General features: G+C 71.5%; 33 protein-coding genes and 1 riboswitch. Of the genes, 26 read left to right on the forward strand and 7 right to left on the reverse strand.

The genetic code is table 11. The features are described 5' to 3' along the window. Window positions 1-124: 124 nt before the first annotated feature. The 6 genes from metE to AB0K34_RS25365 form a co-directional block, all read right to left on the reverse strand. A complete protein-coding gene (gene metE / locus AB0K34_RS25340; RefSeq protein ID WP_364551233.1) occupies window positions 125-2374 on the reverse strand; it encodes a 5-methyltetrahydropteroyltriglutamate--homocysteine S-methyltransferase in 2250 nt (749 codons plus the stop codon). Between the two features lie 114 nt (window positions 2375-2488). Then, a riboswitch (cobalamin riboswitch) is annotated at window positions 2489-2708 on the reverse strand. After that, entirely contained in the window at window positions 2706-3206 is a 501-nt protein-coding gene (locus AB0K34_RS25345; RefSeq protein ID WP_364551235.1) for a hypothetical protein, read from the reverse strand. (Overlaps the previous riboswitch by 3 nt.) A gap of 128 nt (window positions 3207-3334) precedes the next feature. Then, the gene (locus AB0K34_RS25350; protein ID WP_138642197.1) at window positions 3335-5464 is read right to left on the reverse strand and encodes a serine/threonine-protein kinase; all 2130 of its coding nucleotides are present in this window, start codon (window positions 5462-5464) and stop codon (window positions 3335-3337) included. After that, window positions 5461-7542: a PQQ-binding-like beta-propeller repeat protein gene (locus AB0K34_RS25355; RefSeq protein ID WP_364551236.1), complete on the reverse strand. Its 2082-nt coding sequence runs from the start codon at window positions 7540-7542 to the stop codon at window positions 5461-5463. The genes AB0K34_RS25350 and AB0K34_RS25355 overlap by 4 nt, the downstream gene beginning before the upstream one ends. A gap of 148 nt (window positions 7543-7690) precedes the next feature. Next, window positions 7691-9691, reverse strand: coding sequence for a right-handed parallel beta-helix repeat-containing protein (locus tag AB0K34_RS25360; RefSeq protein ID WP_364551238.1), 2001 nt, complete (start codon window positions 9689-9691; stop codon window positions 7691-7693). 194 nt (window positions 9692-9885) lie between these two features. Beyond that, window positions 9886-10230 carry a DUF5713 family protein gene (locus AB0K34_RS25365; RefSeq protein ID WP_364551279.1) on the reverse strand — a complete coding sequence of 115 codons (345 nt, stop codon included), beginning with the start codon at window positions 10228-10230 and terminating at the stop codon, window positions 9886-9888. Between the two features lie 674 nt (window positions 10231-10904). On the opposite strand from AB0K34_RS25365, the gene AB0K34_RS25370 reads away from it, so the two are divergent. Together AB0K34_RS25370 and AB0K34_RS25375 are read left to right on the forward strand one after the other, a co-directional pair. Next, entirely contained in the window at window positions 10905-11558 is a 654-nt protein-coding gene (locus AB0K34_RS25370; RefSeq protein ID WP_240807373.1) for an LmbU family transcriptional regulator, read from the forward strand. A 236-nt stretch (window positions 11559-11794) separates the two neighbouring features. Further along, window positions 11795-12025 (forward strand): DUF5988 family protein, encoded by a 231-nt coding sequence (locus tag AB0K34_RS25375; protein WP_138635677.1) that lies wholly within the window; start codon window positions 11795-11797, stop codon window positions 12023-12025. A 94-nt stretch (window positions 12026-12119) separates the two neighbouring features. Here the strand turns inward: AB0K34_RS25375 and AB0K34_RS25380 are convergent, their stop codons facing one another. Next, window positions 12120-12404, reverse strand: coding sequence for a hypothetical protein (locus AB0K34_RS25380; RefSeq protein WP_138635678.1), 285 nt, complete (start codon window positions 12402-12404; stop codon window positions 12120-12122). 712 nt (window positions 12405-13116) lie between these two features. On the opposite strand from AB0K34_RS25380, the gene AB0K34_RS25385 reads away from it, so the two are divergent. The 24 genes from AB0K34_RS25385 to AB0K34_RS25500 form a co-directional block, all read left to right on the forward strand. After that, window positions 13117-14289: an ATP-binding protein gene (locus tag AB0K34_RS25385; RefSeq protein ID WP_138635679.1), complete on the forward strand. Its 1173-nt coding sequence runs from the start codon at window positions 13117-13119 to the stop codon at window positions 14287-14289. Beyond that, window positions 14282-15427, forward strand: coding sequence for a hypothetical protein (locus tag AB0K34_RS25390; protein ID WP_138635680.1), 1146 nt, complete (start codon window positions 14282-14284; stop codon window positions 15425-15427). The genes AB0K34_RS25385 and AB0K34_RS25390 overlap by 8 nt, the downstream gene beginning before the upstream one ends. Further along, window positions 15412-16065, forward strand: a complete 654-nt coding sequence (locus AB0K34_RS25395) for a response regulator transcription factor (protein WP_138635681.1) — start codon at window positions 15412-15414, stop codon at window positions 16063-16065. Before AB0K34_RS25390 ends, AB0K34_RS25395 begins: the two co-directional genes overlap by 16 nt. Window positions 16066-16452: 387 nt before the next feature. After that, window positions 16453-16668: an MbtH family protein gene (locus tag AB0K34_RS25400; RefSeq protein ID WP_364551244.1), complete on the forward strand. Its 216-nt coding sequence runs from the start codon at window positions 16453-16455 to the stop codon at window positions 16666-16668. 33 nt (window positions 16669-16701) lie between these two features. After that, the gene (locus AB0K34_RS25405; RefSeq protein WP_364551245.1) at window positions 16702-17355 is read left to right on the forward strand and encodes an FMN-binding negative transcriptional regulator; all 654 of its coding nucleotides are present in this window, start codon (window positions 16702-16704) and stop codon (window positions 17353-17355) included. Next, a complete protein-coding gene (locus tag AB0K34_RS25410; protein WP_364551248.1) occupies window positions 17352-18077 on the forward strand; it encodes an LmbU family transcriptional regulator in 726 nt (241 codons plus the stop codon). Before AB0K34_RS25405 ends, AB0K34_RS25410 begins: the two co-directional genes overlap by 4 nt. Window positions 18078-18102: 25 nt before the next feature. Then, window positions 18103-19668, forward strand: coding sequence for an amino acid adenylation domain-containing protein (locus AB0K34_RS25415; protein WP_364551250.1), 1566 nt, complete (start codon window positions 18103-18105; stop codon window positions 19666-19668). Then, window positions 19668-19895 carry a phosphopantetheine-binding protein gene (locus tag AB0K34_RS25420; RefSeq protein WP_364551252.1) on the forward strand — a complete coding sequence of 76 codons (228 nt, stop codon included), beginning with the start codon at window positions 19668-19670 and terminating at the stop codon, window positions 19893-19895. The genes AB0K34_RS25415 and AB0K34_RS25420 overlap by 1 nt, the downstream gene beginning before the upstream one ends. A gap of 103 nt (window positions 19896-19998) precedes the next feature. Then, entirely contained in the window at window positions 19999-21186 is a 1188-nt protein-coding gene (locus AB0K34_RS25425; protein WP_364551254.1) for an NAD(P)/FAD-dependent oxidoreductase, read from the forward strand. Window positions 21187-21229: 43 nt separating this feature from the next. After that, window positions 21230-28993 carry an amino acid adenylation domain-containing protein gene (locus tag AB0K34_RS25430; RefSeq protein WP_364551255.1) on the forward strand — a complete coding sequence of 2588 codons (7764 nt, stop codon included), beginning with the start codon at window positions 21230-21232 and terminating at the stop codon, window positions 28991-28993. Window positions 28994-29003: 10 nt separating this feature from the next. Continuing rightward, a complete protein-coding gene (locus tag AB0K34_RS25435) occupies window positions 29004-37676 on the forward strand; it encodes an amino acid adenylation domain-containing protein (RefSeq protein ID WP_364551257.1) in 8673 nt (2890 codons plus the stop codon). 4 nt (window positions 37677-37680) lie between these two features. Further along, complete coding sequence (locus AB0K34_RS25440; RefSeq protein WP_364551259.1) at window positions 37681-42618, forward strand: amino acid adenylation domain-containing protein; 4938 nt, start codon at window positions 37681-37683, stop codon at window positions 42616-42618. Window positions 42619-42665: 47 nt separating this feature from the next. Continuing rightward, on the forward strand, window positions 42666-43370 hold the full coding sequence (locus AB0K34_RS25445; protein WP_364551261.1) for an alpha/beta fold hydrolase: 705 nt from the start codon (window positions 42666-42668) through the stop codon (window positions 43368-43370). Beyond that, window positions 43367-44227, forward strand: coding sequence for a 3-hydroxyacyl-CoA dehydrogenase family protein (locus AB0K34_RS25450; RefSeq protein WP_364551263.1), 861 nt, complete (start codon window positions 43367-43369; stop codon window positions 44225-44227). The genes AB0K34_RS25445 and AB0K34_RS25450 overlap by 4 nt, the downstream gene beginning before the upstream one ends. Beyond that, the gene (locus AB0K34_RS25455; RefSeq protein WP_138640335.1) at window positions 44227-44898 is read left to right on the forward strand and encodes a class I SAM-dependent methyltransferase; all 672 of its coding nucleotides are present in this window, start codon (window positions 44227-44229) and stop codon (window positions 44896-44898) included. The genes AB0K34_RS25450 and AB0K34_RS25455 overlap by 1 nt, the downstream gene beginning before the upstream one ends. Before the next feature lie 15 nt (window positions 44899-44913). Then, window positions 44914-45186, forward strand: a complete 273-nt coding sequence (locus AB0K34_RS25460) for a phosphopantetheine-binding protein (protein ID WP_364551265.1) — start codon at window positions 44914-44916, stop codon at window positions 45184-45186. After that, window positions 45179-46279 (forward strand): acyl-CoA dehydrogenase family protein, encoded by a 1101-nt coding sequence (locus tag AB0K34_RS25465; protein WP_364551267.1) that lies wholly within the window; start codon window positions 45179-45181, stop codon window positions 46277-46279. The genes AB0K34_RS25460 and AB0K34_RS25465 overlap by 8 nt, the downstream gene beginning before the upstream one ends. A 20-nt stretch (window positions 46280-46299) precedes the next feature. Beyond that, a complete protein-coding gene (locus AB0K34_RS25470; RefSeq protein ID WP_364551269.1) occupies window positions 46300-47391 on the forward strand; it encodes an HAD-IIIC family phosphatase in 1092 nt (363 codons plus the stop codon). Window positions 47392-47565: 174 nt separating this feature from the next. Continuing rightward, window positions 47566-48507 carry an ATP-binding cassette domain-containing protein gene (locus AB0K34_RS25475; protein ID WP_138640338.1) on the forward strand — a complete coding sequence of 314 codons (942 nt, stop codon included), beginning with the start codon at window positions 47566-47568 and terminating at the stop codon, window positions 48505-48507. Window positions 48508-48512: 5 nt separating this feature from the next. Continuing rightward, entirely contained in the window at window positions 48513-49265 is a 753-nt protein-coding gene (locus AB0K34_RS25480; RefSeq protein ID WP_240808389.1) for an ABC transporter permease, read from the forward strand. Window positions 49266-49511: 246 nt separating this feature from the next. Beyond that, the gene (locus tag AB0K34_RS25485) at window positions 49512-49808 is read left to right on the forward strand and encodes a phosphopantetheine-binding protein (RefSeq protein ID WP_138640340.1); all 297 of its coding nucleotides are present in this window, start codon (window positions 49512-49514) and stop codon (window positions 49806-49808) included. Then, window positions 49805-51052, forward strand: a complete 1248-nt coding sequence (locus tag AB0K34_RS25490) for a cytochrome P450 (RefSeq protein WP_138640341.1) — start codon at window positions 49805-49807, stop codon at window positions 51050-51052. Before AB0K34_RS25485 ends, AB0K34_RS25490 begins: the two co-directional genes overlap by 4 nt. Next, window positions 51049-51780, forward strand: a complete 732-nt coding sequence (locus tag AB0K34_RS25495; protein WP_364551274.1) for an alpha/beta fold hydrolase — start codon at window positions 51049-51051, stop codon at window positions 51778-51780. Before AB0K34_RS25490 ends, AB0K34_RS25495 begins: the two co-directional genes overlap by 4 nt. Before the next feature lie 45 nt (window positions 51781-51825). Continuing rightward, window positions 51826-57627: beta-ketoacyl synthase N-terminal-like domain-containing protein (locus tag AB0K34_RS25500; RefSeq protein WP_364551277.1), on the forward strand; the 5802-nt coding region annotated here is incomplete at its 3' end.

A 57627-nucleotide genomic window follows, 5' to 3' on the forward strand; every position in this document is an offset into this window, starting at 1 on the left:
CCTCACCTCCTCCGCTCCGGCCGGGGGGCGGGGTTTCCGTGTGCGGTTCCTGTTGTCGTGGGCGGCGTTGGCCCCGGGGCCGTGGGCGCGGCCCACACGGCCGGAGGCATCGGGACGTCCGGCCTCAGCCCGAAATGGTCTTCCGGACGCGGTGGGCGGCGGTGACCATGTTGCGCAGGGACGCCTCGGTCTCGGGGTAGCCGCGGGTCTTCAGGCCGCAGTCGGGATTGACCCAGAGCCTGGCGGGCTCGACGGCCTGCAGCGCGCGGCGCAGGTTCGCCTCGATCTCCTCGACGGCCGGGACGCGCGGAGAGTGGATGTCGTAGACGCCGGGGCCGATGCCGTTGGCGTAGCCGGCGGCGCGCAGGTCGGCGACCAGTTCCATGTGCGAGCGGGCGGCCTCGACGCTGGTGACGTCGGCGTCCAGATCACCGATCGCGTCGATGATCTCGCCGAACTCGGAGTAGCACATGTGGGTGTGGACCTGGGTGGTGTCGGCGGCGCCTGAGGTGGCCAGCCGGAACGCGGCGACGGCCCAGCGGAGGTAGGCGGCGTGGTCGGCCCGGCGCAGGGGCAGCAGTTCCCGCAGCGCGGGTTCGTCGACCTGGACGATCCGGATGGCGGCCGCCTCCAGATCGGCGATCTCGTCGCGCAGCGCGAGGGCGACCTGGCGGGCGGTGTCGGCGAGCGGCTGGTCGTCGCGGACGAACGACCAGGCGAGCATGGTGACCGGGCCGGTCAGCATGCCCTTGACCGGCTTGTCCGTCAGCGACTGTGCGTAGGCGGCCCATGCGACGGTCATCGGCCGGGGACGGGCGACGTCGCCGTGCAGGATCGGCGGCCGCACGTACCGGGAGCCGTAGGACTGCACCCATCCGTGCTCGGTGGCGGCGTAGCCGTCGAGCCGCTCGGCGAAGTACTGGACCATGTCGTTGCGTTCGGGTTCGCCGTGGACGAGCACGTCGAGGCCGAGGTCCTCCTGCAGCGCGATGACCCGGGCGATCTCGTCCCGCATCGCCGCTTCGTAGGCGTCGTCGGTGATACGGCCCGCCCGGTGGTCGGCGCGGACCTTGCGGATGGCGGAGGTCTGCGGGAAGGAGCCGATCGTGGTCGTCGCCAGCTCGGGCAGCTTCAGCGCGTCCCGCTGGGCGGTGAACCGGGTGGCGCGGCCACCGCGGCGAGCGTCGGCGAGCGTGGCCACGCGGGCCCGGACGCCGTCGTCGACGTCCGGCGAAGGAGCCTGCGTCCGAGCGTCGGCGGGAGGCTTCTCCAGGCGCAGCGCCTCGCCGAGTGCGACGACCTCGGCGACCTTCTGCCGCGCGAACGCCAGCCGTTCCCGCACCGCCGGATCGAGGCCGGTCTCGGCGTCCAGGTCGATCGGGACGTGCTGCAGTGAGCAGGAGGTGCTCACGATCACCTGGTCGGCCAGGCCCAGCAGCACCGCGTAGGCGGCCTTGGCGCGGTGCGGGTCGGCGCGCCAGACGTTGCGGCCGTCCACCACGCCCGCGACGACGGTCTTGCGCGGCAGTCCGCCGATCGAGGCGAGCACGTCCACGTTGCGCGGCCCGGCGACGAGGTCGAGGCCGACGGCCTCCACGCGGGTGCCGCCGAGAACGCGCAGCGCGTCGGCGCCGACGGTGCCGAAGTAGGTGGCGACGAGCAGGCGCGGCCTGGCCGGCAGCCCGCCCAGCCGCGCGTAGGCGCGTTCGAGCGCGGCGAGTTCCTCGTCGGTCCGGTCACCGACCAGGACGGGCTCGTCCAACTGCACCCAATCGGTGCCGGCCCCGGCCAGCCTCTCCAGCAGCTCCGCGTACACGTCCACCAGCCCGTCGAGCAGGTCGAGCGGACGGAACCCCGCGGGCGCCCCCGGAGCGGACTTGGCGAGCAGCAGGTACGTGAGGGGGCCGACGAGCACCGGCCGCGTCTCGATGGCCAGCGCCCTGGCCTGCCGATACTCCGCCAGCGGCTTGGCGTCGGCGCCCTCGGCCAGCCGGAACCGGGTGTCCGGACCGAGTTCGGGGACGATGTAGTGGTAGTTGGTGTCGAACCACTTGGTCATCTCCAGCGCCGGGACGTCCTGGACGCCGCGCGCCATGGCGAAGTACCGGTCCAGCCCGTCCAGGTGCCGGTAGCGGTCGGGTACCGCGTCGACCAGCACGCTGGTGTCGAGAACCTGGTCGTAGTACGAGAACGTGTTGGACGGGACCATGTCCAGGCCCGCGTCGTGCAGTTCCCTCCACACGGAGCCGCGCAGGTCCGCGGCGGCCTTCTCCAGGGCGGAGGCGTCGATGCGTCCGGCCCAGTAGTCCTCGGTGGCGGACTTCAGTTCACGGTTCGCCCCGATACGGGGATATCCGAGGATCGTGGTTCTCATGGCGGCTTCCCTCGCTGTGCCACGGGCGGCGCTGCGGAAGGGGACGGACCCACGCCATGCATGCGTGTGCGCCGGCCGCCGACCCTCCCACGAGGCCGCAGACCACCGCGCACCGGCCGGCGCGCGGGCGGAGGCAGGTCTTCGGACTCGCGGGCGTCGCTCCTACCAGAGTAGGGCGTCCTACTGGCCGTCGCTTCCCAGACCGTGGGCCCAGTGCCTATGACGGCGGTCGTTCCCGCTCACCGCTGCGGGGCAGTCCCGGATTCTCACCGGGTTCCCTCTTGCGACACCCGCACCGCCAGGGCGCGGGTGAACCATCCGCACAACGAGTCTAGCCCTGCACACCGGCCGACGGCCAATGTGGTCTGCGGACCAGGCCGCCTGCCTCTTCAACGAAGACGGCGAGTGCCTGCTTTGCCCGCTCGCCGTTGTTTTTCACTTCTTCTTTGGTGGCTGCTTCGTGAATCTCCTCGGTGGCGACGAAAGCCTGCTCCGCCAATTGGAACAGCCCAGTACTGTCGGACAGAAGTTGAACGCGGAACAATTCCTGCTGGGCTGTTGCGCGTGCGCGATAGGATTCTTCGCGAGCGTTCTGATGGGCAGTGGAATCAGGTGCGTCCAAACTTCTGTGGGCACGGTCGTACTCGGCGCGGCGATAGTCGACGAGCGCGCCGGCGAAGCTGCTGAACGCGGTGAGTTGTTCCTCCCATAGCTGCCGCTCTCGTGTGAGGCGCTCGGAACGGGTGGAGTTCCATCGCTGAGTCATGGCAGAGACCAGCACGCCTAGCAGTGTGCCCACCACGGCGACGACGCTTCCCCAGATCGCGTTCATGCCATCATTTGATCACATGCGGTCGCCGTTCGGGATGGACACCTGTCATCGAAGCAGGGTGGGCCACAGTGTGGGCGGGGCGTTGCGACTGTGGTGGTGTTTGACTCGCCTCTTGGGCCGCCATTAGTTCAGACGAGGCGAAAGGCGAGGAGTGCGTTGCCGTGTGCGGCGGCGAGGATGCGGCCGTTGGTGCTGAATTCCCATTGCTCGGTAGAGGCGGGGGTTGTCATGGGGTAGTTCCAGATGATTTCGCCGGTCATGGCGTCCCACGCATAGAGTCCCGAGTTCGTGGTGCCTGCCACGCCGGTGCAGATCAGCCCGCCGGCGGCGATCAGTGGGACGGTCTTGGACGCGGGGGTGTTGACGGACCAGAGACGCTTGCCTGTGCGGGCATCGAGGGCGACCAGATGCGGGCTGTCCAGGATGTAGGCGCGTCTTCCGTCGAGTAGGAAGGCGTGGCCGCCGGGTGAGGCCGGCGTGTAGGTCCACCGCTGTCGGCCGGTGGCCGCGTCCAAGGCGTAGATGGTCGGCCCGTTCATGTAGACCAGTCCATTGGCCACGGTCGCGTTGAGGGAGAGCGCGTCCTTGTTGTCCGGGTCCTTTGCGGCGTTGGGAAGGTCGGCGCTCCAGACCTTCTGGCCGGTGTCGACCGACAACGCGTCGAGAGTGGTGTGGGAGGAACTGCTGAAGATCAGGTCACCGTCGCCCGGCACCATGAGCATCGTCTCGCGCGGCTTGGACCATCGGACGGCGCCCGTGGTGATGTCGAGTGCGTGGTACTGGTTCTCGCCTTTCTCCTTGGCCGTCTGGCCGAGGAGGGTGCGTCCCTGGATGCCGTGGAGGATGGTGGACGACGCCTGCGGCCATTGGCGGATCCAGAGGCGGCGGCCGGTGGTGGGGTCCAGGCCGGTGATCGTTCGATCCCCGCTCAGAGCCAGCAGCCTGTCGGCCGACACCATGAGTTCGGGGAACCGGTATTTCGTGGGTGCGTTGTAGGTCCACTTGACCGTCTGGGACTCGTCCATGGCGACCATGCGGGAGCCGGCCATCGTGTAGATGAGCGTCGGGCCGATGAGCGTCTGGTTGCCTCGGGTCCAGATCTGCCGTCCGGTGGCCAGCGAGTAGCAGCGGACCTCGTCCTCGAAGACCCTGTCGGCGGACGAGATGATGGAGCGGGAAAGGACGTCGAGGGTGACGTCGTCCTCGTCGTCGATCGCGGTTCGCCACAGCAACTTCGGCGGGGAGAGACGATGCCCCTTCCCGTCCTGGGTCGCGGCCAGTGCCGCGGCGGTTCCGCCGCCGATGACGGCCAGTCCAGCGGCGGCGGCCCCGCCGATCAGCAGCCGTCGCCGGGTGTGGGCCCTGGCGAGCGTCCGCAGGTCCAGGACGAGGGTGTCCTCCCGCTGCCGCAGCTCCTCGCCCATGTCGCCGGGGAGCCAGCCGGCCGTGGCCGGTTGGGCGGCCAGCAGCGTCGGCAGCAGCTTCGCGGGCGGACGCCGGTCGGGGTCCCGGCTGAGGCAGGCGGTCACCAGCTGTGCCAGGGAGGCCGGTACGCCGCGCAGGTCGGGTTCTTCGTGCAGGGTCCTATGGATGATCGTGGGGACCGCGCCCTTGCCGAACGGCGGGCGGCCGGTGGCGGCGAAGGCCAGCACGGCGCCGTAGGCGAACACGTCGGCGGCCGGTGTGAGCCGCGTTCCGCGGATCTGCTCGGGGGACATGTAGCCGGGGGAGCCGATGAACTGGCCCTCCGCGGTGAGCGTGGCGGTGTCGGCGGCCTTGCTGATGCCGAAGTCGATGACCTTGGGGCCGTCCTTGGCGAGCAGGATGTTGGCCGGTTTGAGGTCGCGGTGCAGCAGTCCCGCCGCGTGGATCGCGATCAGGGCCTCGCCCAGTCCGGCGCCCAGGGTGCGCAGCAGCGGCTCGGGCATGGGCCCGTACCGCTCGATCGTCTCCTTCAGGCTGAGGCCGTTGACGTACGCGATCGCCAGCCACGGGACGGTGCCGTCGGGTTCCGCCTCGACGACCGGGCTGGTGAACGCGCCGCTGACCTTCTGGGCGGCCTCGACCTCGCTTCGGAACCTGGCACGGAAATCATGGTCTCCGGCAAGCTCGGGCCGCACGACCTTGATGGCCACCGCCCGTCCCGCCGGGGACGCGCCCAGGTAGACCACCCCCATGCCGCCCTCGCCCAGGCGCCGCAGCAGGCGGTACCGCCCGATGCGATCGGGATCGCCGGGCTCCAGCGCCGCCGCCGTCACCGCGTCACCGGGAAGCGGTAGAGCCGCTTGTGGTCGGTCGCGAAGACCGACGAACCGGACACCGCGACTTCCCAACCGCGCTGTGTCTCCGACGGCCCCCAGTGCGACCACAGTGCTCGGCCGTCGGCCCCGGCGACCAAGATGCCCTTGGACGGGCCTGACGGGTCGCTGAAGGCGGTCGCGATGAGGTCGCCGGTCGCGGCGATGTGTCCCGGGTCGTTGTTGAACGGTTCCGGACCGACCAGCGTCCATCGGGTGTCGCCGGTCGCCTGGTCGTAGGCGTGGAGGACCTCTTCCTTGAAGATCGCGTTAGCGCCTGCGGGAATGACGGTGTCGAATTGCACGTCGGTGTTTCGCGACCACACGGGCCTTCCGGTGGCGGTGTCGACCGCCTGGACGGTATCGCCGAAGTTGCCGAACAATCGTCCACCGGCGACCGCGATGTCCAGGCTTGACCCGTCCCGGGTGCCGCCGCTCCTGGGCCAGGTGTGGACCCAGCGCTTGCGGCCGGTGACGGCGTCGAGGGCGGTGAGGGAAGGGTCAGTGCTGAGGTAGAGGCTGGTCTGGTCGACGGCTCCGGAGAACGACCCGTCAGTGGAGAGATCCCACCGGATCTTGCCGCTGGTCAGGTCGAGCGCCCATACGTCCGTCCGCGAACGCACGAGGATCGTGTCGCCGACCACGCCGATGACGGAAGAGGGGACGACGCCGGCGGGCGTGGGGAGGTTCGTGGTCCTGCCGGTCGGGGCGTCGATCAGAGTGATCAACTGGTCCTCAATGTCGCCGACCACGCCGCCGAGGACGACGAACGCCGATCCGGGGGCGACGTCGTCCGAATACACGGCGTTGGCCTTGTCCTTCGTCCACAGCTGCCGCCCCGAGCCGGCATCCACCCCGTACATCTCCTGTTCGCCGCCCCACAGCACGACGCCGCCCGCCAGCAGCACCATCGACGTCCCGCTGACGGGCCGAGGCGGGGTGAACGTCCACGCGGGCGGGGGCGCCGTGGCGAGGGCGGTCGCGCGGGGAGCGGGCTTGGCGGGCTCGGAGCCTCCGCGGGTCACCGCCCAGCCCGCCGCCCCCGCGCCGATGCCGGCCACGGCGACGGCGGCGGCCAGTCCCAGGAACCGGCGCCGTCCGGCCTTGCCCGCCTCCGTGTCATCGACCCGCGGTGTCGGTGGGGGTGCCGTGACCGGCTCCGACGCCACCCTGGTCGCCTCGGCCTCCCTGACCGCCACCTCGCGGCGCAGCGCGGGTGAGTTCAACGCCCGGGGATCGGCGGGGGTCAGCGCGGCGAGCACGGACTCCAGCGTGGGACGTCCGGCCGGCTCCTTGGCCAGGCAGGCGGCGAGCAAGTCCCGCAGTGACGCGGGGACGCCGTCGAGGCACGGCTCTTCGTACATGACCTCGTAGAGCACCGTGGCCGGGTCCCGCTCGCCGAACGGTTTGGCACCCGTGGCCGCGTAGACCAGCACACCCGCCAGCGAGAACACGTCCGCCGCGGGCCCGGCGTCCTTGCCTTCGGCGATCTGCTCGGGAGCCATGTAGGCCAGCGTGCCGATCATGGCGCCCGTGCCGGTGAGCTGCGTCGCGTCCGCGGCCTTGGCGATCCCGAAGTCGATGATCTTCGGGCCGTCCTCGGCCAGCAGGATGTTGCCGGGCTTGAGATCGCGGTGCACCAGGCCGACCCCGTGGATCGCCTGCAGCGCTTCCGCCAGTCCCGCGCCCAGCGTCCGGACGGCGGACTCCGGCAGCGTCCCGACGCTCGCGACGGCCTCGCCCAGCGTGGGCGCGGGGACGTAGCCGGCGGCGAACCAGGGCTGCGGCGCGTCGGCGTCGGAGTCCAGCACCGGGGCCGTGTAGAGCCCGCTCACCTTGCTCGCCGCGGCGATCTCGCGGCGAAACCGCTCCCGGAAGGCCGAGCCTTCGGCGAACTCCCGCCGGATGAGCTTGAGCGCGGCCAGCCGGGCGCCCGGCGACCGGGCGAGATAGACGACCCCCATCCCGCCCGCACCGAGCCGGGCGAGGATCTGGTACTGGCCGACCCATGCGGGATCCCCCGGCTGCAGCGGCCGCACGCCCACCTCCACTTCAAATGAACACGTATATGCATTCAAGCAGGGGACGCAGTCTTGCCCGGTGGGAAGAAGCACCGCGACGGCAGGCCACGCCCCGTCGCCGCCGGGCGATGGCCCGGCGGCTCCTGGGGTCGGTCTCTTTGAGGTGTTACGGGAGTTGTAGCGGGAAGGCCGCCGCTCGGGCGTAGAGCTTGTAGAGCTTGAACGGCTCCGCGAAGGGCAGTCCGCAGGCGTTGTTGAGCATGCTCGTCGCGTTCTTGTTGGTCAGCGTGGTGCCGCGCGCCCCCGGATGGTCGATCTGGCCGCCCATGAACACCGCCATCTTGGCCAGCATGTGGTCCTGCTGCTCGGTCGTCATCTCCTGCCAGGAATGGCAGGTCATCGCGGCGAGCATCGCGTCGTCGAGTTCGCTCGTCTCGGGGTGCGGGTGGTCGCCGACCGGTGCCGTTCGGTACGCGGCCGGGGCGGTGGCCTTGGGCGTGGTGAACCAGGGGCATGGGCCGCCGGGCTTCAGGTTCGCCATGCAGGTGAGCAGTTCGAGTTCGTTGCCCAGGTTGCCGAACCCGAAGCTGAGGAAGGGCGCCTTGCCGTTCAGGCAGTCCGGCAGGTTGCGGGGCGAGGTGGTGACGGTGCCGTTGGAGTACCAGCAGTTGCCGGTATTGCCGGGGAAGGCGTCCCACCAGAAGTCCTGGCCGTTGCCCGTCATCCGGTTGCCGTGGAACTGGTTGCGGTGCGAGGTCGACAGCTTCAGCGGGTCGCAGCCCGTCATGGGCTGGTCGGCGCAGACGAACGCGTCCGGGACGGCGAAGAGCATCGCCCCGCGCCGCCAGTTGTCGCGGAACTCGTTGTTCCGGACGACGTTGTCGTCACCGCCGGCGATCCACATCCCGGTCCCCACCGGGACCGGGACGGTCGGCACCACGTCGCTGTCCGCCAGGTACGGGTTGAAGTTGTTGGAGAAGAAGTCGTTGTTCTCGACGAGGTCGCCCTGCTGCGGGAAGCCGGGATGCCCGGCGGCGGTGAACACGTCGGTGGTGAAGCCGAGGGCGTTGTCGTAGAAGTTGTTGTGGTGCACCCAGGTGGCGCTGCCGTCGGTGCCGGAGTAGCCGCTGGTGTTGTGGTGCGAGTCGCAGTAGCGGATCTCCTGGCTGTAGCGCGCGGTCGGGTAGACGCGCTCGTCGCGTCCGGCCCCGGTCTTCGCACCCGACCCGGGATACAGGCCGGAGTCGCCGTTGCCGGCCGCCTCGCAGTTCTGGATCACGCCGTGGTCCTCGACGAAGGTGAGCACGCCGTACTCGCCCGCGTAGAAGGTCTTGAAGCTGTCCAGCAGGTACCCGTTGCTCTCCAGCACGTAGATGTCGTGCTCGTTGGCGTGCCGGACGGTCATGTTCCGCAGCACGAAGCCGTCGGCGCGGTCGGTGCGGATGCCCACGTCCTTCACCGAGTTGCGCGGGCCGCTGTTGCCGGACGACGGGTCACCGGCGTCCACGACCACGTCGTCGGCGCTCACTCCCGAACCTTCGAGCTGGAGGTTGCAGCGGACGCACGCGCCCCGGTTGGGGATGCCGTGCCGGTCGACGAGCGGCGGGTCCGGGTCCTGGCCGGCGCCGGGGGCCCGGCCGAGCACGGCGATCAGGTTGGCGTCGTTCTGGCAGGTGTACTCGCCGAGGTAGGAGTACGCGCCCGTGCTCAGCTTGTACTGGTCGCACGCGGGATCGTGGGTCGGCTTCTGGCGCGCCGTGGGCTCGGTGTAGACGCCCGGCAGCACCACGACCCGGCCGTTGTTCCGCGAATCGGTCACTGCGGGCTGGATCTCGCTGTACCGGCACCGGTCGAACAACGCCTGGTTGACCCGCTTCAGCTCCCGCGCCTGGGTGGTGCTGAGCGTCCGGTGGTCGTGTGGGCGGACGTTGTAGCCCGACTTCAGTGCCCGTTTGATCGAGGCGTCCAGCAGTTCCAGCGAATCAGGCCGGCACACCACGCGGGTCGTGCTCCCCGGGACGGTCTCGACGGCCGACGCCAGGCTCCGCGGTGTCGGCACCGTCCCGCCCGCGCACGGGCTGACGGAGCAGTCGGGACCGGGAGACGGCCAGTACGACGGCCGCTCGATGTGCGCCTGCGCCGCCTGCAGCAGGCTGAGAACCAGCACGGCGGCGGCCGCAAGGGGCAGCCATAACCTCCGGAGAATCCGCGGGGCCATTCGGTACTCCCTCGCTCAGCGCTGCGCTTCAGTCCCAAACGCTTGCTCGGTACTCATGGAACCACGATCACCGAATCCGAGGAAGTCTCACAACCGGACGTGGTCACGGTGAAAGACCGGGGTCCGGCGCGAGGGCGGTGGTCTCACCAGTCCCGGGTGGCGATCAACTCCTCGATGTCGGCCCCGTCGAAGCCGTAGGCGGTGGCCACGAACCAGAACTCCTCGCCGATCACATCGCGGGCGACCGTCTCGATCTCGCTGCCGGCCTCGTCGAACTCCGCCTGCAGGGCGTTGAACTCCTCGGTCGCGGCGTGCGTCAGCGAGTAGAGCGCCGCCAGATCGGCGGGCCGGTCGGTCTCGATCCGCCCGCAGAGAGCCAGCAAGATCGCTCTGCCCTTGTCGACGAGGTGATCGGGGAAGTACCCGTCGTCGTACATCCCGGTGAGGAACTCGTGGTCGAGCACCTTCTGGTTCGTCACCAGCGCCATGATCGCCCTCTCGCCTGACGTGTCGGTCTCCGGCACATACTTCACGGCACCACTGACAACGCCGCTCCAAGGTCCGGCGGGCAATGCGGAATTGCTCTCCGGACCTACCGTACGCGCTGGTAGCTTCGCTGATCGAAGATATGTAGGACCATTAACCTTTTTGCTGGAGATGATTATGACCCCCGCACGGCGGACGTGACAGTGGACGCGCCTCGGGTGAGAATCGTGCTAACTGAGATGAAGGCCATGGCCGACGGGGACGGTGCGGGGGCCGGTTCGACGAGTGCCTCGGCGAACCTGTCGTGGCGATGGCGGCACGGTGAGTCCCAGTGGAAGGTGTGCCCAGAGTGTCTGCGGTCTATCGGCTCCCGAGACCAGCTGCCGGATCCGTTACCTGGAACGATGCACTGATCGCACAGGGTGACGGTTCGGCTCCCCGGCGATGCGGGGATCGCCCGGCGGTCGTGTTCCGTCCCACCGCGGACGATGGAATGAGTGTTCGGGGGATGAGGGCGGCTTGAAGGCCGCCGCGTGAGCCGTGCCGGGTCTCCCACTCGTCGCACGGTTCATCGGCCGACGTTCACCGAATGCATGGCGCCGCTTTGCGAGCGGTTGCTGCTCTGTGCGGATCTTCCCGGTCATTATTCATGCCCAGCCCGTCCGAAAGGAGAGACATGGTGAACCGGGCCGGCGATACCGATCAGATGAGGACCGTCCTCCGCCGGAGGAGGGCGCAGTCGGCGCGACGTGGTGCCGTTTCCGCCGAGCAGCGTCGCGGCGAGGTGCTCACGACGGCGGTGGGCCTGCAGATACCGGCCGAGCTGGCCTTCGAGGACTGGGAGCACGCCGGCCGCCAGCTCTCCGGAATCGTGAACTCGTCGGCCTGGTGGCTCGGCGACTGGCTCGTATACGGCAAGGAGCACTACCACGACCGGTACGAGCACGGGATCCTCGCGGCGGGGCTGCAATATCAGACGTTACGCAATTATGCCTGGGTCGCACGGCGGTTCGAGTTCTGCCGCCGGCGCCCCGCGCTGAGCTTCCAGCATCACGCCGAGGTCGCGTCGCTGCCGGTCGAGGAGCAGGACAGGTGGCTCGACCGCGCCGAGAAGGCGAAATGGACCACCAAGCAGCTGCGGGAGGGCATCCGGCTCGCCCGCCCGGGCGAGAGCCGGGAGGGCGCGAGAGCCGAGGACACGCGGCGGCTTGCGGTGCCCGGCAGCCACCTGCGGCGCTGGCACATGGCTGCGGAGCAATCGGGCACGGACCTGCAGCAATGGGTGCTGACCACGCTGGACAGCGCGGCCGCGCGGGCACTGGAGGGATGAGGGCCCACTGAGATGGTCGCGCGGCCGAAGCGCGGGAGCCACCGTGCCCACCGGACCCGCCCCCTGTCCCGCCGGCAGGACACGGAAGCCCGCCCCGGAATACCGGAAATGACTTCCGCCGGGGGTGGTCCGGCCATTCTCTCCCTTCTTAGTATCTGGAGTGCCGGTCAGATGGCGGGATTCGGATGCGTGGTCCCGTCGTCCGATGATTCGGACGCAGAATGGAGGGAATTCGCGTGGACATCTCAGGAGAGCCCGGCAGTGGCGCGGAGTTCGTCGACGTCGAGCTCGTGGGCGGCCCGTCCGGCGCGCCCACCCGGGTGGCCGTGCCCGCGTCGGCGGTGGCCGACGGAAAGCTGAAGGTCCAGCGCAGCGGTGGATATGACCACTATGAGCGCGCGCAGTCGGGTGACCGCGGGCAGGTGCCCGTCTTCACCTGGTCCACCCGGACGAAGATCGCCGAATAGTCTTCCCCATCGATCGTTCCGCCGGCCTCCAGGCGGCGAGAGTCCCGTGCGCCGCCGACGGGCCCCGGAGGCCGGCGCGGACACCCGGACGGGGTCAGGCGACCCTCCTCGCCCTCGCCTTGAAACCGCCGAAGAAGCGCACGCGGACGCTGCCCTCCATGAAATCGCCGTCGAACGTCCCGGTGAACCTGAGCGCGCTCGGCACCGGCCGGAGAAGCCTGATCTTGAGGCTGAACCGGTCACCGTCAACGACGCCCTGGACGACCTTTCCCGCGAACGTTTCCGTGTCGTCGGCAAGGCGTCCGGCCACGGAATTGCCATCGCTTTCTAGATACAGCTTTACTTGCAGCTCCCTGACGAGCGGTGTGTCGATGGTCAACTGCCACGTCCCATCAATGCGCATAGTATCTCGGGTTTATCCGATCGGCTCGATCAAGGCAATCGGAGATCACATCGCTGCACTTTTCTTTGATGCACTGAAAAGCCCGACCAGCGGCTTCACCGCCATTGGGAGACCAATGGCCGCGCCTTCGCACTCCGCTGCGGCGAAAGAGCGCGCACCGATCTGCGGCCCGATGCCGTGGGCTGAGACTGGTGGGAATCGTTGGCTTCGCAACGGCCTCGCCCGGTGAGCCCTGGAGGGCGTCCCCAAGACCGAGCGGCCACCGTCCTCGGCCCGGCTCCCACCCCGCGCCACGGCCGGAGACGACCCCTGTGCGACGGGTCGGCGTTCGTGGCCGGGCCTTACAGAGTGAAGGGCGGCCGTAACATGCATGACACATCAATAATTTGTCATGAACGGACAATGACCACTACGGGTACGAGCCGTTAGTCGCCATGTCGACAGGACGTCAAAGCCGTCCGCAGGCCACTTTCGGTCACGTCGCCTCCTGGGCGCGGTGGTGGTTCATTCGCCGAGGTAGGGCCCCGCGAATGCGCCAGCGTAATTGCCCTGTGACCCTGAGAAGTGCCGTTCCTCATGATCATATTTGGTCCCGTCTTACGAGTGTGACGGGGACCGCGCAATACTGCTCCACATGCCCGAGACGACATTACCTTTCGGAAGCGAGGGCGCTGACCGTACCAATCATGTGACACGGGGTGACGGGCCGGTCCGTTCCGGACCCGGCCCTTCCGAATACGCGCTGGCTTACGCGGTCCGCGGATTCGCGGTCGCGCTCCGCTGCGGCGCGGTCGCGGTGGTGGTCGTCGCGGCGCTGGTCGACGACGCCGACGACGGGGTGTCCCGGCTCTGGCAGCCCGTGGTGCTCGGCGGCCTCGTCCTGTGGGCCGTGTTCTTCGCCGTGGCGGCGACCCGGTACGGCCTGGGGCTCCCTCTCCTGATCGGTGACTCCGCCGTGGTGGCGCTGGTCATGCTGCTCCAGCCGTGGGTCGTCCCCGTCTCGTCGGTCATCGACGAGACCACGTGGGCCATCATGCTGGCGGGGACGGCGGTCTTCGTGGCGTTGCTGTCGGCCGGCCAGGTGACCGGGATGCTGCTGGGAGCCGCGGTCATCGCCGCCTACGTGGTCGGCGTCCCGGCGGAGACCAGCCAGGTCCGCACCCTGATCGTCCAGGTCACGGCGCTGAGCGTGATCATGTGGCTGCTGCGCCGCGGCGGCCGGCGGGCCGACGTGATCGTGGCGGTGCGCGACCGGGAGCGGCGCCGGGCGATGCTGGCGGCCGCCCGCCGGTCCGATGAGCGCCTTCACCGGTTCCAGGTGCACGACTCGGTGCTGTCGACGCTCAGCATGGTCGCCTCGGGCGCCGTGCCGACGGATTCGCCCGCCCTGCGCCGGGACGCCCGCAGGGCGCTGGAGGTCATGGAGAAATTCTCCGGCGGCTGGGTCGACGCCCCCGCGGAGCCGGTCGACCTGGTGGAGCACCTGCTGGACCTGACCGCCCACCTGTCCGTGCCGGTCGCCGTCGATCTCGTCGCCGTGCCCGGCGGCGCCGGGTTGGAGGTCCCCGCGCCGGTCGCGGCGGCGATCACCGGCGGAGTGGGGGAGGCGTTGCGCAACGTCGACCGCCACGCCGGGGTCTCCCGGGCGCGCGTGCGGGCCGAACGCCACGACGGCGACGGCTCGGTGACGGTCACCGTCTCCGACGAGGGCCGGGGATTCGCGCCGGGCGACGTCCAGGACGGCCGGCTGGGCATCAGGCACTCGATCGTCGAGCGCATGACCACGGTCGGCGGCCGGGCCACGGTGACCTCCCGGCCCGGCGCCGGGACCGAGATCACGCTGCGGTGGCCACATGGCTGAGGCTTCCACGCGGGAGTCGTTCGCCGTGCCGTTCAACCGGGCGTTCGACGTGGCCCTGGTGGTCACGGTGGCGCTCTGGCAGGTCGGCGGAGCGGGCACGGCCCTGCTCACCTACATGGACTACTACCGCTCGTTCCGGCTGGCCGCCGCGCTCTGGGCGGCGCAGTGCCTGCTCGTCGCGGCGGCGTCGGTCCTCCTGCTCCGCAGGACGGGCCGCCGCGGCTGGACGGTGGTCCTCGCCGTGGCGGACCTGGCGACGGGGGTGGCGATGGCGGCCAACTGCCCGCCGGGCGAGCAGCTGAAGATCAACTGGGCGTGGGCGACGGTCGGGCTGATCGGCGTGCTGCTGCTCATGCACCGCCCGGTACGGGAGCTCATCGCGCTGCTGGCCGCGAACGCGGGCGCCGTCCTCGCCGGGCTGGTGTCCACGGGCGACCTGAACCGGCACGTGATCGCGGGGTTCGTCGTCCTGCTGTACGCGTCGGCCAGCATCCAGCTCACGATGGTCGGCGGCGCGCGCGTGTTCCGGTTCAGCGGCGGGGTGGCGGCCGCGGCGGCGGCCGACCGGTGGGAGATGGCCACCCGGGAGATGATCATCGCGGAGGTCTCGGCGGCGCGGCGGGACCGCTACCGGGAGGCGGGCCGGCTCGTCACGCCCGTCCTGCGCGGGCTGGCCGACGGCAGCGCCGATCCGTCCGATCCGTCGCTGCGGCACCGCTGCGCCACCGCCGAGGCCATGCTCCGGCAGCTGCTGGCCGAGCACGAGGACATTCCGGATCCGCTGCTGCGGCTCCTCCAGCCGGGCGTGGACGAGGCGCTGCGCCGCGGTGTGGTGGTCGACCTGACCCTGGTCGGGGAGTCGCCGCCGCTGGACCAGGGGACCGCCGCGGCGCTCGCCGAGGTGCCGCTCACCGTGCTGGCGAGGACGCGGGCGCACACGCGGATCACCGTCGTCTCGACGGCCGCCGACCAGGTGAGCGTCTCGGTCCTCACCGACGACCCGGGCGCCGGCGACCTCACCCGCGACGCGGCCGCCGGGGACGCGGCCGCCGGGGACGCGGGGACCGCCGGCGTCGACCTCACGATCGATCATGACGGGGACCAGCTGTGGGTGGAGGCTCGATGGGCCAGACCGTGACCATCGCGGTCATCGACGACCAGGACGTCGTGCTGACGGGGATCAGGACGTGGGTCGCGGAGGACGCGGGGCGGCGCGTCGAGATCGTCCATGTCGGGCCCGACCTGGCCGACGTGGACACCGGCCCGGCCGCGGCGGCCGACGTCCTGGTGGTCGACCTGCGCATCGACGGGGAGCTCGTCTTCGACCGCATCGCCGAGCTCGCGGCCGCGGGCCGCAAGATCGTGGTGTTCTCCCAGCACACCGAGCCGGACGTCATCCACCACGCCGAGCTGGCCGGTGCCCGCGCCTACATCACCAAGGACTCCAACGAGGGCCGGGCCCACCTCATCGAGGCGATACTGACGGTGGCCGCCGGCGGGAGGTACACCACCCCGTCCCAGGCCGGCGCCATGCTCGCCGCGAACGAGAGCCTCAACGGCACGCCCCGGTTCTCCGAGCAGGAGCTGCGGACGATGCGCCTGTGGCTCGGCGGCCTCACCCGCGCGGGCGTCGCCCGCCAGATGGGCATCAGCGAGCACACGGTCAAGCAGTACTTGGAACGCGCCCGGGAGAAGTACTCCCGGCTGGGGCGGGAGGCGACGACCCGCGTCGACCTCTACCGCGAGGCGCGCCGCGACGGAATCGTCATCGACTGAGACCGTCCGGCGCCGCCGCGCGAACGTGAATTTGGCCGGAAGAATGGCTGAATTCGCATTCGAGGGAGCATGTCCTGATGCTGCTGGTCCGGTCATGCTTACACAGAACATCGGTGAGGTAAAGGGTCGGTAGACGGCCGTCCGCCGGCCATCCGCCGCCCGCTTGCCCGCCCCTTGTGGCATTCGAGGGCGAGTCGTACGGTGGCGACAGCTTTACCGGGCCGGCGCGGCCGCCGGGTGTCCTGTCGACGGGACACCGCCGAAATGGCAAGCCCATAACGGCCCGGCTGAATTCCCATCCCCAGTCACCGCTCGACGTTTATGGATGCCGCCTGCCCGGGCGGTCTCCCGATTCCGCATCGCGTCGCAACGCCAAGGACGGTCGCCATGAGCACGAACCCCTTCGACGACGAGGCCGGCCGCTTCTTCGTCGTGGTCAACGACGAGGACCAGCACTCCCTGTGGCCGGCGTTCGCCGCCGTCCCCGCGGGCTGGCGGGAGGTCTTCGGTGAGACGTCCAGAGCCGAGTGCCTGGAGTACGTCGAGAAGCACTGGACCGACATGCGCCCGCGGAGCCTCCGGGAGGCCATGGCCGCGGACTGACGCGGACCGGATGCTGCGGAGGAGTGGATCGCGATGTTCGTGCCCGCTATGTACCGGGAGCCCGACGTCCGGTGGACCGTCGAGTTGATGCGGCGGAACCCGCTGGCCCTGCTGATGACCAACGGCGACGACGCCGAGGGCCCGTACGCCACGCACCTGCCGGTCATCCCGGACCGGCTGCCCGCCGACGGGTCCGCGGACCTTGCCGGGGCGACGCTGCTCGGCCACATGAACCGGGCCAACCCCCAGTGGAAGGCGCTGCGTTCCGGCACGCCCGGGGTGCTGAGCTTCGCGGGCCCGCACGCGTACGTCTCGCCGACGCTGTACCCGGTCACTCCGTCCGCGCCGACCTGGAACTACACGGCCGCGCAACTGCGCGGCGTGATCGACACGATCGACTCCGACGAGGAGACGCTGTCCGTGGTGCGCTCCACCGTCCGGGTCCTGGAGGGCGACTTCGGACGCGACTGGGACATGACCGGGTCGATCGGCCATTTCCGCCGGATCCTGCCCGGGGTGGGCGCGTTCCGGTTCACCGTCACCCGGGCCGAGGCGATCTTCAAGCTCAGCCAGGAGCAGAGCGCCGAGACGCGGGACCGGGTGTGCCGCCACTTCGCCCGGGAGGGGGCCGGGCGGCAGCGGGAGGTCGCGGAGTACATGAACAGGCTGACCGAAGGGGAGCTGTGAGTACGACGAACGGTTACAAGGCCGCGCCGGCGGCGATCGGCGGGGAGGCCGCGCAGCGCGACGTGGTCCTGCCCTTCGTGGGGAAGCAGGCGACGGCGCGCAAGTCGGGGATGGTCTTCGCGCAGAACCTGCCGGAGCGGTCCTGGGAGCAGATCGGCACCAACCTGCGCGAGCTGGCGAACTCCTCGGCCTGGTGGCTCGCCGACTGGCTGATCTTCGGGGAGTCGGCGTACGGATGGCGCCGCTACCGGGAGGCGATCGACCGGACGGGCCTCGACTACCAGACCCTGCGCAACTACGCGTGGGTGGCGCGGCGGTTCGAGCACCACCGCAGGCGGGACGGCCTCAGTTTCGCCCACCACGCCGAGGTGACGCGCCTTTCGCCGCCCGAGCAGGACTACTGGCTGCGCAAGGCCGAGGAGCAGAAGTGGTCGCGCAACGAGCTGCGCAGGGCGGTCCGCGAGAGCCTCGCCGAGCAGAGCCCCACCCTCCGCGAGGAGGGCGAGGAGCGCGGAGGCCGCCGCAAGGAGCTCCCTGCGGACGGCGGGGACGAGCGGCGCAAGGCCGAGGTGCGCCTGGCCGAGAAGCAGAAGGTCACGCTCACCATCGAGCTGTCCGACCACCAGCTCGACTGCTACTCGAAGGTGGCGGCGGCGCACGGCCTCTCCGTCGACCAGTGGGCGACGCGGGTACTCGACGCCGCCGACCGGCGCACGGCCTGACCGCCCGTCACATCGGAGCCAGCTGATGATCCTTCAGGGAAAGCAGGTCCCGCTGCCCCCGGCGCCCGTGCCCCACCACCGGTTCGAGGCGCACGCGGAGACGGCCCCCGACGCCGTCGCGGTCGTCTGCGGCGAGCGGCGGGTGACGTACGCGGAGCTGGACGCGCGGGCCAACCGGTTCGCCCATTTCCTCGGGGCGCGCGGACACGGCCGGGGCGCGAAGGTCGGCGTCTGCCTCGACTACTCGGTGGACATGCTCGTCGCCGTCCTCGGCACGCTCAAGGCGGGCGCGGCCTACGTGCCGCTCGACCCGTCCTACCCGGCGGAGAGGCTCTGGCTGCTGCTGGGGCAGATCCCCGATCTCGTCCTGATCGTGGCGTCCCCGGCGACGGCCGGGATGGTCGAGTCGGCGGCCGTCGAGGTCATCGACCTCGGACGCCCGCCCGGCGGCCTGGCGGACCTCCCGGAGACCCGCCCCGGCGTTTCCGTCACCGGGGACGACGTGTGCTACGCGGTCTTCACGTCCGGGTCGACCGGTACGCCGAAGCTGACCGCGGTGCGGCACGAGGGCTGGTTCAACCTGATGAACTGGCTGATGATCGAGTACGGCCTGCACCGGGGGTCGCACAACCTGGTCGTCAGCGCGTTCGGCTTCGACCTGTCCCAGCGCAGCCTGATGACGCCGTTGTTCTGCGGCGCCACGCAGCACCTGATGACGAGCCGGAACTTCGACGCCCTGCTGGCGTACCGCATGCTGAACGAGCACGACATCCGCGTGGTGCACTGCGCGTCCAGCACGCTGTACCTGCTGGTGGACTGGGAGACCGCCCGCGGCGGGAACGCGCTCGCCGGGCTGGACTACGTGCTGTTCGGCGGGGAGCCGCTGAAGGTCGAACGGATCTGGGACTGGGCGCGGCGCGAGGACAACGCGTGCACGCTCCTGCACCAGTACGGCGTCGCCGAGTGCACGGACGTCGCGACGTCGTTCGACCTGGCCGGTTACCGGCCCAGCGAACACGACATCGCGCCGGTCGGCAGGCCGGCCCACAACACCGGCATCCATCTTCTCGACGAGCGGATGAACGGCGTCGGGCCGGGGGAGTACGGGGAGGTCTTCATCTCCGGAGCCGGCGTCGGCGCGGGCTACCTCAACGGCGGCGGCCCCGAGCCGGCGCGGTTCACCACGGTCATGGTCGAGGGCGAGCCGCGCAGGATGTACCGCACGGGCGACCGCGGTTACGTGAACGCCGAGGGGGACCTCGTCGTCGCCGGCCGGATGGACGCGCAGGTGAAGGTGCGGGGCATGCGCATCGATCCCGCCGACATCGAGCGCGCGCTCGCCAGGCTGCCCGGCGTCCGGGAGGCCGCCGTGGTCACCGCCCCCACGGACGCCGGTGAGGTCGAGCTGGTCGCGTTCCTCGTGCCCGAGGACGGCGATCTCGCCGCGGACGACGTCCGCGCCCGGCTGCTCGAAACGCTGCCGCGGAACATGGTCCCGGCGCGGTGCCTCAACATTCCCCGGCTGCCGTTGAGCCCGCACGGAAAGGTCGACCGCAAAGAACTCGCCGACTCGTGCAGGACGGGACTGTGATGATCTCCGAAAAGGTGCGCGCCATCTGGTGCCGCGAACTCCGACGCGACGACGTGGCGGACGACGACGATTTCTTCGCCCTGGGCGGCCAGTCCGTGATCATGGCAAGAATTCAGGCCGCCTTCGTCGCGGAACTGGGCGTCGAGGTACCGGTCGACCAGATGTTCCTCAACCCGACCGTGGCCTCTGTTTCCGCGTACATCGAATCCCTGGATCCGGTGACCTGACAGCGGCGACCCTGGTCCCGGTCCGTGTCCCGCCGGCGAGACACATTCCTTTCGCCGGGCCTGCTGACCGTTCCCCCGATGCCCACTTCTCAGGAGAGGCGCCATGTACGACGTGATTGTCATCGGTGCCCGTTGCGCGGGTTCGCCGGCGGCCATGTTGTTCGCCCGGCAGGGGTACCGCGTCCTGCTCCTGGAGAAGGCGCGGTTCCCCCAGGACACGCTGTCCTCGCATTACATCCACCAGCCGGGCGTGGCGCTCCTCGCCAAGTGGGGCCTGCTCGGCGAACTCCGCCGCGCGGGCTGCCGGCCGATCGACCACGAGAGCTACGACGGGCCCGGCGTCCGGCTGGACGGTTTCTCCCTGCCGGTCGACGGCCACCGGACGACGTACGCGCCCCGCCGGTTCGTGCTCGACCCGATCCTGGCCGGCGGCGCCGTAGCGGCCGGGGCGGAGTTCCAGGAGTCCTGCGCGGTCACCGACCTGCTGCACGAGGGCGGCCGGGTCGCCGGCGTCCGGTACACGACCCCTGGCGGCGCCGAGGCGACCGAGCGGGCGCGGCTGGTCGTCGGCGCGGACGGCATGCGGTCGCTGGTGGCGCGCAAGACCCGCGCGCCGAACGTCATCGAGCACCCGCGGATGACCTGCGTCTACTACAGCTACTGGTCCGGGGTCCCCGCGCACATGGAGCTGTACGAGCGGCCCGGGCGCTGGGTCGTCGCCATCCCCACCAACGACGACCTCACGCTGATCATGACCTACTTCCCGCAGAACGAGTTCGCCAAGGTCCGTACCGCGGTGGAGCCGTCCTACCTCGAAGCCCTCCGCACGACGGCGCCCGAGCTGTACGACCGGATGTCGGCCGGCGCGCGGGTGGAGCAGATGTACGGCACGGGCCATCAGGAGAACTTCTTCCGCAAGGCACACGGGCCCGGGTGGGTGCTGCTCGGGGACGCGCTGCACCACAAGGACTCCATCACCGCCCGCGGGATCACCGACGCGTTCCTCCAGGCCCAGTCGCTCACGGACCACATCGGGCAGGGCCTGCACGACGACGCCGCGCTCGACGCGGCGCTGAACCGCTTCGAGAACGACCTGAACGACGACTTCCTCGACCTCTACCAGGGCGTGCTCAACGTGGCCGAGCTCAAGCCCGAAGGGCGGACCGAGATGTTGCGGAAACTGGTCGGCCACCAGGAGCTGATCGACCGGTACTTCTCCACGGTGTCGGGCGCTTGCTCGTTCGACGACTTCTACAACGCCGAACTCTTGACGGTGCTCGACCAGAGCTGAGCGGCGGATCGGTTCCCGCCGGTCCCGCCGAATTGGAGACAGAATGATCCCGTTGTCGTTCGCGCAGCGCCGGCTGTGGTTCGTGGACCGGTTCGACGGGCCGTCGGCGACCTACAACGGCGCGTTCGCCCTGCGGCTGACCGGTGAGCTGGACACCGGCGCGCTGGAGGCGGCGCTCCGCGACGTCGTCGAAAGGCACGAGGTCCTCCGCACGGTGATCGTCGAGGACGGCGAGGGCGTCCCCCACCAGCGGGTGCTGCCGTCCGGCGAGCGGCCGTTCGACCTGCCGGTGGCCGAGGTCGCGACGGAGGAGGAGCGGGCCGCCGCGCTCCATGCCGAGGCCACCGCGACCTTCGACCTGGCCGCCGACGTGCCGATCCGCGCCAGGCTGGTCCGCAGCGGCCCGCTCGACCACACCCTGGTGCTGGTGATGCATCACATCGCCGTGGACGGCGAGTCGTTCGGCCCGCTGTTCCGCGATCTCCTCACGGCGTACGCGGCCCGCAGGGAGGGCGGGGCCCCGCGGTGGGAGCCGCTCCCGGTGCAATACGCGGACTACACGCTGTGGCAGCGGGACGTGCTCGGCGACGAGACCGACCCGGCCAGCCTGGGGGCCAGGCAGCTGGAGTACTGGCGGCAGGCCCTCGCCGACCTGCCGCAGCCGCTCGCCCTCCCCACCGACCGGCCGCGCGGGAAGGCGATGGGCCACGCGGGCGACATGGTCCGGTTCTCGATCGACCCCGGCCTGCTCTCGTCCGTGGAGAAGCTCGCCGCGCGGGCCGACGCGACGATCTCGATGGTCATGCACTCCGCGCTGGCGGTCCTCCTCCACCACCTCGGCTGCGGCGACGACGTGCCCATCGGCGCGCCGATCGCGGGACGCACCGCCGACGAGCTGCGCGACCTCGTCGGGTTCTTCGTCAACACCTGGGTGCTGCGCGCCGACCTCTCCGGCGAACCGACGTTCCTCGAACTGGTCCGGCGGGTGCGGGACCGGTCGCTGGCCGCGTACGACAACCAGGAGATGCCGTTCGAGCGCCTGGTGGAGCTGCTGAACCCCGACCGGTCCACCGCCTACAGCCCGTTCTTCCAGGTCATGCTCGCCTGGCAGCCGCCCGTGCCGCCGATGGAGTTCCCCGGCCTCGACGTCCGGGACGAGAGGCTGGAGACCGGCACGGCCAAGTTCGACCTGTTCTTCGACATGCTCCCGGACGGCGCGGGCGGGGCGACCTGCCGCCTGGAGTACCGCACCGACCTGTTCGACAGGGACACGGCCGAGGACATCGCCGCCCGGTTCGTCCGGGTGCTGGGCCGGGTCGCGGCCGACCCGGAGCACCGCGTCGGCGGCGTCGACGTGCTCGCCGACGCCGAGCGGGACCGGTTGCTCCGCCGTTTCAACGACACCGCCGCGCCGGTGCCCGAGGCCACGGTCCCGGAGCTGTTCGAGGACCAGGCCGCGAGGACGCCGGACGCCCCGGCGATCGCCTGCGACGGCCGGACGCTGACCTACCGGGAGCTCGACGCCCGGGCGAACGCCGTCGCGTGGGAGCTGATCCGGCGCGGCGCCGGGCCGGAGGACCTCGTGGTGCTGGCGCTGCCGCGCACCGAGGACCTGGTGGCCGGCCTTCTCGGCATCCTCAAGTCCGGCGCCGGATACCTGCCGATGGACCCGCAGTACCTCGGCGGACGCGCGGCGAGCGTGCTGTCCGAGGCGCGCCCGCGCTTCGCGGTGACCGACACCGCGACGTGGCGGGACCTGCCGCCGGCGGACGTCTCCGCCGTGAACCTCGACCACCGCGCGGGATGGGACACGCCCGAGGGCCCGCCGGACGACGCGGACCGGACCTCGCCGCTGCGCCCGGACAACCTGGCGTACGTCATGTACACGTCCGGGTCCACGGGCACGCCGAAGGGCGCGGCGATCACCCACCGCAACGTCGTCAACGGGGTGCGGGAGCTGGTGCGCGTCCTCGACGCGCCGCCCGGCTGGCGGATGCTGTCCGGCACGTCGGTGAACTTCGACGTCTCGGTGTTCGAGCTGCTGACCACCCTGTCCACCGGCGGCACGGCCGAGGTGGTGCCGAACATGCTCGCGCTCGCGGAGCGGGGCGGCTGGGACGGCGACGTGATCAGCGCCGTCCCCACCGTGCTCGGGGAGTTGACGGGGCACCTGGAGAAGACGAGCGGCGTGCGGACGGTCGTGCTGGCGGGCGACATCCTCCCGGCCCGGCTGGTGCGGCAGGTGCGGGAGGCGCTGCCGGACGTGCAGGTCGTGAACTCCTACGGGCAGAGCGAGAGCTTCTACGCCACCGCGTTCTCCCTCACGGCGTCCGAGGAGTGGGCGGAGGACGACGTCGCGCCGATCGGTACTCCGCTGGGCAATATGCGCGCCTACGTGCTGGGACCGGGGCTCGCCCCGGTGCCGCAGGGCGTGGTCGGCGAGCTGTACGTCGCCGGGACGTGCCTCGGCCGCGGCTACCGCGACCGGCCGGGCATGACGGCCGAACGGTTCGTCGCGAACCCGTTCGGCCCGGCGGGCGAGCGGATGTACCGCACGGGCGACCTCGCCCGGTGGAACGCGCGCGGCCGGCTCGAGTGCGTCGGCAGGGTCGACGGCCAGGTGAAGGTCCGCGGCTTCCGCATCGAGACCGCCGAGGTCGAGGCGGTGTGCGCGCGCTACCCCGGGATCAGCGAGGCGGTCGTGATCAGCCGGGAGGCGCCCGGGGGCGGGCGGCGGCTCGTCGCCTATGTCGTGCACACCGGCGCGGGGGCCGTCGGCGACGACGGCGCCGGCGGCATCGGCGACGTGGAGGCGATGGCGGGCGCGTCGGCCGCCGAGCTGCGCAGGTTCGTCGCGGCGCGGCTGCCCGACTACATGGTCCCGTCGGCCTTCGTGACCCTCGGCCGGATGCCGCTCGGGCCGACCGGCAAGCTGGACCGGTCGGCCCTGCCCGAACCGGAGTTCGCGGGCGAGACCTACCGGGCGCCGCGCACCGAGGCCGAGACGGTCATCACCGCCGCGTACGCGGACGTGCTCGGGGTGGACCGGGTCGGCATCGACGACGACTTCTTCGCCGTGGGCGGCGACAGCCTGCGGTCGATCCAGGTGGTCGCGCGGGCCCGGGCCCGCGGCCTGGAGGTCACCACCCGGGAGATCTTCGAGTGCCGGACGGCGGCGCGGCTGGCCGAGGCGGTCTCCGCGCGCCGGGACCGGACGCCCGTGCTCGCCGAGGACGCGAGCGGCGGCGTCGGGCCGATGGGGCTGCAGCCGGTGGCGCGGCACGTGTTCCAGCACGGCGGCGGGATGGACCGGTTCGCCATGGCGATGGCGCTGGAGCTGCCCGCGGGCATCGACGCGGACGGGCTGGCCGCGACGCTGGACGCCGTCCTCGACCGGCACGACCTCCTGCGGGCCCGGTTGGTGCGCGGCGACGTGCCGTCCCTCGACGTGCGTCCGGCGGGGAGCGTGCGCGCGGCCGGCCTGATCCACCGCGTGCCCTGCGACGGCCGGTGGGACGACCCGTCCACGCTGGAGACCGCGAAGGCCGAGCTGGACGCCGCGACCGGGAGCCTCGACCCGGAGGCCGGGACCATGGCGCGCTTCGTCTGGTTCGCCCCGGAGCGGGGGCCGGGCAGGCTGCTCGCCGTCCTGCACCACCTGGTGGTGGACGGCGTCTCCTGGCGCATTCTCATGTCCGACCTCGCCGAGGCGTGGCGGCGGGTCCGCGACGGCCGGACGCCCGACCTGCCCGCGGTCGGGACGTCCGCCCGCCGCTGGGCCGCGGCGCTGGAGGCCGAGGCGCTCTCCCCGGAGCGGGAGGCGGAGCTGGAGTTCTGGCGGGACATGCTCGAAGCCGCGAACCCGCCGCTCGGCGAGCGCCCGTTCGACCCGGCGGTGGACGTCGTGTCCACGCTCGGCAGCGTCCGGGTGGAACTGCCCGCCGACGTCACCGACGCGGTGCTGACCGGGCTTCCCGCGGCCTACCGGGGCACCGGCACCGACGTGCTGCTCGCCGCGCTCGCCCTCGCCGTGAACCGGTGGAGCGGCGCCGACCGCTCGACCCTGGTCCGGCTGGAGGGGCACGGCCGCGAGGAGGACGTCGTCCCCGGGGCCGACCTCGCCCGCACGGTCGGCTGGTTCACCTGCATGTACCCGGCGCGGGTCGACGTGCGCGGCGTGGACGTGTCCGAGGTGCTCGCCGGCGGCGCCGCGGCCGGGACGGCGGTCAAGCTGGTGAAGGAGCAGCTGCGCGCGATCCCCGACAAGGGCGTCGGGTACGGGCTGCTGCGCTACCTGAACCCGGAGACCGCCCCGCAGCTCGCCGACCACCCGGCGCCGCAGATCGGGTTCAACTACCTCGGCCGCGTCTCCGACGCCGACGTGCCCGAGCACCTGCGCGCGGACGGGTGGGGGCCGGCGCGCTGGTCCGCCGAGCTCGTCCCGGTGCCCGACCCGGACCTGCCCGCGCTGTCCGCCCTGGAGGTGGGCGCCGTCGCCACCGACGGCCCCGAAGGCGCCCGGCTGCAGGCCGTCTTCACGTTCCCCACCGGGCTGCTGTCCCGGGAGCGCACCGCCGAACTCGCCGAACTGTGGGTCGAGGTGCTGACGGGCATGGCCGCGTACGCCGCGCGGCCGGAGATCGGCGGGCTCACGCCGTCCGACGCCGCGCTGGTCCCGGTGCGCCAGGACGAGATCGACGCCTGGGAGACGCATTACGGCCGGCTGACCCACATCTGGCCGCAGGCACCGGGACAGGCGGGGATCCAGTTCCAGGCCGCGGTCGCCGACGGGTCGTTCGACGTCTACCACATGCAGTTCGTCCTGCACCTGACCGGGCAGGTCGACCCCGAACGCATGCGGGACGCCGGGCGGCGCCTGCTCGACCGCTACCCGAACCTGCGCTCCGCGTTCCTGGCCGGAGCCGACGGCGGCCCGGTCCAGGTCGTACCGGAGCACGTCGACATGCCCTGGCGCCACGTCGACCTGACGGGCCGCGGCGAAGCCGAACAGGACGCGGCCCTCGACCGGTACCTCGCGGAGGACCGCGCCGACCCGCTCGACCCGCTGCGGCCGCCGCTGATGCGCCTCGGCCTGATCACCTACACGCCGCAGCGGGCGAAGCTGATCGTCACGGCCCACCACACGCTGTTCGACGGGTGGTCGTCGTCGCTGGTGCTCACGGACCTGATCCGGCTGTACTCCGGAACGTACGAGCTCCGCCCGGTCCGCAGCTACGGCGACTACCTGGCGTGGCTCGCCACACGGGACCGGGAGGCGTCGGCCGCCCGGTGGGCCGCCGAACTCGCCGGCTTCGAGCAGCCGACCCTCGTGGCGCCGAGCGCCCCCGTCCAGGAGACGGCGTCCGCCCTCGGGCGGATCGAGGTACCGCTATCGGTCGACAAGGGCCGCGCACTCGCCCACCGCGCCGCGGAACTCGGGGTCACCCTCAACACGCTCCTGCAAGGCGCGTGGGGGATCCTGCTCGCGAAGCTCACCGGGCAGCAGGACGTGGTCTTCGGAGCCGCCGTCAACGGCCGTCCACCGGAACTCCCCGGCTCGGAGGAGATGGTCGGGCTCTTCATCAACACCCTGCCGACCAGGGTGCTCTGCCGGCCGGACGACGGCGTCGGCGACGTCATCACCGCGCTGCAGGACCGGCAGACCGCCCTGCTCGACCACCACTACTACGGGCTCGCCGACATCCAGCGCGGCGCCGGGCTCCCCGCGCTCTTCGACACGATCGTCGTCTTCGAGAACTACCCGGTCGACCGCGAGGGCGTCGTCGACGCCAACATCGCGGCCGGGTTCACGATCGACGGCATCCGGCCGTTCGCGGGCTCGCACTACCCGCTCACCCTCAACTCCTCCGACCCCTACCTGCGGCTCTCCCTCGACTACCAGAACAACCTCTACGACCGCGCCGGCGCCGAGGTGATCGCCGCGCGGCTCGTCCGGGTGCTGGACCAGGTGCTCACGGACCCGGACACGCGTCTCGCGGACGTCGACGTGCTCGGCGGGGACGAGCGCCGGTGGCTGCTGCACGAGGTGAACGACACCGCCGAGCCGGCGCTGGAGCCGGGCTTGGTGGGGTCGGTGGCGCGGTGGGCGTCGATCTCTCCGGACGCGCCCGCTGTGATCGGTGAGGCGGGGTCGCTGTCGTTCGGGGAGTTGGAGGTGCGGGCCAACCGGCTGGCGCATTGGCTGATCGATCGTGGTGTGGGCCCGGAGTCGCTGGTGGCGGTGTGTCTGCCGCGGTCGGTGGATCTTGTGGTGGCGTTGCTGGCGGTGCTCAAGGCCGGTGGGGCCTATGTGCCGATCGACCCGGACCATCCGCGTTCGCGGATCGACTACATCCTCGAAGACGCGGACCCGGTGCTGGTGCTGGACGCCCAGACCTGGGCCGCTGCCGGCTGTTCGAGGTTCCCGGAGTCGGCGCCCGATGCCGACGCCTCGCCGGACAACACGGCGTATGTGATCTACACGTCGGGATCGACCGGCAATCCGAAGGGCGTGGCGGTCTCGCGAGGCGCGCTGGAGAACTTCCTGGCCACGATGGGGCGGCGGGTTCCGTTGTCGCCCGAGGACCGGCTGCTGGCGGTCACGACGGTCTCGTTCGACATCGCGGCACTGGAGCTGTATCTGCCGCTGGTCTCCGGTGCGGCCGTGGTGCTGGCGGGAGAGAAGGACACCATCGGCGATCCGTCCGCCGTGGTGGCACTTGCCAAGCGGCATGAGGTCACGGTGGTGCAGGCGACGCCGGCGTTCTGGCAGATGGTGCTGATGCAGGAGCCGGATGCCGCGAAGGGTCTGCGTGTCCTGGTTGGGGGCGAGGCCCTGCCTGCGCCCTTGGCCGACGCTTTGGCCGACCAGGCGGCCGAAGTGCTGAACGTCTACGGCCCGACGGAGACGACGATCTGGTCGACGATGGCGGAAGTCGAGGCTGGGTCGGGTGTGGCGATCGGTTCGCCTATCGGCAACACCCAGGTGTACGTCCTGGACTCCGGGCTGCGGCCGGTCCCGCGTGGTGTGCCGGGGGAGCTGTACATCGCTGGCGATGGGCTGGCCAGGGGGTACTTCGGTCGTTCGGCGCTGACGTCCGGACGGTTCGTGGCGTGCCCGTTCGGCCCTGCCGGTGCGCGGATGTACCGCACCGGTGACCTCGTCCGACACGGCGGCGACGGACGGCTGGAGTACATCGGCCGTACCGACTTCCAGGTGAAGGTCCGCGGATTCCGGATCGAGCTGGGCGAGATCGAACACGTACTGGCTCAGCATCCCGACGTGGCGCAGGCCGCCGTCGTGACACGCGAGGACGGGCGAGGCGACAAACGGCTGGTCGCGTACGTGGTGCCGAAGGGCGGTATCGACCCCGGGGCGCTGGACGTCGAGGCCGTGACGGGCCTCCTCAGGGAGCGCGTGCCGGACTACATGATCCCTTCGGCGATCGTGCCCATGGCCGGGTTCCCGACGACGCCGAACGGCAAGCTCGACCGCGCCGCGCTCCCCACCCCGGACCGCTCCCAGGTCACGACCGGACGAGAACCCCGCGACGAGCGCGAGGAGGTCCTCTGCCGGCTGTTCGCCGAACTCCTCGAGATGGAGAGGATCGGCATCGACGCCGACTTCTTCGCGCTCGGCGGCCACTCGCTGCTGGCCACCCGCCTGATCGGCCGCATCCGCAACGAACTCAACCTCGACGTGAAGGTCGCGACGGTGTTCCGCAATCCGACCGTCGCCCAGCTCGCGGCCCGCCTCGCGGAGCTGAAGACGTCGAACCGCCCCCAGCTGCGCAAAATGACCGTGTAGGAGCGCGCCGATGATCCCGTTGTCCTTCGCCCAGCGGCGGCTGTGGTTCCTCGACCGTCTGGAAGGCCCGTCCGCGACCTACAACTTCCCGTTCGCTCTGCGTCTCGAAGGGCCGCTGGACACGGCCGCGCTGGCCGCGGCGGTGACGGACGTCGCGACCCGGCACGAGAGCCTGCGCACCCTGATCGTCGAGAACGAGGACGGCACGCCGGAGCAGCGCGTCCTGCCCCCGCAGGAAGCGGTCCTCCCGTTCCGGGTGGTCGATGTGGCCGCTGACGCGATCGACGCCGCGATGAACGAGGCCGTGTGCGAGGGGTTCGACCTGGACACCGACCTTCCTCTGCGGACGACCGTCTTCCGCACCTCCCCGCAGGACCACGTGCTGGTGTTCGTCTTCCACCACATCGCCACGGACGGGGCGTCGATGACGCCGTTCCTCCGGGATCTGATGTCGGCGTACTCGGCCCGCCACCGGGGCGAGGCGCCCGATTGGGAGCCGCTGCCCGTCCAGTACAAGGACTACACGCTGTGGCAGCGCGAGCTGCTCGGCGACCAGGACGACCCGGAGAGCATCGTCACGTCCCAGCTCGACTACTGGCGGCGGGAACTGGACGGGGTGCCGCAGCCGGTGCGGCTGCCGCTGGACCGGCCGCGTCCGGCGGTGGCCGGCCACCACGGCGGCCATGTCGATCTCGAACTGGAACCGGAACTGGTCGCCCGGCTCGGGAAGCTGGCCGCGGACCGGGGCGCCACACCGCCCATGGTCGCGCAGGCCGCGCTGGCGGTACTGCTGTGGAAACTGGGCGCCGACGAGGACGTCACGATCGGCAGCCCGATCGAGGGGCGGACCGACGAGGCCCTGACCGACCTGATCGGGCTCTTCATCAACACCTGGGTGCTGCGCGCCGACCTGCCGGGGAACCCGTCGTTCGGCGAGCTCGTCGAGCAGGTCCGCGACAAGGCCCTCGCCGCGTACGACAACCAGGACCTGCCGTTCGAGCGGCTGGTGGAACTCCTCAACCCGGACCGCTCGACCTCGTACCAGCCGCTGTTCCAGGTGATGCTGGCCTGGCAGTTCCTCTGGCCGCAGCTCGAAATGCCCGACCTCCGGGCCACCCCCGTCCCGGCGGGCACCGGCACCGCGAAGCTCGACCTGTACTTCAACATCATCCCGAACGAGTCCGGCGGTGTGTACGGACGGCTGGAGTACGCGACGGAGCTGTTCGACCACGCCACGGCCGTCGCCATCGTCCAGCGGTTCGTGCGCGTCCTGCGGCAGGTGATCACCGACCCGGGCATGCGTCTCGAGGACGTCGACGTCCTGGACGAGGACGAGCGTCGGTGGTTGCTGCATGGGGTGAACGACACCGTTGAGCCGGTGTTGGAGTCGGGTTTGGTGGGGTCGGTGGCGCGGTGGGCGTCGGTGTCTGCGGACGCGCCTGCGGTCATTGGCGAGGCGGCGTCGCTGTCGTTCGGGGAGTTGGAAGCGCGGGCGAATCGGTTGGCGCATTGGCTGATCGATCGTGGTGTGGGCGCGGAGTCGTTGGTGGCGGTGTCTCTGCCGCGCTCGGTGGATCTTGTGGTGGCGCTGTTGGCGGTACTGAAGGCCGGTGGGGCTTATGTGCCGATCGATCCGGAGCATCCGCGTTCGCGGATCGACTACATCCTCGAAGACGCGGACCCGGTGCTGGTGCTGGACGCCGAGTTGCTAGCCGAGGCTGATACTGCCGCGTGCCCGGAGTCGGCGCCGGATGTGAGCGTCTCGCCGGAGAGCACGGCGTATGTGATCTACACGTCGGGGTCGACCGGCAATCCGAAGGGTGTGGCGGTCTCGCGGGGTGCGCTGGAGAACTTCCTGGCCACGATGCGTCGGCGGGTTCCGTTGTCGCCTGAGGACCGGCTGCTGGCGGTCACGACGGTCTCGTTCGACATCGCGGCCCTGGAGCTGTTCCTGCCGCTGATCTCGGGTGCGGCTGTGGTGCTTGTGGGGCGGGAGACGGTCGCTGATCCGTCCGCTGTGGTGGCGGTTGTGAAGCGCCATGGGGTGAAGGTGGCGCAGGCGACGCCGGCGTTCTGGCAGATGGTGCTGATGCAGGAGACAGACGCCGCCAAGGGTCTGCGTGTCCTGGTGGGTGGCGAGGCCCTGCCCGCGCCCTTGGCCGACGCTTTGGCTGACCAGGCGGTCGAGGTGTTGAACGTCTATGGCCCGACGGAGACGACGATCTGGTCGACGGCGGCGGTCGTGGAGGCCGGGTCGGGTGTGGCGATCGGTTCGCCGATCGGAAACACCCAGGTGTATGTGCTCGATGCGCGGTTGCGGCCGGTCCCGCGTGGTGTGGCGGGGGAGTTGTACATCGCTGGCGATGGGCTGGCCAGGGGGTACTTCGGGCGTTCGGCGTTGACGTCGGGCCGGTTCGTGGCGTGTCCGTTCGGTCCTGCCGGTGCGCGGATGTACCGCACCGGTGACCTCGTCCGATTCGGCGGGGACGGTCTGCTGGAGTACATCGGGCGTACCGACTTCCAGGTGAAGGTCCGCGGGTTCCGCATCGAGCTGGGCGAGATCGAACACGTGCTCGCCGGACATTCCCAGGTGGCACAGGCCGCCGTCGTGGTGCGGGAGGAGCAGGAAGGCGACAAGCGTCTCGTCGGCTACGTGGTGCCGGCGCCCGACGAGGCGCTGGCCGACCCCGCCGTCCAGGTCGACGAATGGCAGCAGGTCTACGACGACAGCTACGCGGCCTCCAATGACCAGGCGCTGGGTGAGGACTTCCAGTTGTGGCGGTCGTCGTATGACGGTGAGCCGATTCCGCGTGCGGAGATGGTGGAGTGGCGGGACGCGGCGGTGGCGCGGGTGCTGGCTTTCGCGCCGAGGCGGGTGCTGGAGATCGGTGTCGGTTCTGGTCTGCTGCTGGCGGAGATCGTCGGTGACGTGGAGGAGTACTGGGGCACCGATATCTCGGGCACAGTCGTGGATCGCGTCCGCAGGCAGGTCGAACGGGCGGGGTTCGGTGACCGTGTCCGGTTGAGCGCGCAGGCTGCCGATGACGTTTCGGGGTTGCCGGGCGGCCACTTCGACACGGTGGTGTTGAACTCGGTGGTCCAGTACTTCCCCAGCGCCGGCTACCTGGAACGAGTGCTGGACGCAGCCATGGGTTTGCTGGCGCCGGGCGGCCGGGTGGTGGTGGGCGATGTCCGCAACGCGGTGACGCATCGGGTGCTGTTGGAGGCGGTGCAGCGTGCGGCGCATCCGCATGCTTCGGAGGAGCAGTTGCGGACGCTGGTGGAGAAGGCGGTGCTGGCCGAACGGGAGTTGGTGGTCGCGCCGCAGTGGTTCACCGATTGGGCCCGGCAACGCGGCGTCGCGGTGGACATCCGGCTGAAGAACGGCAGAGCGCACAACGAACTGACCCGTCACCGCTACGAGGTCGTCCTGCACAAGGACCCGGCCGACGTCCTCGACCTGACAAGCGCACCGGCGCTGGCGTGGGGGGCCGAGGTGTCCGGCCTGGACGAACTCGACGGCCTAGCCCGCCGCGCAGATCTGGCGGACGGCCCCGTACGGGTGACCGGGATACCCAACGCACGCCTCGCCGAAGAGACCGGGCTGTCCGGGGCGGTCGACCCGGAGGAACTCCGACTGTCGGCGTGCGGGCAAGGACGGGACGCAATCGTCACGTGGTCCGGTGAGGACGCACGCTGTTTCGACGTGGTGCTGTCGCCCCCGCACCGGACCGTCACAGGTGGATACGTCCCCAGCGGCACCGGCGGCAAGGCCCTGGCGAACACGCCCGCGCTCGCCAAGACGATAGGCCCGCTGCTCTCCGAGCTGCCCGGCTACCTGCGCGAACGACTCCCCGACTACATGGTCCCGGCCACCCTCGTCCCGCTCTCGCAGATCCCCCTCACCCCCAACGGCAAGCTCGACCGGCGAGCGCTGCCTGAGCCGGATCACACGCAGGCGTCGATCGGCCGGGGGCCGCGCAACGAGCTGGAGGAGGCGCTCTGCGGCCTGTTCTCCGAAGTGCTCGGCCTGGAGAGCATCGGTATCGACAACGACTACTTCGCCCTCGGCGGTGACAGCATCCGTTCCGTCCAGGTCGTCGCTCGGGCGAGGTCCCGTGGTCTGGCCGTCACCGTGCGGGAGATCTTCGAGCACCGCACGGTCGCCCGGCTGGCGGAGCTGATCGAGGGACGCGACGAGGCGGGCCCGGCGCTGGCCGAGCTGCCGGGGGGCGGTGTCGGATGGGCCCCGCTGCCTCCGGTCGCGCACGGTCTCGTCCTCAACGGCGGCATCGAGCGGGCCTGCACCGCCAGGGTCCTGACCCTGCCCGAGGACGTCGCCGAACCGGACCTGGTCACGGCGGTGCAGGCGGTGCTGGATCGGCACGACGTGCTGCGCGCCCGGCTCGATCGGGCCGAACCCGGCCTGGTGATCGAGGCACCCGGCGGCGCGGACGCCGGCGCGCTGCTGCGGACGGTTCGCGGCGGCGCCGCCGACGTGCCCGCCGAACTCGCCGCCGCAGCGGACCGGTTGGAACCGTTCACGGGCGTCATGGCGCAGTTCGTCCGGCTCGCTGCGGACGCGGGCCCCGACCGGCTGCTGGTGGTCGCGCACCGCCTTGTCATGGACGATGCCTCATGGCGGATCCTCGTCCCGGACCTGGTCCTCGCGTGGCGTCAGGCACGGGACGGCGGGACTCCGGTACTGGCCCGGGTAGCGACCTCGTACCGCAGGTGGGCCCACGCCCTCGGCGACGAGGCGGCCGACCCGCGAAAGGTCGCGGAACTGCCGCAGTGGAAGCAGATCCAGAGCGGGCAGGCGCCGGGGGACCCGGGCCGGGTGCCCGACGTCGCGGAGACGGTGCGGGTCCGGGTGCCGGCGGATGTCACGGAGGTCCTGCTGGACCGGCTGCCCTCGGCGTTCCGCGCCCGTGCCGGCGACGGCCTCCTCACCGGCCTGGCACTGGCCTTGGCCCGCCGGCGCGAGGCGCGCGGCCTGCCGGGGACCCCGGAGGCCGTCCAGGTGGTGGGCGAGGCCAGGGAGGAGAACGCGGTCCCCGGCGCCGACCTGTCCCGCACGATCGGGCCGTTCACCGCCGAGTTCCCGGCGCGGTTGGACCTGACCGGGATCGACCTCGCGGACGCGTTCGCGGGCGGCCCGGCCGCCGGGCGGGCGATCAAGACCGTCAAGGAGCAGCTGCGGTCGGCCCCGGGCACCCCCGCCGAGCCCGCCGACGGCAGCGAACCGCAGATCGGCTTCGTCTTTCATGGCCGGGCGTCCGATGCGGACCTGCCTGAGGAACTGCGCGGCACGGGGTGGGACATGGCGGCCGTGTCGCGCGACGGCATGCCGGTGCGGTCGATGGTGGAGATCGATGTAGTGGCCGACGACGGCGGGCTGACGGCGGGCTTCTCCTTCTCCGCCGGTGCGCAGTCCCGTGGCGAGGTGTCGGAGCTGGCCGGGGCGTGGGCCGAGGCGCTGACCGCCCTGGCCCGGCATGCGGCGGCACCGGACGCGGGCGGCCTGACCCCGTCGGACGCGCCCCTGGCCGGCGTCGTCCAACAGGAGATCGACACGTGGGAGAGCCGGTTCGGCCGGCTGTCCGAAGTGTGGCCGGTGACCCCCGCGCAGTCCGGGATGCTCTTCCACACGATGCTGGTCGGCACGTCGTTCGACGCGTACCACACGCAGTGGGTGTTCCACCTGTCCGGCGAGGTCGCCCCGGAGCGGCTGCGGCGCGCCGGTCAGGCGCTCCTCGGCCGCTACGCCAACCTTCGCGGGGCGTTCGTCGACCGTGCGGACGGCGACATCGTGCAGGTGGTGCCGGAAACGGTGCCCCTGCCATGGCGGCACCTCGATCTGACGGCGGAGGCGGGCGAGGCCGACCGAGACGAGGCGTTCGAACGGTTCCTCACGCAGGACCGGGCCGCGCACTTCGACGTCGGCGTCCCTCCGCTGATCAGGCTGGCGCTCGTCACGCTGGAGTCGGACCGGGCCGAACTCGTGGTGACCGCCCATCACGCGCTGCTCGACGGCTGGTCCATGCCCTTGCTGATCCGGGACCTGCTGGGCCTCTACGCGTCCAACGGCGACCCGGCGGATCTGCCCGGCACGCGCGACTACGGCGACTTCCTGGCGTGGCTCGCGCACCAGGACCGCGACGAGGCCGTGCGGGCCTGGGCGGCCGAGCTCGACGGTGTGGACGAACCAACCCTGCTCGTGCCGCACGCGGGTGCGCGGCACGATTCCGAAGGCTTCGCGCAGATCGAGGTGGCCTTCGAGGACGTGGAGGGCCTTTCCCAGCGGGCCGCGCAACTCGGCGTCACCCTCAACACCGTCGTCCAAGGCGCGTGGGGGGTGCTGCTCGCGGAACTTGTCGGGCGCGCGGACGTCGTGTTCGGCGCCACCGTGGCGGGACGCCCGGCCGCGCTCATGGACGGCGGCGACATGGTCGGGCTGTTCATCAACACCATCCCCGTCCGGGTGCGGTGCGACCAGCGGGACACGTTCGCCGGGCTGCTCACCGCGCTGCAGGACCGCCAAGCCGCGCTGCTCGACCACCAGCACCACGGCCTCGCGGAGATCCAACAGGCCACCGGGCTGAGCGCGCTGTTCGACACCCTCGTGCTCTTCGAGTCGTTCCCGGTCGACACCGACGCGCTCGACAAGGCCGCGCCCTCGGACGGCATCGCCGTCACCGGGGCGCGGCCGTTCGCCGGCACGCATTACCCGATCACGCTGACCGCCGTGCCCGGCCCGCGGCTGCACCTGTCCATGCAGTACCAGAAGAACCTGGTCGACCACGAGGCGGCGGCCGCCCTCGCCGCCCGGTTCGCCCGGGTCCTCGGCCAGTTCGTCACCGACCCGGACACGCGTCTCGCGGACGTCGACGTGCTCGGCGAGGACGAGCGCCGGTGGCTGCTGCACGAGGTGAACGACACCGCCGAGCCGGCGCTGGAGCCGGGCCTGGTGGAGTCGGTCGCCCGGCGGGCCGAGATGTCACCGGACGCGCCCGCCGTCATCGGCGAACGCGTGACGCTGACCTACGCGGAGCTGGACGCGCGGGCGAATCGCCTGGCCGGATGGCTGATCGATCGGGGCGCACGGCCCGAGTCGCCGGTGGCCGTCCGCCTGCCGCGCTCGGTGGACCTCGTGGTCGCGTTGCTGGCGGTGCTGAAGGCCGGGGCGGCCTATGTCCCGATCGATCCGGAGCATCCGCGTTCGCGGATCGACTACATCATCGGTGATGCCGATCCGGTGCTGGTGCTGGACGGCGACGTGGACTGTTCTGAGTTCCCGGACACGGCGCCGCAGGTGGCCGTCTCACCGGAGAGCACGGCGTATGTGATCTACACGTCGGGATCGACGGGCGACCCAAAGGGCGTGGCGGTCTCGCGGGGCGCACTGGAGAACTTCCTGGCCACGATGGGGCGGCGGGTTCCGTTGTCGCCTGAGGACCGGTTGCTGGCGGTCACGACTGTCTCGTTCGACATCGCGGCACTGGAGCTGTTCCTGCCGCTGATCTCCGGCGCGGCCGTCGTGCTGGCGGGGGAGGAGGACGCCGCCGCCGACCTGTCGGCCGGAGCGATGATGCGCCGCCACGGCGTCACCGTGGTGCAGGCGACCCCGGCGTTCTGGCAGATGCTCCTGATGCAGGAGCCGAACGCCGCGAAGGGCCTGCGGGTCCTGGTGGGCGGCGAGGCCCTGCCCGTGCCTCTCGCCGAGGCTTTGGCCGATCAGGCGTCCGAGGTGCTGAACGTCTACGGCCCGACGGAGACGACGATCTGGTCGACGGCGGCGGCCGTGGAGACCGGGTCGGGTGTGGCGATCGGTTCGCCGATCGGCAACACCCAGGTGTATGTCCTCGACGCGCGGCTGCTCCCGGCTCCACGCGGCGCCGTGGGCGAGCTGTACATCGCCGGTGACGGGCTGGCCCGGGGCTATTTCGGGCGCCCGGCGCTGACGTCCGGACGGTTCGTGGCGTGCCCGTTCGGTCCTGCCGGTGCGCGGATGTACCGCACCGGTGACCTCGTCCGATACGGCGGCGACGGTCGGCTGGAGTACATCGGACGTACCGACTTCCAGGTGAAGATCCGCGGGTTCCGGATCGAGCTGGGCGAGATCGAGCACGTGCTCGCCGGACATCCCGATGTCGCGCAGGTGGTCGCGGTCGTGCGAGAGGACCGTCCCGGCGATCAGCGGCTCGTCGCGTACGCGGTGCCGGCCGGCGGGGCGGGCCCGGACGCCGTCGACGTCGAGGCGCTGAAGGGCTTCCTCCGGGAGCGCGTACCGGAGTACATGGTGCCCTCGGCGATCGTGCCCATGACCGGGTTCCCGACGACGCCGAACGGCAAGCTCGACCGCGCCGCGCTCCCCGCCCCCGGCCACGCACCGGCCACGACCGGACGAGAACCCCGCAGTCCGCGCGAAAGGACCCTGTGCGCGCTGTTCGCGGAGGTGCTCGGCCTGGAGAAGGTCGGCGTCGACGACGACTTCTTCGCCCTCGGCGGGCATTCCCTGCTGGCCACCCGGCTGATCAGCCGCGCCCGCGCCGAGATCGGGGTCGAGATCCCCATCCGCACGTTCTTCGACCTGCCGACGGTGGCCGCGCTCGCCGCGTGGTCGGAGAAGTCGGCCGCTCCGCGTCGCCCCGCCCTGCGCAAGATGACCGTAGAGGAGTGAAGGAATGATCCCGCTGTCGTTCGCGCAACGGCGCATGTGGCTCCTGCACCAGCTGGAGGGGGCGTCGGAGACCTACAACATGTCGGCGGCGTTCCGGCTGACCGGCCCCCTGGACGAGGCCGCCCTCGTCACGGCGATCGGCGACCTGATCGAGCGGCACGAGATCCTGCGCACCACCTATCCGGTGGACGGCGACGGCGAACCCCGCCAGCGGATCCTGCCGATGGCGGAGGTGTCCCCGCGGGTGCCGGTGCGCGACGTGGCGCCCGCGGACGTGGCCGTCGCCGTCGACGAGGCCGTCGCCCACCGGTTCGACCTGGCGGCCGAACTCCCGGTCCGGGCGACCCTGTTCCGCTGCTCTCCGCGCGAACACGTCCTGGTCCTGGTCGTCCACCACATCGCGATGGACGGCAGCTCGGGCGCGCCGCTCGTACGGGACCTGGCCACCGCCTACACGGCCCGCCGGGACGGCCGCTCACCGGAATGGGAGCCGCTGCCCGTCCAGTACAAGGACTACACGCTGTGGCAGCGCGAACTGCTCGGCGACATCGACGACCCGGGCAGTCTCGCCGCGCGGCAGCTCGACTACTGGCGCACGGAACTGGCCGGGGTGCCGCAGCCGCTGACGCTGCCGCTGGACCGGCCGCGCCCGGCGGAGGCGAGTTCGCACGGAGACACGGTCGACTTCGCCGTGGAGCCGGCGGTGGTGGCGAGGCTGGAGAAGCTCGCCGCCGAGCGCGGGACGACCATGTCGATGGTCCTGCAGACGGCCCTCGCCGTGCTGCTGCACAAGCTCGGCGGCTGCGACGACGTCACGATCGGGAGCCCGGTCGCCGGACGGACCGACGAAGCGCTGGACGACCTCGTCGGATTCTTCGCCAACACCCTGGTGCTGCGCGCGGACCTGTCGGGCGACCCGTCGTTCACCGGCCTGCTCGCGCAGGTCCGGGACAAGGCGCTGACGGCCTACGAGCACCAGGACCTGCCGTTCGAGACGCTGGTCGAGGCGATCAACCCCGACCGCTCCGCGGCCTACCAGCCGCTGTTCCAGGTGATGTTCGCCTGGCAGAACTTCGAGAGGCGGAGCCTCGAACTCGCCGGGCTCGACGTGGAGTACGAGCAGGCCCTCACATCGACCGTCAAGTTCGACCTCTTCTTCAGCATGGCCGTGGACGACTCGGGGACGCTGCGCGGCGACCTCCAGTACGCGACCAGGCTGTTCGATCGGGACACGGCCGAGGCCATCACCACTCGTTTCGCGCGCGTCCTGGACCAGCTGGTCACCGACCCCGACATGTGCGTCGGGGACGTCGATGTGGTGGACGAGGACGAGCGTCGGTGGTTGCTGCATGGGGTGAACGACACCGTTGAGCCGGTGTTGGAGCCGGGTTTGGTGGGGTCGGTGGCGCGGTGGGCGTCGATCTCTCCGGACGCGCCCGCTGTGATTGGCGAGGCGGGGTCACTGTCTTTTAGAGAGCTGGACGTACGGGCGAATCGGTTGGCGCATTGGCTGATCGATCGTGGTGTGGGCCCGGAGTCGCTGGTGGCGGTGTGCCTGCCGCGGTCGGCGGACCTTGTGGTGGCGTTGCTGGCGGTGCTGAAGGCCGGGGCGGCCTATGTCCCGATCGATCCGGAGCATCCGCGTTCGCGGATCGACTACATCATCGGTGATGCCGATCCGGTGCTGGTGCTGGACGGCGACGTGGACTGTTCTGAGTTCCCGGACACGGCGCCGCCGGTGGCCGTCTCGCCAAAGAGCACGGCGTATGTGATCTACACGTCGGGGTCGACCGGCAATCCGAAGGGTGTGGCGGTCTCGCGCGGTGCCCTGGAGAACTTCATGGCCACGATGAGCCGGCGGGTCCCGTTGTCGCCCGAGGACAGGCTGCTGGCGGTGACGACGGTCTCGTTCGACATCGCGGCACTGGAGTTGTTCCTGCCGCTGATCTCCGGTGCGGCCGTGGTGCTTGTGGATCGGGAGACGGTCGCTGATCCGTCGGCTGTGGTGGCCGTTGTGAAGCGCCATGGCGTGAGGGTGGCGCAGGCGACGCCGGCGTTCTGGCAGATGGTGCTGATGCAGGAGACAGACGCCGTGAAGGGTCTGCGTGTCCTCGTGGGTGGCGAGGCTCTGCCTGTGTCTCTTGCCGAGGCTTTGGCCGATCAGGCGGCCGAGGTGTTGAACGTCTATGGCCCGACGGAGACGACGATCTGGTCGACGATGGCGGCAGTCGAGGCCGGGTCGGGTGTGGCGATCGGTGCACCGATCGGAAACACCCAGGTGTATGTGCTCGACGCGCGGTTGCGGCCAGTCCCGCGTGGTGTGGCGGGGGAGTTGTACATCGCCGGTGACGGGCTGGCCAGAGGCTATTTCGGGCGTTCGGCGCTGACATGCGGCCGGTTCGTGGCGTGCCCGTTCGGTCCTGCCGGTGCACGGATGTACCGCACCGGCGATCTGGTCCGATTCGCCCGCGACGGACGGTTGGAGTACATCGGCCGTACCGACTTCCAGGTGAAGGTCCGTGGATTCCGGATCGAGTTGGGCGAGATCGAACACGTACTGGCTCAGCACCCCGGGGTGGCGCAGGCCGCAGTGGTGGTGCGGGAGGCCCGGGAGGGCGACAAGCGCCTCGTCGGCTACGTGGTACCCGATCCGGACACCCCCGCTGATGTCGATGTCCAAGTGGACGAATGGCGCCAGGTCTACGACGACGGTTACACCGATTCCGGCGATGAGGCGCTGGGTGAGGACTTCCAGTTGTGGCGGTCGTCGTATGACGGTGAGCCGATCCCGCGTGCGGAGATGGTGGAGTGGCGCGATGCGGCGGTGGCGCGGGTGCTGGCTTTCGCGCCGAGGCGGGTGCTGGAGATCGGTGTCGGGTCTGGTCTGCTGCTGGCGGAGATCGTCGGTGAGGTGCAGGAGTTCTGGGGCACTGATACCTCGGGCACGGTGGTGGATCGCGTGCGCGGGCAGGTGGAGCGGGCGGGGTTCGGTGACCGTGTCCGGTTGAGCGCGCAGGCCGCCGACGACATCTCGGGGCTGCCGGATGGCCACTTCGACACGGTGGTGCTGAACTCGGTGGTCCAGTACTTCCCCAGCGCCGGCTACCTGGAACGAGTGCTGGACGCAGCCATGGGTTTGCTGGCGCCGGGCGGGCGGGTGGTGGTGGGTGATGTCCGCAACGCGGTGACGCATCGGGTGCTGCTGGAGGCGGTGCAGCGTGCGGCGCATCCGCATGCTTCGCAGGAGCAGTTGCGGACGCTGGTGGAGAAGGCGGTGCTGGCCGAGCGGGAGTTGGTGGTCGCGCCGCAGTGGTTCACCGATTGGGCCCGGGACCGCGGCGTCGCGGTGGACATCCGGCTGAAGGACGGCAGGGCGCACAACGAGCTGACCCGCCACCGCTACGAGGTCGTCCTGCACAAGGACCCGGCCGACGTCCTCGACCTGACAAGCGCACCGGCGCTGGCGTGGGGGGCCGAGGTGTCCGGCCTGGACGAACTCGACGGCCTAGCCCGCCGCGCGGACCTGGCGGCCGGCCCGGTACGGGTGACCGGGATACCCAACGCACGCCTCGCCGAAGAGGTCCCGGTCACCGGCGACCTGCTCGATCCGCAAGAGTTCGCCGACTGGGCGCGGCGGCAGGGGAGGGACGCGGTCCTCACCTGGTCCGGCGACTCCGTCCACGCCTTCGACGCGGTGCTGCTGCCCCCGTCCAGGTCGGGCCACCGGATCATCTCCGGTGGGTTCGTCCCCCAAGGGACGGGCGGGACGATCCGCGTCAACACCCCGGCGCTGGCGAGCTCGATCGGCCCGCTCCTGTCCGAGTTGCCCGGCTACCTGCGCGAACGCCTCCCCGACTACATGGTCCCGGCCACCCTCGTCCCGCTCTCGCAGATCCCCCTCACCCCCAACGGCAAGCTCGACCGGCGGGCACTGCCGTCGCAGCACGCGAGCGTCGGGAGCAGCCGGGAGCCGCGCAACCTGACCGAACGAACGCTGTGCGCCCTGTTCGGCGAGCTGCTCGGCCTGGAGGGCGTCGGCATCGACGACGACTTCTTCGCGCTCGGCGGGCATTCGCTTCTGGCGGTCCGGCTCATCGCCCGCATCAGGGAACGTTTCGGGACCGACGTCCCCCTCAGGACGGTCATCAAGTACCCGACGGTGGCGGAGCTGGGCACGCTGATCCTCGCCAACAGCGTCCCCCAGGAGCACGCCGACCCGTTCGGGGTCGTGTTCCCGCTGAACGGCGATCCCGGAACGGGGAAGCCTCCCGTGTGGTTCTTCCACACCGGAGGCGGGCTGAGCTGGGCGTACTTCAGCTTCGAGCCGTATCTGCGGGACCGGCCGCTCTACGCCCTGCAGTCCCGCGGCCTCGACGGCGAGGGCACGCTGCCGGGGTCGGTGGAGGAGATGGTCGACGACTACGTCGCCGAGATGCTGGAGATCCAGCCGGACGGGCCGTTCCACCTGATCGGCTGGTCGTACGGCGGGACCGTCGTGCACGCCGTCGCGGACGCGCTCGACCGGCGCGGCCACGAGGTCGCCTTCCTCGCCATCCTGGACTCGCTGCCGGGCCGCGAGTTCAAGGAGCAGGCCGGCCGGGACCGCTCCGAGTTCCGCAAGGAGCTGGAGGACTTCCACAAGCAGTTCATGAACGTGGGCGACCAGGAGGGCCTACTCGACGCCATGTCGGAGGTCCTGACCAACAACATGCACATCATGGCGGAGTTCGAGTCGCCGGTGTACCGCGGCGACGTGCTGTATTTCAACGCGGAGATCAAGCCCCCGGGGGTGCTCCAGGGATCCTGGGCGCGCCTGTGGCGGCCGTACGTCCTCGGCGCCCTGGAGGTGCACGACGTGCGCGCCACGCACTTCGACATGCACATGCCCGGGCCAGCGGCCGAGATCTTCGAGGTCATCACCCGCAGGCTGGGGGCGATGTGACCGGGAACCGAAACGGAGTTGCTCAGGTGAAAGCCACGTTGTTGTGCGTGCCGTTCGCAGGAGCGGGGGCGTCGTTCTTCCATCCGTGGCGGGCGCTGTCCGCCGGCCGGTGGCGGGTGGTGCCGTTCGAACTGCCCGGCAGGGAGCGGCGGCTGCTGGAGACGCCGTACCGGAACGTCGTCGAAGCGGCCAAGAGCGAGGTCGACGGCGTCGTCGAGGCGCTCGGCGAGGGGGCGCGGCCCGTCCTGTTCGGGCACAGCCTGGGCGCGGTGCTCGCCTACGAGCTGGCGCACCTGCTGAGGGCGCGCGATGTGCCGGTCGAGCGGCTGGTCGTCAGCGGTTCCCCCGGCCCCTGGACGCAGCGCGAGCGGCGGGCGACGGGGCTCCCGGACGAGGAGTTCCTCGCCCGGGTGGAGGAGTTCGCGGGCTTCCGGCACGAGGCGCTGGGCCACCCGGAGATGCGCGAGATGATCCTGCCCGTCCTGAAGGCCGACTGCGAGATGCACGAGAACTACGTCCCGAGCACGGACGAGCCCCTGCCGGTGCCGATCTGCTCGGTCCGGGGCGCGTCCGACGGCCTGGTCAGCGCCGACGGGGCCCGGGAGTGGCGGGACGCGACCACGGGTGTGTTCGGCTACGCCGAACTCCCGGGCGATCACATGTACCTGGTCGAGCGCGCCGCCGAGGTGCTGGACCTGATCGAGGCGGAGTCCTCCGGCGGTCCGGGCCGGAACGGCGGGGTGGGCCGATGACCGGGGTAGAGGCAACGCCGTCCGTCGCCGTGTTCGGGGCGGGTGTGATGGGGGTCGGCATCGCCGCCCTCGCCCTCGGGCGAGGAGTGCCGGTCACGATCGTGGACGTGGACGAGGAGCGGCTGGGCACGGCGCGCGAACGCGTCCGGGCCGAGCTCCGCCTCGCGCACATGATGGGCGCCCTCCCGCGGACCGGTCCGGCCGGTGAGCTGCGGCTCGCCGGTTCCGCCTCGGCGGCGGCGGACGCGACGTGGGTGATCGAGGCGATCACCGAGGACGCCGAGCTGAAGGCGGCGGCGCACCGGGAGATCGCCGCCGCGGTCGCGCCGGGCACCGCGCGGATCACCAACACCTCCTCCATCCCGGTGGACGAGCTCGCCGGCCGGGTCCCGTCCCCGGCGGACCTGGTGGGCGTCCATTTCATGAATCCGCCCTACCTGATCGGCACGCTGGAGGTCGTGCGCGGGCCGCGGACCGGTGAGCGGGCCATGGCGGCCGTGAAGGAGCTGCTGTCCGTGCTGGACCGGAAGGGGATCGTGGTCGGCGACGGCCCCGGCTTTGTCACCAGCCGCGTCCTGCACCGCATGATCAACGACGCGGCGAACGTCGTCGCGGAGGGCCGGGCCACCGTCGAGGACGTCGACGCGCTGATGGAGGGCTGCCTCGGGCATCCGACCGGTCCGCTGCGGACCGCCGACCTGATCGGGATCGACAACCTCGTCGACTCGCTGACGGTGCTGTACGAGCGCACCGGGGACGAGGGCTGCCGCCCCAGCGAGCTGCTGCTGCGCAAGGTCGCCGAAGGCGACCACGGGCGCAAGACCGGCCGCGGCTTCTACGAGTACGGGGTCCGCTGATGGCCGGGCAGGTGGAGCTGAGCGAGCGGCTGCTCGACTACGTGCGGTCGGTGTCGCTGCGCGACGACGCGGTCCTCCGCGACCTGGTCGCCGAGACGGCGGCAATGCCGCCGCTGCACGCCATGGTGACGATGCCGGAGGAGGGGCAGCTGCTCGCCCTGCTGGTCGGGCTGACCGGGGCGGGCCGGGTGCTGGAGATCGGCACGTTCACCGGCTACAGCACGCTGTGCATGGCGCGGGCGCTGCCGCCCGGCGGCCGGATCGTCACCTGCGACATCAGCGCGCGCTGGACCGCGGTCGCCGAGCGGTACTGGGCGCGCGCCGGCGTCGCCGACCGGATCGAGCTGCGGCTCGGGGACGCCGCGGAGACCATGGCGAAGCTGCTCGCCGAACGCGGCCCCGGAACGTTCGACCTGGTCTTCGTCGACGCGGACAAGACCGGCTACGCGCACTACTACGAGCAGGCGCTCACCCATCTGCGGCCGGGCGGCCTGGTGGTGCTCGACAACACGCTCTTCTTCGGGCGGGTCGCCGATCCCGGCGCGGACGATCCCGACACTGAGGCCATCCGTGCGCTCAACGCCTCGCTGCACGGCGACACGAGAGTCGACCTGTCGCTGCTCGTGATGGCGGACGGGATCACGCTGGCCCGCAAGAACACGACGAGCTGAGAAGGGGTTCGGCCCATGACGGAATCGACGACCGCCCCATCGGCCGCTGAGATCGAGCAGCGGATCGGTGCGTTCCTCGAAGTGAAGACGAAGGTGACGTGGGAGCGGGAGGTGGACCTGTTCGCCTCCGGGGCGGTGTCCTCGCTCTTCGCGATGGAGCTGGTGGTGTTCGTGGAGGGGGAGTTCGGCGTCACCGTGGAGGGCGCCGACCTGGCGCTCGACAACTTCCGCACCCTGCGGTCCATGAGCGCTCTGATCACCCGGCTGCGCGGCGGCGACGGTGCTTGAGACCCTGACCGCGCTGGTCACCGACACGGTCGGCGACGCCGCGGGCGCGTGGGATGTGGCGGGCGAGATCCCGGTCCCCCTGCTGCGGGCCCTGGGCGCGAAGGGCGTGCTGTGCGCCGAGGCGGCCCCCGAGTTCGGCGGCCCCGGCCTGTCCGGGGCCGACAACGGGGCGCTCACCGCGCACACCGGTGCGCTGTGCAGCTCGCTGCGCAGCGTGATGACGTCGCAGGGGATGGCCGCGTGGACCGTCCAGCGGTTCGGCGACCGGGGGCAGCGGTCGGAGTTCATCGGCCGGCTCACCGGCGGCGACCTGGCCGCGGTGGCGTTCAGCGAGCCGGGCGCGGGCAGCGACCTCGCCGCGATGACCACCGAGATCCGGCGCGACGGCGACGAGATCGTCGTCGACGGCGCCAAGACGTGGATCACGGTCGCCGCCTACGCCGACTGGATCGTCGTGTTCGGCCGGTACGCGGGCGCGGGCGGCGTCGCCGTCGTGCCCGCGTCGGCGCCCGGCGTCCGCGTGGAGCGGGTGCCCGAACCGCTCGGCTGCCGCGCCGCCGGGCACGCCGCCGTGACCCTCGACGGCGTGCGGCTGCCCGCGGGGAACCTCCTCGCGGTGGCCGGGCAGCCGGTCGTCATGCTGACCACCATCGCCCTGGCGTACGGGCGGCTGTCGGTGGCCTGGGGATGCGTCGGCATCCTGCGCGCCTGCCTCGCGGCCGCCGCCCGGCACGCCCGGACCCGCGAGCAGTTCGGGAAGCCCCTCCTCCAGCACCAGCTCGTCGCCCGCCACCTGGCCGAGCTCTACGCCGCCGAGCGGACCGCGACCTACGTCTGCGAGCAGGCCGCCCGCAGCCGGGACGAGGGGTCGCCGGAGCAGGTGCGCGCGGCCGTCCTCGCCAAGCACGTCGCGGCCGGGAACGCCGCCCGCGGCGCGGCGTCCGCGCTGCAGGTGCTCGCCTCCGCCGGCGCGTCCGGCGGGCACGTCGTGGAGCGGGCCTACCGCGATGCGAAGCTCATGGAGGTCATCGAAGGCAGCAGCGAGATCTGCCAGCTGATCCTCGCCGAGCACGCCGCCGCGGCGGCGGGCTGACCGACCCGACGGGAGCGGACGTGTCCGAAGCGCAACCGATCGTGAAATGCCTGGTCTGGGACCTCGACAACACGCTGTGGAACGGCACGCTCGCCGAGGACGGCAGCGTCGAGGTCGACGACGCCGTCCGCAAGGTCGTCATGGGCCTCGACGCGCGCGGCGTCCTGCAGGCCGTGGCGAGCCGCAACGACCACGACGAGGCGTGGGCGCGGCTCGAGGAGCACGGCCTCGCCGACTACTTCGTCCTGCCGCACATCGGATGGGGCCCGAAGTCGGAGTCGGTGCGCAGCATCGCCGAGCGGCTGAACTTCTCCCCGCGGACGGTCGCGTTCATCGACGACCTGCCGAGCGAGCGCGCCGAGGTCGCCTACCACCTGCCGGACGTCCGGTGCTACCGGGCCGAGCAGGCCCGCGACCTGCTCGACCTGCCCGAGTTCAGCCCGCCGGTGGTCACCGTCGACGCGCGCCGGCGCCGCGAGATGTACCGGGCCGGGTTCGAGCGGGACCGGCAGCGCGAGCGCTTCCAGGGCGCCGACGAGGACTTCCTGCGCTCGCTCGGCCTGGAGATGCGCATCGCCGAGGCCGGTGAGGAGGAGATCACCCGGGTCGAGGAGCTGACGCTGCGGACCAGCCAGATGAATGCGACCGGCGTGCACTACTCGGACGCCGCGCTGCGCTCGCTGCTGTCCGACGAGGCCCACGACGTGCTGGTGGTCTCAATGGCCGACCGCTTCGGGCCGCACGGCGCCGTCGGGGTGGTGCTGGTCGAGAAGGCCCCGGGGGCGTGGCGCGTCAAGCTGCTGGCGACGTCGTGCCGGGTCGTCTCGTTCGGCGCGGGCGCGGTGCTGCTGCGGTGGCTCACCGACGCCGCGGCGCGGGCCGGGGCGCACCTCGCCGCCGACTTCCGGCGCACCGAGCGCAACCGGATGATGGAGGTGGCCTACCGGTTCGCGGGCTTCACCACCGCGGACTGCGCCTGCCTCGCCGCGTTCTCGCCCGCCGAGGGCATCCAGTGCCTCCACCTGGAGCCGGCCAGGCAGGACCCGCCGGCGACGATGCGGGTCTTCGCCCCGCCCCCGCACACCGGCGGGGCGCCGGTGGAATGGCTGTAGCCCGCGCTCGCCTCACCCGGGAGCCGCCGCCCCGGGGCCGGCCGCTGTCCCGGCAACGGGACATCGGTTCCCCGCCGGCGGTGACAAGCGCCCCGACCTGGAGTTGAAGAGATGAAATGAGGCGGCCCCGGAAAGACGGTTATATTTCCCGTCCCGATAGGGGAAAGTGGAGGCATGAGCAGTGGCTCGGCGATCACAGCTTCAGGGCTGCGAAAAGCGTTCGGTGACAAAGTCGTGCTCGACGGCATAGACTTCGAGGTCGCCGCCGGATCGGTCTTCTCCATGCTCGGCCCGAACGGCGCCGGCAAGACCACGACCGTGAACATTCTCGCGACCCTGTCGAAACCCGACGCGGGTACGGTGCGCGTCGCCGGCCACGACGTGGTGAGCGAGACCAGGAGCGTGCGCGCGGCCATCGGCGTGACCGGCCAGTTCGCCGCGGTGGACGAGCTGCTGACGGGCCGCGAGAACCTGAAGCTCATGGCGGACCTGAAACGGGTGCCGCACGGCGGGCGGGTGGCCGCGGAGCTGCTGGAGCGCTTCGACCTGGTGGACGCGGCCGACCGGATCGCCTCGTCCTACTCCGGCGGCATGCGCCGGAAACTGGACCTCGCGATGACGCTGGTCGGCGCCCCGCGGATCATCTTCCTCGACGAGCCGACCGCGGGCCTCGACCCGCGCAGCAGGCGCACCATGTGGGGGATCGTCCGCGAGCTGGTCGCCGCGGGCACCACCATCTTCCTCACCACCCAGTACCTGGAGGAGGCCGACCAGCTCGCCGACCACGTCGCGGTGCTCGACCAGGGGCGCCTGGTCGCCCAGGGCACCCCCGAGGAGCTCAAGCGGCAGGTGCCCGGCACCCATGTCCAGCTCAGGTTCGCCGGGCCCGACGAGCTCGCCGCCGCCGCCCGGGTGCTGGACGGGTCCGCGCCGGACGTCCAGGAACTGACCCTGCGGGTGCCCGGCGACGGGGACTCCGCGTCGCTGAAGGCCCTGCTGGACCGGCTCGACGAGCACGCGATCATCGCCGAGCGGTGCACCGTGCACACCCCCGACCTCGACGATGTCTTCCTCGCCCTGACCGGGCGCACGAGCGCGGAGGCGAGCGCACGGTGAACGGCGTGGCGGCGGCCCTGGCGGACTCCTCGATCATGTTGCGCCGCAACCTGAAGCACAGCGTCCGCAACCCCCTCGTGGTGTTCAACGCGGTCCTGGTCCCCATCGGGATCATGGTGGTGTTCGTCAAGGTGTTCGGCGGCGCCTTCAGCGTCGGCGAGGACTACATCGACTACGCGACGCCCGGGATGATCGTGATGGCCGTCAGCTACGGGCTGGTGTCCACCGCGACGGCCGTCAACGACGACATGACCAAGGGCATCATCAACCGCTTCAAGGCCATGGACGTCTCCCGCGGCGCCGTGCTGACCGGGCAGGTCGTCATCACGACGGTGCGCTCGCTGGTCGCGATCGCCGCGATCGTCCTGGTGGCGCTGCCGATGGGGTTCAGCCCGCACGCGAGCGTGCTCCAGTGGCTCGGCGTCCTCGGCCTGGTCGTCCTGCTCACCGTGGCGGCCAGCTGGCTCGCCGTCGCGCTCGGCCTCGCCGCGAAGACCGCCGAGTCGGCGGGCATGGCCGCCGTGCCGCTGATCATGCTGCCGTTCCTCAGCAGCGCGTTCGTGCCCGCGGACACGATGGGCGCCGGCCTGCGGCAGTTCGCCGAGTACCAGCCCTTCACCCCGATCATCGAGACGCTGCGCGGGCTGCTGGCGGGCCACCCGTCGGGCGGCGACGCCGTCGCGGCCGTCCTCTGGTGCGTCGCGCTCGCCCTCGCCGGGTACGTGTGGGCGGTCTCGCTGTTCAAGAAGCGGGCCTGACGAACGGCACGTCCGATAACACCGGGGCCCGATAACACCGGGGCGCCTTCCGGTGTTCTTTCACGCTGCCCGGAATAAGCCGCGTCCCGACCTTTTCATTTCCCGCGCCGCGATGCGCGTCAACCCCTGCCCGGACTACGCGCGCCCGACGCCACCAGCGCACGTTCGGAAAAGCCGTTCGAGGGACACTCGGTTCACCCGTTCGAATGATGTGTCTCGCCGGCGGGACAGCGGAAAGGGCTGGCAATGGAATCGACGCCGCAGGTGCACCGGCGCGGTGGGCAGGACGAGGCCGCGCCGCCGAGCGCGCCCGCATCGCTCGTCGCGGAGATCTCGGCGCTGTGGGCGGAGCACCTCGACGGCCGCGACGTCGGCCCGGACGACGACTTCTTCGCGCTCGGCGGCAACTCGCTGATCGGAATCAAGATCATCGAGCGGGTGGGCCGGGAGTACGGCGTGGAGCTGTCCGTGCGCGACTTCTACCTGGCGCAGACGCCGGCGCGGGTCGCCGGGCTGGTCGAGCGGGGAAGGGCACGGACGTGAGGCTGACGCCGGGCCCGGCGCGCGACGTCGACCTCGACCGCGTCGACCTGTTCGACCTGGACCTGTACTCGGCGGGCGACCCGCACCCGATCTGGGACGTGATGCGGGCGAAGGCGCCCCTGCACCACCAGGTGCTGCCGGACGGCCGGGAGTTCTGGTCCGTCACCCGCTACGACGACGTCTGCCGCGTCCTCGGCGAGCATCGGCGGTTCACCTCGGAGCGCGGGACGGTGGTCACCCACCTCGGGGTGGACGACGTCGCGGCGGGCACGCTGCTGACCTCCACCGACCCGCCGCGGCACACCCTGGTCCGCCGGGCCATCGGCGCCAGGCTCACGGCCCGCGCGGTCGCGCCGTGGCGGGAGCGGATCCGGCGGGCGGTCGAGCGCTTCCTCGACCCGGCCCTGGACGGCGGCGTGTTCGACCTGGCGGAGCGGGCGCACCGCCTCCCGATGCTCGTCGCGGGCCCGCTGCTGGGGATCCCCGAGCGGGACTGGGACGCGCTCGTCCAGCTGACCGCGATGGTGACGGCCCCCTCGGACCCGCACTTCCGGCACGGCAGCGAGGCCGCGACCCTGGCGATCGCCCACCACGAGCTCGTCACCTACGTCAAGGAGTGGGCCGCCCGGCGCAGATCGGCGGGCGGCGACGACGGGAGCCTGCTCGACCACCTCATGAGCGTCCGGGTGGCGGGCGCGCCGCTCACCGACGAGGAGATCGCCCTCGACGGCTACAGCATCCTCCTCGGCGCCAACGTGACGACGCCGCACACCGTCTCGGGCACGGTGCTCGCCCTCATCGAGCGACCCGAGCAGTTCGGGAAGGTCCAGGCCGACCCGTCGCTGGTCCCGAACCTGGTGGAGGAGGGGCTGCGCTGGACGTCGGCCGCCTGCAACTTCATGCGGTACGCGGTGGACGACGTCCGCATCGCCGGCGGGACGGTCCCGGCGCGCGGCGCGGTCGTCGCGTGGATCGGGTCGGCCAACCGCGACGAGTCCCAGTTCGCCGACCCGCACACGTTCGACGTCACGCGGAACGCGAGCCGCCAGGTCGCGTTCGGTTACGGGCCGCACTACTGCGTCGGGGCGCCGCTGGCCCGGCTGACCCTCCGCGTCTTCTTCGAGGAGCTCCTGCGGCGCTTCGGATCGATCGAGCTCGGCGGCGAGCCGCAGCACCTGCGGTCGTACTTCATCGCCGGGATGACGCACCTGCCCATCGTCGCCGGGGAACGGACGGCGCCATGACCGCCGGTTCCGCCGGCGCCCCGTGGTTCGTCCGGCCGCCGTCCCCCGACCGCGCCGCCCGGCTCCTGTGCTTCCCCTACTCCGGGTCGGGGGCGTCCGCCTTCAGCGGCTGGCCCGCCGCGATCGACGGCGTCGAGGTCTGCCCGGTGCAGTTCCCCGGCCGCGAGAACCGGCTGGGCGAGCCCCACTACGGCACGTACGGGAAGCTCGCGGCCGCCCTGATCGAACCCCTGACACCGCTGCTCGACCGCCCGTACGCGTTCTTCGGGCACTGCGCCGGCGCGCTGCCCGCGTACGAGACCGCCGTCCGGCTCGCGAGACTCGGACTGCCCGGCCCCGAATGCCTCGTCGTGTCGGGCCAGCCGGCCCCGCACGACGCGGCGCTCGACCGGATGCTCACCATGACCGAGGACGCGCTGCGCGCCGAACTGGTGTCGGTCATCCGCGGGCGCGGGATCGACCCGCGCCCGGACATGGTCGAGCTCGGCATGGTCGTGCTGCTCCGCGACCTCGCCGCCGCGCGCGAGTACCGGCGGGCGGAGCCGGTCGCGGTGCCCTGCCCCATCCTCGTCCTGCACTGGCGGGACGACCCCGACGTGAGCCTCGACCAGCTCGGCGGGTGGCGCCGCTACGCCGACTCCGTCGAGGTCCGGGTCGTCGACGGCGGCCACCACGACTTCATGAACGCCCCGGACGACCTGCTGAAGCTGCTGACCTCTTGGCGATGAGAACGGTGCGGCCGCGGGCCGTGCGCCGAGTACGGAGGGAATCGCATGTCCGAGTTGCGCGAGCCGGTCGCGGTCGTGGGCATGTCGTGCCGCCTGCCCAAGGCGGGCGATCCGCGCGCCTTCTGGGAGCTGCTGCGCGACGGCGGAAGCGGCATCACCGACGTCCCCGCCGGACGCCGGGGCGCGCGCGGGCCGGTCGGCCCCGACGCCCCGGACGCCGCGGACCCCGGCGGGGTGATCTCCGCGCGCGGCGGCTTCCTGGACGACGTCGCCGGTTTCGACGCCGACTTCTTCGGCGTCGCGCCGAACGAGGCCGCGATGATGGACCCCCAGCAGCGCCTGATGCTCGAACTCGGCTGGGAGGCACTGGAGGACGCCGGCATCGTCCCCGCCGACCTCGCCGGGACGCGCACGGGCGTCTTCGTGGGCGCCATCTGGGACGACTACGCGATCCGGCTCTACAAGCACGGCACCCGGCGCATCGACCGCCACTCCGTCACCGGGCTCCACCGCAGCATCATCGCCAACCGGCTGTCCTACACGCTCGGCCTCAACGGCCCCAGCCTCGCGGTCGACGCGGGCCAGTCCTCGTCGCTGGTGTCGGTGCACCTGGCCGCGGAGAGCCTCCGCGCCGGAGACTGCACGCTCGCGCTCGCGGGCGGGGTCAACCTCACGCTCACGCCGGAGAGCACCCTCGGCTCGTCCAAGTTCGGCGGGTTGTCACCGGACGGCCTGTGCCGGACCTTCGACGCCGGAGCCAACGGCTACGTCCGCGGCGAAGGCGGCGCCTACCTCGTCATGAAGACCCTCTCCCGGGCGGTGGCCGACGGCGACCGGGTCTACTGCGTGATCGCGGGCACCGCCGTCAACAACGACGGGACCACGCCCGGCCTCACGGTTCCCAGCGCACGCGGGCAGGCGGAGGTCATCCGCCGGGCGCACGACCAGGCCGGCACCCGCCCCGAGGACGTCCAGTACGTCGAGCTCCACGGCACCGGGACGCGCGTGGGCGACCCGATCGAGGCCGCCGCGCTGGGAGCGGCGCTCGGCGCCGGACGCCCCGCCGGATCTCCGCTCCTCGTGGGGTCCGCGAAGACCAACGTCGGCCACCTGGAGGGCGCGGCCGGCGTCGTCGGGCTGCTCAAGACCATCCTCAGCATCTGGCACCGTGAGCTGCCGCCCAGCCTCAACTTCGAGACGCCCAATCCCGACATCGCCTTCGACGAACTCCGCCTCCGCGTCCAGCGGGACCTCACCCCCTGGCCCCGCCCCGACCGGCCCCTGGTCGCCGGCACCAGCTCCTTCGGCATGGGCGGCACCAACTGCCACGTCGTCCTCCGCGAGTGGACGGGCGGAGAGGACGCCGCCGCCCCTGCCGAGGTGGAGCCGGCGGTGGTGACGGACGGGACGCTGCCGTGGGTGGTGTCGGCGAAGTCCGAGGCCGCGCTCCGCGAGCAGGCGCGCCGGCTGCTGGACCATCTGGACTCTTTCCCGGAGGTGTCGCCTGCGCAGGTGGGGCATGCGTTGGTGGCGGGCCGTTCGGTGTTCGAGCACCGGGCGGTGGTGATCGGCCGGGAGCCCGGCGACTTCCGGGACGCGTTGGCGGCCCTGGCCGCCGGCGAGCCGTCAGCGCGCGTGGTGACGGGCAAGACGGCCGCCGCCCCCGGCAGGACCGTCCTCGTCTTCCCCGGGCAGGGCTCGCAGTGGGTCGGCATGGGCGTGGAGTTGATGCGCACTTCGCCGGTGTTCGCCGAGCACCTCACCGCGTGTGCGGACGCGCTGGAGCCGTTCACCGGCTGGAACCTGATCGACGTCCTCACCCAGGCGCCGGACGCACCGCGCCTCGACGGGGACGCCGTGGTCCAGCCCGCCCTGTGGGCGATGATGATCTCCCTCGCTCGCCTGTGGGAGCACCTGGGCATCATCCCGGACGCGGTGGTGGGCCACTCCCAGGGCGAGATCGCCGCCGCCCACATCGCCGGGATCCTCACCCTGGAAGACTCCGCCCGCATCGTGGCGCTGCGGTCCCGGGCGCTCACCCGCATCGCCGGCCGGAGCGGGATGGTCTCCCTGCCGCTGCCCGCGGACGACGCCGTGGAGCTGATAGAACGGTGGCGGGGACGGCTGGCGGTCGCCGCGCTCAACGGGCCCTCGGCCACCGTGGTCGCGGGCGACCGCGACGCCGTCGACGAACTGCTCGCCTCCTGCGCGGACGACGGCGTCCGTGCCCGCCGCGTCCCCATCGACTACGCCTCCCACACCTGGCACGTGGAGGTGCTCCGCGCCGAGCTACTGGACGCGCTGGCGCCGGTCGAGCCTCGTCCCGCGACGGTCGAGTTCTACTCCACTGTCGCCGGCCATGCCGGTGGCGCGCTGAGCGACACCACGGTGATGGGGGCCGCGTACTGGTACGAGAACCTGGCCACCGCTGTCGACTTCCAGGCCGCCACCCGCTCCCTGCTGGACGACGGGCACACGCTGTTCATCGAGGCCAGCGCCCACCCCGTCCTCACCCACCCGCTGCAAGAGACCGTGGCCGGCCACGCTGGCGCCGGCGAGGCCGCCGTCACCGGGACCCTCCGCCGTGACGACGACAGCTGGCAGCGCGTGATGACCTCGCTGGCCGCCACCCGCACCGCCGCCCCGTGGACGGCCTTCTACCCCGCCACCCGGCCCGCCCGCCTCAGCCTGCCCACCTACCCCTTCCAGCGGCGGCGCCACTGGATCGACCTTCCGGCGGACGGCTCCGCCGACATCGAGTCCGCAGCGCCCCCAGCCCCGGCCGCCGCCGCGCCCGAGGAGGCCGCACCCGCCGAGTCCGCCGCGCTGCCGCCGCTGCTGGAGCGGCTCGGCAAGGCGTCCCCGACCGTCCGGGAGCAGATCCTCACCGACCGGATCCGCGCCGAGGTCGCGGCGATCACCGGACGGGTCACGGCGGAGACGGTCGACGCCGACCGCACGTTCAAGGACCTCGGATTCGACTCGTTCGCGTCCCTCGACCTGCGGAACCGGCTGGGCGCGCTGACGGGCCTGGACCTGCCGTCCACGCTGCTCTTCAACCACCCGACCCCCGCCGCCCTCGCCCGCCGCCTCCAGGCCGAACTGCTCGGTTCCGCGGAGTCCGGCGGCACCGGCGGCCCGCCGGCCCCCGCCGACGCGGACGACCCGATCGCGATCGTGGCGATGGCCTGCCGCTACCCGGGGGACGTCCAGTCGCCCGAGGACCTGTGGCGGCTCGTCAGCGAAGGCGTCGACGCCATCACCGACTTTCCCGCCGACCGCGGCTGGGACCTCGACCGGCTCCTCGACCCCGACCCCGACCGGCCCGGCACGTCCTACGTCGCCAAGGGCGGGTTCCTGGCCGGCGCGGCGGCGTTCGACCCCGCCTTCTTCGGGATCGGCCCGCGCGAGGCGACGGCGATGGACCCGCAGCAGCGGCTGCTGCTGGAGACCTCCTGGGAGGTGATCGAGCGGGCGGGCATCGACCCCGCCGCGCTGCGCGGCAGCCAGACCGGCGTCTTCGTCGGCGCCATGAGCCAGGAGTACGGCCCCCACCTGCACGACGGCGCGGCCGGCTTCGACGGCTACCTGTTGACGGGCAACACCGCGAGCGTCGTCTCGGGCCGCGTCTCGTACGTCCTCGGACTGCAGGGACCGGCCGTGACGGTGGACACCGCCTGCTCGTCCTCGCTCGTCTCGATGCACATGGCCGCGCAGGCGCTCCGCAACGGCGAGTGCGATCTCGCCCTGGCCGGCGGCGTCGCCGTCATGGCCACGCCGGGCATGTTCGTGGAGTTCAGCCGGCAGCGCGGGCTCGCGGCGGACGGCCGGTGCAAGCCGTTCGCCGCGGCGGCGGACGGCACGAGCTGGGCGGAGGGCGTCGGGCTCGTCCTCCTCGAACGCCTCTCCGACGCGCGGCGGAACGGCCACCGGGTGCTGGCGGTCGTCCGCGGCTCGGCGGTCAACCAGGACGGCGCGTCCAACGGCCTGACCGCCCCCAACGGGCTGTCGCAGGAGCGCGTGATCCAACAGGCCCTGGCGAGCGCCGGCCTGCGGGCGCGAGAGATCGACGCCGTCGAGGCGCACGGCACGGGCACGCGGCTGGGCGACCCGATCGAGGCGCAGGCGCTGATCGCGACCTATGGCGAGGAGCGTGCGGAGGATCGGCCGCTGTGGCTGGGGTCGTTGAAGTCGAACATCGGCCACACCATGGCCGCGGCGGGTGTCGGCGGCGTCATCAAGATGGTGATGGCCCTGCGGCAGGGCCGCCTCCCGAGGACGCTGCACGTGGACCGCCCGTCCTCCCACGTGGACTGGTCGTCCGGTGCGATGCGGCTCTTGACGGAGGAGCGGGCCTGGCCGGAAGCGGATCGTCCGCGCCGGGCGGGGATCTCGTCCTTCGGCATCAGCGGCACCAACGCGCACCTCATCATCGAGCAGGCTCCGGAGGATGGTGAGGTCCGGGGAGTCCCGGAGCCTGAGCCGGTGGTGGTGACGGAAGGGACGTTGCCGTGGGTGGTGTCGGCGAAGTCCGAGGCCGCGCTTCGGGAGCAGGCGCGGCGGCTGCTGGATCATCTGGATGCCTTCCCGGAGGTGTCGCCTGCGCAGGTGGGGCATGCGCTGGTGGCGGGCCGTTCGGTGTTCGAGCACCGGGCGGTGGTGATCGGCCGGGAGCCCGGCGACTTCCGGGACGCGTTGGCGGCGCTGGCCGCAGGTGAACCGTCCCCTCGCGTGGTCACCGGTGCGGATGCCTCTCGCCTGGGCAGGACGGTCTTCGTCTTCCCAGGGCAGGGTTCGCAGTGGGCCGGCATGGGCGTGGAGTTGATGCGCTCCTCGCCGGTGTTCGCCCAACATCTGACCGCGTGTGCGGAGGCGCTGGAGCCGTTCACCGGCTGGAACCTGATCGACGTGCTCGGACAGGTGGCGGGTGCTCCGAGCTTGGACCGGGTTGATGTGGTCCAGCCCGCCCTGTGGGCGGTGATGGTCTCGTTGGCTCGCCTGTGGGAGCACCTCGGCGTCACGGCCGATGCAGTGGTGGGGCACTCCCAGGGCGAGATCGCCGCCGCCCACATCGCAGGTGTGCTGTCCCTAGAGGATGCCGCCCGCGTCGTGGCGTTGCGCTCCCAGGCGATCGCCCGCATCGCGGGCCGGGGCGGGATGGTCTCCCTGCCGTTGCCCGTGGCCGAGGCCATGGCCATGGTCGAGCGCTGGGAAGGGCGCCTGGCCGTCGCCACGGTCAACGGGCCGTCGGCCACCGTCGTCGCGGGTGACGGCGACGCCGTCGATGAGCTGCTGGCCCACTGCGAGGCGGAGAACGTTCGTGCCCGCCGCATCCCCGTCGACTACGCCTCCCATTCGTCGCACATGGAGGCCCTCCGCGAGGAGCTGCTGGAGGTACTGGCTCCGGTGCGTCCGGGGCAGCCGGACGTGTCCTTCTATTCGACGGTGGCCGGCCATGTCGGCGGCGCGATGAGCGACACGACGCTGCTGGGCGCGGAGTACTGGTACGAGAATCTGGCCACCACCGTCGACTTCCAGGCGGCCACTCGTGCGCTGCTTGACGATGGGCACACGGTGTTCATCGAGGTCAGCCCGCATCCCGTCCTCACCCATCCTCTGCAGGAAACCGCTGAGTACCACGGCGGCGCTGACCAGATCGCCGTGACCGGCAGCCTTCGCCGGGACGACGACACGTGGCAACGCGTCCTGATCTCCCTGGCGACTGTTCACGCCCATGCCGCTCTGGATTGGTCTGCTTTCTATCCGGCGACCCGGCCGACCCATCTCGATCTGCCCACCTACCCCTTCCAGCACCAGAACTACTGGCTGGAGAGGCGCGAAAGCGCG

This window comes from Actinomadura sp. NPDC049382, from assembly GCF_040677125.1.
Classification (GTDB): Bacteria; Actinomycetota; Actinomycetes; order Streptosporangiales; family Streptosporangiaceae; genus Spirillospora; species Spirillospora geliboluensis.

Coding starts and splice junctions, on each gene's coding strand:
- metE (WP_364551233.1), bottom strand. CDS start 2,374: ATGAGAACCACGATCCTCGGATATCCCCGTATCGGGGCGAACCGTGAA.
- AB0K34_RS25345 (WP_364551235.1), bottom strand. CDS start 3,206: ATGAACGCGATCTGGGGAAGCGTCGTCGCCGTGGTGGGCACACTGCTA.
- AB0K34_RS25365 (WP_364551279.1), bottom strand. CDS start 10,230: ATGGCGCTGGTGACGAACCAGAAGGTGCTCGACCACGAGTTCCTCACC.
- AB0K34_RS25370 (WP_240807373.1), top strand. CDS start 10,905: ATGGTGAACCGGGCCGGCGATACCGATCAGATGAGGACCGTCCTCCGC.
- AB0K34_RS25390 (WP_138635680.1), top strand. CDS start 14,282: ATGGCTGAGGCTTCCACGCGGGAGTCGTTCGCCGTGCCGTTCAACCGG.
- AB0K34_RS25395 (WP_138635681.1), top strand. CDS start 15,412: ATGGGCCAGACCGTGACCATCGCGGTCATCGACGACCAGGACGTCGTG.
- AB0K34_RS25400 (WP_364551244.1), top strand. CDS start 16,453: ATGAGCACGAACCCCTTCGACGACGAGGCCGGCCGCTTCTTCGTCGTG.
- AB0K34_RS25405 (WP_364551245.1), top strand. CDS start 16,702: ATGTTCGTGCCCGCTATGTACCGGGAGCCCGACGTCCGGTGGACCGTC.
- AB0K34_RS25415 (WP_364551250.1), top strand. CDS start 18,103: ATGATCCTTCAGGGAAAGCAGGTCCCGCTGCCCCCGGCGCCCGTGCCC.
- AB0K34_RS25420 (WP_364551252.1), top strand. CDS start 19,668: ATGATCTCCGAAAAGGTGCGCGCCATCTGGTGCCGCGAACTCCGACGC.
- AB0K34_RS25425 (WP_364551254.1), top strand. CDS start 19,999: ATGTACGACGTGATTGTCATCGGTGCCCGTTGCGCGGGTTCGCCGGCG.
- AB0K34_RS25430 (WP_364551255.1), top strand. CDS start 21,230: ATGATCCCGTTGTCGTTCGCGCAGCGCCGGCTGTGGTTCGTGGACCGG.
- AB0K34_RS25435 (WP_364551257.1), top strand. CDS start 29,004: ATGATCCCGTTGTCCTTCGCCCAGCGGCGGCTGTGGTTCCTCGACCGT.
- AB0K34_RS25440 (WP_364551259.1), top strand. CDS start 37,681: ATGATCCCGCTGTCGTTCGCGCAACGGCGCATGTGGCTCCTGCACCAG.
- AB0K34_RS25450 (WP_364551263.1), top strand. CDS start 43,367: ATGACCGGGGTAGAGGCAACGCCGTCCGTCGCCGTGTTCGGGGCGGGT.
- AB0K34_RS25455 (WP_138640335.1), top strand. CDS start 44,227: ATGGCCGGGCAGGTGGAGCTGAGCGAGCGGCTGCTCGACTACGTGCGG.
- AB0K34_RS25460 (WP_364551265.1), top strand. CDS start 44,914: ATGACGGAATCGACGACCGCCCCATCGGCCGCTGAGATCGAGCAGCGG.
- AB0K34_RS25475 (WP_138640338.1), top strand. CDS start 47,566: ATGAGCAGTGGCTCGGCGATCACAGCTTCAGGGCTGCGAAAAGCGTTC.
- AB0K34_RS25485 (WP_138640340.1), top strand. CDS start 49,512: ATGGAATCGACGCCGCAGGTGCACCGGCGCGGTGGGCAGGACGAGGCC.
- AB0K34_RS25495 (WP_364551274.1), top strand. CDS start 51,049: ATGACCGCCGGTTCCGCCGGCGCCCCGTGGTTCGTCCGGCCGCCGTCC.